The 54,870-nt window shown below is 61.5% G+C and carries 64 protein-coding genes, 1 tRNA gene and 2 pseudogenes (2 of these 67 running past the window's edge); 45 read left to right on the top strand and 22 right to left on the bottom strand.

Annotation, left to right across the window (positions count from 1 at the left end):
* Positions 1-288, top strand: the final stretch of a protein-coding gene (locus HV823_RS04440; RefSeq protein ID WP_176948516.1) for a GNAT family N-acetyltransferase. It extends 978 nt beyond the left edge of the window; the window shows 288 of its 1,266 coding nt (coding positions 979-1,266); its start codon lies off the left edge, out of view; the stop codon is at positions 286-288.
* 15 nt (positions 289-303) lie between these two features.
* On the opposite strand, the gene HV823_RS04435 is transcribed toward HV823_RS04440, so the two are convergent.
* Positions 304-2,526 carry a GumC family protein gene (locus HV823_RS04435; RefSeq protein WP_176948515.1) on the bottom strand — a complete coding sequence of 741 codons (2,223 nt, stop codon included), beginning with the start codon at positions 2,524-2,526 and terminating at the stop codon, positions 304-306.
* A gap of 245 nt (positions 2,527-2,771) precedes the next feature.
* Here HV823_RS04435 and HV823_RS04430 point away from each other — a divergent pair, with 245 nt between their 5' ends.
* From HV823_RS04430 to HV823_RS04410, 5 genes are read left to right on the top strand one after another with little or no spacing between them, the layout of a single operon-like run.
* Entirely contained in the window at positions 2,772-3,311 is a 540-nt protein-coding gene (locus HV823_RS04430; protein ID WP_425487638.1) for a polysaccharide biosynthesis/export family protein, read from the top strand.
* A gap of 4 nt (positions 3,312-3,315) precedes the next feature.
* Positions 3,316-4,500, top strand: coding sequence for a glycosyltransferase family 4 protein (locus HV823_RS04425; RefSeq protein ID WP_176948513.1), 1,185 nt, complete (start codon positions 3,316-3,318; stop codon positions 4,498-4,500).
* Positions 4,501-4,558: 58 nt separating this feature from the next.
* Positions 4,559-6,130, top strand: coding sequence for an undecaprenyl-phosphate glucose phosphotransferase (locus HV823_RS04420; RefSeq protein WP_176948512.1), 1,572 nt, complete (start codon positions 4,559-4,561; stop codon positions 6,128-6,130).
* Complete coding sequence (locus HV823_RS04415) at positions 6,127-7,374, top strand: O-antigen ligase family protein (protein WP_176948511.1); 1,248 nt, start codon at positions 6,127-6,129, stop codon at positions 7,372-7,374. The genes HV823_RS04420 and HV823_RS04415 overlap by 4 nt, the downstream gene beginning before the upstream one ends.
* Positions 7,371-8,525 (top strand): glycosyltransferase, encoded by a 1,155-nt coding sequence (locus tag HV823_RS04410; RefSeq protein ID WP_176948510.1) that lies wholly within the window; start codon positions 7,371-7,373, stop codon positions 8,523-8,525. The genes HV823_RS04415 and HV823_RS04410 overlap by 4 nt, the downstream gene beginning before the upstream one ends.
* Positions 8,526-8,794: 269 nt before the next feature.
* On the opposite strand, the gene HV823_RS26610 is transcribed toward HV823_RS04410, so the two are convergent.
* The 3 genes and pseudogenes from HV823_RS26610 to HV823_RS04400 form a co-directional block, all read right to left on the bottom strand.
* Entirely contained in the window at positions 8,795-9,940 is a 1,146-nt protein-coding gene (locus HV823_RS26610; RefSeq protein ID WP_246300891.1) for a site-specific integrase, read from the bottom strand.
* 68 nt (positions 9,941-10,008) lie between these two features.
* Positions 10,009-10,116 (bottom strand): annotated as a pseudogene (locus HV823_RS26605) (MerR family transcriptional regulator); the annotation flags it as partial.
* Between the two features lie 8 nt (positions 10,117-10,124).
* Positions 10,125-10,472 carry an HNH endonuclease signature motif containing protein gene (locus HV823_RS04400; RefSeq protein WP_176948508.1) on the bottom strand — a complete coding sequence of 116 codons (348 nt, stop codon included), beginning with the start codon at positions 10,470-10,472 and terminating at the stop codon, positions 10,125-10,127.
* A gap of 81 nt (positions 10,473-10,553) precedes the next feature.
* Between HV823_RS04400 and HV823_RS04395 the strand changes: the two genes are divergently transcribed.
* A tRNA-Phe gene (locus tag HV823_RS04395) sits at positions 10,554-10,644 on the top strand.
* 84 nt (positions 10,645-10,728) lie between these two features.
* Here the strand turns inward: HV823_RS04395 and dnaN are convergent.
* The 10 genes and pseudogenes from dnaN to HV823_RS04345 form a co-directional block, all read right to left on the bottom strand.
* Positions 10,729-11,871, bottom strand: a complete 1,143-nt coding sequence (dnaN, locus tag HV823_RS04390; RefSeq protein WP_176948507.1) for a DNA polymerase III subunit beta — start codon at positions 11,869-11,871, stop codon at positions 10,729-10,731.
* Positions 11,858-12,232 carry a hypothetical protein gene (locus tag HV823_RS04385; RefSeq protein WP_176948506.1) on the bottom strand — a complete coding sequence of 125 codons (375 nt, stop codon included), beginning with the start codon at positions 12,230-12,232 and terminating at the stop codon, positions 11,858-11,860. The genes dnaN and HV823_RS04385 overlap by 14 nt, the downstream gene beginning before the upstream one ends.
* Before the next feature lie 3 nt (positions 12,233-12,235).
* Positions 12,236-12,528, bottom strand: a pseudogene (locus HV823_RS26600) (DUF2312 domain-containing protein).
* 146 nt (positions 12,529-12,674) lie between these two features.
* Entirely contained in the window at positions 12,675-13,169 is a 495-nt protein-coding gene (locus HV823_RS04375) for a single-stranded DNA-binding protein (RefSeq protein WP_176948505.1), read from the bottom strand.
* A complete protein-coding gene (locus HV823_RS04370; RefSeq protein ID WP_176948504.1) occupies positions 13,169-13,510 on the bottom strand; it encodes a hypothetical protein in 342 nt (113 codons plus the stop codon). Before HV823_RS04370 ends, HV823_RS04375 begins: the two co-directional genes overlap by 1 nt.
* The gene (locus tag HV823_RS04365; RefSeq protein WP_246300889.1) at positions 13,507-14,172 is read right to left on the bottom strand and encodes a hypothetical protein; all 666 of its coding nucleotides are present in this window, start codon (positions 14,170-14,172) and stop codon (positions 13,507-13,509) included. Before HV823_RS04365 ends, HV823_RS04370 begins: the two co-directional genes overlap by 4 nt.
* Before the next feature lie 11 nt (positions 14,173-14,183).
* Positions 14,184-14,366, bottom strand: a complete 183-nt coding sequence (locus HV823_RS04360) for a hypothetical protein (RefSeq protein WP_176948502.1) — start codon at positions 14,364-14,366, stop codon at positions 14,184-14,186.
* Between the two features lies 1 nt (position 14,367).
* Positions 14,368-14,601 (bottom strand): hypothetical protein, encoded by a 234-nt coding sequence (locus tag HV823_RS04355; protein WP_176948501.1) that lies wholly within the window; start codon positions 14,599-14,601, stop codon positions 14,368-14,370.
* Positions 14,602-14,708: 107 nt separating this feature from the next.
* Positions 14,709-15,347 (bottom strand): XRE family transcriptional regulator, encoded by a 639-nt coding sequence (locus tag HV823_RS04350; protein ID WP_176948500.1) that lies wholly within the window; start codon positions 15,345-15,347, stop codon positions 14,709-14,711.
* A 471-nt stretch (positions 15,348-15,818) separates the two neighbouring features.
* The gene (locus HV823_RS04345; RefSeq protein WP_176948499.1) at positions 15,819-16,085 is read right to left on the bottom strand and encodes a hypothetical protein; all 267 of its coding nucleotides are present in this window, start codon (positions 16,083-16,085) and stop codon (positions 15,819-15,821) included.
* Between the two features lie 199 nt (positions 16,086-16,284).
* Here HV823_RS04345 and HV823_RS04340 point away from each other — a divergent pair, with 199 nt between their 5' ends.
* From HV823_RS04340 to HV823_RS04310, 7 genes are read left to right on the top strand one after another with little or no spacing between them, the layout of a single operon-like run.
* The gene (locus tag HV823_RS04340) at positions 16,285-16,758 is read left to right on the top strand and encodes a phage regulatory CII family protein (RefSeq protein ID WP_246300887.1); all 474 of its coding nucleotides are present in this window, start codon (positions 16,285-16,287) and stop codon (positions 16,756-16,758) included.
* Complete coding sequence (locus HV823_RS04335; protein WP_176948189.1) at positions 16,755-17,027, top strand: hypothetical protein; 273 nt, start codon at positions 16,755-16,757, stop codon at positions 17,025-17,027. Before HV823_RS04340 ends, HV823_RS04335 begins: the two co-directional genes overlap by 4 nt.
* Positions 17,024-17,470, top strand: coding sequence for a hypothetical protein (locus HV823_RS04330; RefSeq protein WP_176948498.1), 447 nt, complete (start codon positions 17,024-17,026; stop codon positions 17,468-17,470). Before HV823_RS04335 ends, HV823_RS04330 begins: the two co-directional genes overlap by 4 nt.
* The gene (locus tag HV823_RS04325; RefSeq protein ID WP_176948497.1) at positions 17,467-18,600 is read left to right on the top strand and encodes a DNA-methyltransferase; all 1,134 of its coding nucleotides are present in this window, start codon (positions 17,467-17,469) and stop codon (positions 18,598-18,600) included. Before HV823_RS04330 ends, HV823_RS04325 begins: the two co-directional genes overlap by 4 nt.
* A complete protein-coding gene (locus HV823_RS04320; RefSeq protein WP_176948496.1) occupies positions 18,593-19,000 on the top strand; it encodes a hypothetical protein in 408 nt (135 codons plus the stop codon). The genes HV823_RS04325 and HV823_RS04320 overlap by 8 nt, the downstream gene beginning before the upstream one ends.
* 4 nt (positions 19,001-19,004) lie before the next feature.
* Positions 19,005-19,493: a hypothetical protein gene (locus tag HV823_RS04315; protein ID WP_176948495.1), complete on the top strand. Its 489-nt coding sequence runs from the start codon at positions 19,005-19,007 to the stop codon at positions 19,491-19,493.
* A complete protein-coding gene (locus HV823_RS04310; protein ID WP_176948494.1) occupies positions 19,490-19,816 on the top strand; it encodes a hypothetical protein in 327 nt (108 codons plus the stop codon). The genes HV823_RS04315 and HV823_RS04310 overlap by 4 nt, the downstream gene beginning before the upstream one ends.
* Before the next feature lie 8 nt (positions 19,817-19,824).
* Here HV823_RS04310 and HV823_RS04305 read toward each other — a convergent pair whose 3' ends face one another.
* Complete coding sequence (locus HV823_RS04305) at positions 19,825-21,093, bottom strand: hypothetical protein (RefSeq protein ID WP_176948493.1); 1,269 nt, start codon at positions 21,091-21,093, stop codon at positions 19,825-19,827.
* A 101-nt stretch (positions 21,094-21,194) separates the two neighbouring features.
* Here HV823_RS04305 and HV823_RS04300 point away from each other — a divergent pair, with 101 nt between their 5' ends.
* The 3 genes from HV823_RS04300 to HV823_RS04290 all read left to right on the top strand — a co-directional run bounded on the left by HV823_RS04300 (position 21,195) and on the right by HV823_RS04290 (position 25,305).
* Positions 21,195-22,409 (top strand): DUF7146 domain-containing protein, encoded by a 1,215-nt coding sequence (locus HV823_RS04300; RefSeq protein WP_210270691.1) that lies wholly within the window; start codon positions 21,195-21,197, stop codon positions 22,407-22,409.
* Position 22,410: 1 nt separating this feature from the next.
* Positions 22,411-24,225, top strand: coding sequence for a phage/plasmid primase, P4 family (locus tag HV823_RS04295; protein WP_176948492.1), 1,815 nt, complete (start codon positions 22,411-22,413; stop codon positions 24,223-24,225).
* Positions 24,226-24,513: 288 nt separating this feature from the next.
* On the top strand, positions 24,514-25,305 hold the full coding sequence (locus HV823_RS04290) for a hypothetical protein (RefSeq protein WP_176948491.1): 792 nt from the start codon (positions 24,514-24,516) through the stop codon (positions 25,303-25,305).
* 221 nt (positions 25,306-25,526) lie between these two features.
* Here HV823_RS04290 and HV823_RS04285 read toward each other — a convergent pair whose 3' ends face one another.
* Entirely contained in the window at positions 25,527-26,726 is a 1,200-nt protein-coding gene (locus tag HV823_RS04285) for a calcium-binding protein (protein ID WP_176948490.1), read from the bottom strand.
* A gap of 302 nt (positions 26,727-27,028) precedes the next feature.
* Between HV823_RS04285 and HV823_RS04280 the strand changes: the two genes are divergently transcribed.
* The 27 genes from HV823_RS04280 (at position 27,029) to HV823_RS04150 (ending at position 49,114) form a co-directional block, all read left to right on the top strand.
* On the top strand, positions 27,029-27,775 hold the full coding sequence (locus HV823_RS04280; protein WP_176948489.1) for a hypothetical protein: 747 nt from the start codon (positions 27,029-27,031) through the stop codon (positions 27,773-27,775).
* A gap of 147 nt (positions 27,776-27,922) precedes the next feature.
* Positions 27,923-28,603, top strand: a complete 681-nt coding sequence (locus HV823_RS04275; protein ID WP_246300885.1) for a hypothetical protein — start codon at positions 27,923-27,925, stop codon at positions 28,601-28,603.
* A complete protein-coding gene (locus HV823_RS04270; RefSeq protein ID WP_176948488.1) occupies positions 28,600-30,642 on the top strand; it encodes a phage terminase large subunit family protein in 2,043 nt (680 codons plus the stop codon). The genes HV823_RS04275 and HV823_RS04270 overlap by 4 nt, the downstream gene beginning before the upstream one ends.
* Before the next feature lie 9 nt (positions 30,643-30,651).
* The gene (gene gpW, locus HV823_RS04265; protein WP_176948487.1) at positions 30,652-30,888 is read left to right on the top strand and encodes a gpW family head-tail joining protein; all 237 of its coding nucleotides are present in this window, start codon (positions 30,652-30,654) and stop codon (positions 30,886-30,888) included.
* Positions 30,885-32,603 (top strand): phage portal protein, encoded by a 1,719-nt coding sequence (locus tag HV823_RS04260; RefSeq protein ID WP_176948486.1) that lies wholly within the window; start codon positions 30,885-30,887, stop codon positions 32,601-32,603. The genes gpW and HV823_RS04260 overlap by 4 nt, the downstream gene beginning before the upstream one ends.
* Positions 32,600-33,505 (top strand): S49 family peptidase, encoded by a 906-nt coding sequence (locus tag HV823_RS04255; protein ID WP_176948485.1) that lies wholly within the window; start codon positions 32,600-32,602, stop codon positions 33,503-33,505. The genes HV823_RS04260 and HV823_RS04255 overlap by 4 nt, the downstream gene beginning before the upstream one ends.
* Before the next feature lie 23 nt (positions 33,506-33,528).
* Complete coding sequence (locus tag HV823_RS04250; protein WP_176948484.1) at positions 33,529-34,068, top strand: hypothetical protein; 540 nt, start codon at positions 33,529-33,531, stop codon at positions 34,066-34,068.
* Between the two features lie 3 nt (positions 34,069-34,071).
* Complete coding sequence (locus HV823_RS04245; RefSeq protein WP_176948483.1) at positions 34,072-34,428, top strand: head decoration protein; 357 nt, start codon at positions 34,072-34,074, stop codon at positions 34,426-34,428.
* A 27-nt stretch (positions 34,429-34,455) separates the two neighbouring features.
* Positions 34,456-35,487: a major capsid protein gene (locus HV823_RS04240; protein WP_176948482.1), complete on the top strand. Its 1,032-nt coding sequence runs from the start codon at positions 34,456-34,458 to the stop codon at positions 35,485-35,487.
* Between the two features lie 73 nt (positions 35,488-35,560).
* A complete protein-coding gene (locus tag HV823_RS04235) occupies positions 35,561-35,938 on the top strand; it encodes a hypothetical protein (RefSeq protein ID WP_176948481.1) in 378 nt (125 codons plus the stop codon).
* Complete coding sequence (locus tag HV823_RS04230; protein WP_210270690.1) at positions 35,935-36,297, top strand: head-tail joining protein; 363 nt, start codon at positions 35,935-35,937, stop codon at positions 36,295-36,297. The genes HV823_RS04235 and HV823_RS04230 overlap by 4 nt, the downstream gene beginning before the upstream one ends.
* A 1-nt stretch (position 36,298) precedes the next feature.
* Entirely contained in the window at positions 36,299-36,610 is a 312-nt protein-coding gene (locus tag HV823_RS04225) for a hypothetical protein (protein ID WP_176948480.1), read from the top strand.
* Positions 36,610-37,074 carry a hypothetical protein gene (locus HV823_RS04220; RefSeq protein WP_176948479.1) on the top strand — a complete coding sequence of 155 codons (465 nt, stop codon included), beginning with the start codon at positions 36,610-36,612 and terminating at the stop codon, positions 37,072-37,074. Before HV823_RS04225 ends, HV823_RS04220 begins: the two co-directional genes overlap by 1 nt.
* Before the next feature lie 30 nt (positions 37,075-37,104).
* Positions 37,105-37,515, top strand: coding sequence for a phage tail tube protein (locus tag HV823_RS04215; RefSeq protein WP_176948478.1), 411 nt, complete (start codon positions 37,105-37,107; stop codon positions 37,513-37,515).
* Positions 37,515-37,919 carry a hypothetical protein gene (locus HV823_RS04210; RefSeq protein ID WP_176948477.1) on the top strand — a complete coding sequence of 135 codons (405 nt, stop codon included), beginning with the start codon at positions 37,515-37,517 and terminating at the stop codon, positions 37,917-37,919. Before HV823_RS04215 ends, HV823_RS04210 begins: the two co-directional genes overlap by 1 nt.
* A gap of 17 nt (positions 37,920-37,936) precedes the next feature.
* On the top strand, positions 37,937-38,152 hold the full coding sequence (locus tag HV823_RS04205) for a phage tail assembly chaperone (RefSeq protein WP_176948476.1): 216 nt from the start codon (positions 37,937-37,939) through the stop codon (positions 38,150-38,152).
* A complete protein-coding gene (locus HV823_RS04200) occupies positions 38,139-40,094 on the top strand; it encodes a tail tape measure protein (protein ID WP_176948475.1) in 1,956 nt (651 codons plus the stop codon). The genes HV823_RS04205 and HV823_RS04200 overlap by 14 nt, the downstream gene beginning before the upstream one ends.
* A 2-nt stretch (positions 40,095-40,096) precedes the next feature.
* Complete coding sequence (locus HV823_RS04195) at positions 40,097-40,738, top strand: hypothetical protein (protein WP_176948474.1); 642 nt, start codon at positions 40,097-40,099, stop codon at positions 40,736-40,738.
* Between the two features lie 48 nt (positions 40,739-40,786).
* Positions 40,787-41,011: a hypothetical protein gene (locus HV823_RS04190; protein WP_176948473.1), complete on the top strand. Its 225-nt coding sequence runs from the start codon at positions 40,787-40,789 to the stop codon at positions 41,009-41,011.
* 28 nt (positions 41,012-41,039) lie between these two features.
* A complete protein-coding gene (locus HV823_RS04185; protein ID WP_176948472.1) occupies positions 41,040-41,237 on the top strand; it encodes a hypothetical protein in 198 nt (65 codons plus the stop codon).
* 69 nt (positions 41,238-41,306) lie between these two features.
* Positions 41,307-41,960 carry a hypothetical protein gene (locus HV823_RS04180; protein WP_176948471.1) on the top strand — a complete coding sequence of 218 codons (654 nt, stop codon included), beginning with the start codon at positions 41,307-41,309 and terminating at the stop codon, positions 41,958-41,960.
* Positions 41,957-42,388 carry a GNAT family N-acetyltransferase gene (locus HV823_RS04175; RefSeq protein WP_176948470.1) on the top strand — a complete coding sequence of 144 codons (432 nt, stop codon included), beginning with the start codon at positions 41,957-41,959 and terminating at the stop codon, positions 42,386-42,388. The genes HV823_RS04180 and HV823_RS04175 overlap by 4 nt, the downstream gene beginning before the upstream one ends.
* Before the next feature lie 9 nt (positions 42,389-42,397).
* Positions 42,398-47,053, top strand: a complete 4,656-nt coding sequence (locus tag HV823_RS04170; RefSeq protein WP_176948469.1) for a phage tail protein — start codon at positions 42,398-42,400, stop codon at positions 47,051-47,053.
* 6 nt (positions 47,054-47,059) lie between these two features.
* Complete coding sequence (locus HV823_RS04165; RefSeq protein ID WP_176948468.1) at positions 47,060-47,473, top strand: hypothetical protein; 414 nt, start codon at positions 47,060-47,062, stop codon at positions 47,471-47,473.
* Positions 47,463-47,852 (top strand): DUF4376 domain-containing protein, encoded by a 390-nt coding sequence (locus HV823_RS04160; protein ID WP_176948467.1) that lies wholly within the window; start codon positions 47,463-47,465, stop codon positions 47,850-47,852. The genes HV823_RS04165 and HV823_RS04160 overlap by 11 nt, the downstream gene beginning before the upstream one ends.
* Positions 47,853-48,143: 291 nt before the next feature.
* Positions 48,144-48,938 carry an N-acetylmuramidase domain-containing protein gene (locus HV823_RS04155; protein WP_176948466.1) on the top strand — a complete coding sequence of 265 codons (795 nt, stop codon included), beginning with the start codon at positions 48,144-48,146 and terminating at the stop codon, positions 48,936-48,938.
* 2 nt (positions 48,939-48,940) lie between these two features.
* A complete protein-coding gene (locus HV823_RS04150; RefSeq protein WP_176948465.1) occupies positions 48,941-49,114 on the top strand; it encodes a hypothetical protein in 174 nt (57 codons plus the stop codon).
* Here HV823_RS04150 and HV823_RS04145 read toward each other — a convergent pair.
* Positions 49,087-49,320, bottom strand: coding sequence for a hypothetical protein (locus HV823_RS04145; RefSeq protein WP_176948464.1), 234 nt, complete (start codon positions 49,318-49,320; stop codon positions 49,087-49,089). The two genes, HV823_RS04150 and HV823_RS04145, sit on opposite strands and share 28 nt — an antisense overlap.
* A gap of 134 nt (positions 49,321-49,454) precedes the next feature.
* On the opposite strand from HV823_RS04145, the gene HV823_RS04140 reads away from it, so the two are divergent.
* Entirely contained in the window at positions 49,455-49,766 is a 312-nt protein-coding gene (locus HV823_RS04140; protein ID WP_176948463.1) for a DUF1515 family protein, read from the top strand.
* 104 nt (positions 49,767-49,870) lie between these two features.
* Here the strand turns inward: HV823_RS04140 and HV823_RS04135 are convergent, their stop codons facing one another.
* From HV823_RS04135 to HV823_RS04120, 5 genes are all read right to left on the bottom strand, one after another.
* On the bottom strand, positions 49,871-51,256 hold the full coding sequence (locus HV823_RS04135; RefSeq protein WP_176948462.1) for a M10 family metallopeptidase C-terminal domain-containing protein: 1,386 nt from the start codon (positions 51,254-51,256) through the stop codon (positions 49,871-49,873).
* Between the two features lie 81 nt (positions 51,257-51,337).
* Positions 51,338-51,508, bottom strand: coding sequence for a hypothetical protein (locus HV823_RS27195; protein ID WP_343051739.1), 171 nt, complete (start codon positions 51,506-51,508; stop codon positions 51,338-51,340).
* Between the two features lie 519 nt (positions 51,509-52,027).
* Positions 52,028-54,076, bottom strand: a complete 2,049-nt coding sequence (locus HV823_RS04130; RefSeq protein WP_176948461.1) for a calcium-binding protein — start codon at positions 54,074-54,076, stop codon at positions 52,028-52,030.
* A 411-nt stretch (positions 54,077-54,487) separates the two neighbouring features.
* On the bottom strand, positions 54,488-54,775 hold the full coding sequence (locus HV823_RS04125; protein ID WP_176948460.1) for a hypothetical protein: 288 nt from the start codon (positions 54,773-54,775) through the stop codon (positions 54,488-54,490).
* On the bottom strand, positions 54,775-54,870 hold the 3' end of the coding sequence (locus HV823_RS04120) for a hypothetical protein (RefSeq protein ID WP_176948459.1). It continues 267 nt past the right edge of the window; 96 of the gene's 363 nt are visible here — the last part of the coding sequence; its start codon lies beyond the right edge, outside the window; its stop codon occupies positions 54,775-54,777. The genes HV823_RS04125 and HV823_RS04120 overlap by 1 nt, the downstream gene beginning before the upstream one ends.

Below are 54,870 nucleotides of genomic sequence, written 5' to 3'. Positions count from 1 at the left end.
CTGTTTCACCTCATGATCGAAAAGCTCTGCGGCGAAGGTGCCGCACTCTTCGACTTCGGCATCGGCGACCAGGCCTACAAGCGTTCCTGGTGCAACATCGAGACGCAGCAGCACGACCTGCTCTGGCCGACGACCGTTGCCGGTTCTGCTGTGGCAGCGGTTCACCGGGCAAAGGCGAACGCCAAGCGGACGATCAAGCAGAGCCCCAGGCTCTATGGCTTTGTCCAGCGCCTGCGTTCCGGCAAGACCGAGTTCGTCGATGTCGCCTCCGAAAATGATCGGAACTGAGTTCAAGCGGCGTTGCTATGCGGCGCGCCGACCCCGGTCGGGCGTCACCGCGCCGCCAGTCAGAAGAACAATTTCGCTGTAGCCGGCCTCTCCGAAGGCGCCGATCAGTTCGACCACGCGATCTTCGTCAGCGCCTGGGATCGACAGGATGATTTCCGCGTCTCCCGAGGGCGTCAGGCGGTGGACGCCGGCAACGTCCGCTGGCCCGCATTCCACCAGCACCGTGTCATAGGCATCGGAGAGCGCGTCGACGATCATCGAAAGGCGGTCGATGCCGCGCATGGCGCGCTTGATGTCGGCGTTGCCGCGCGCCACCACATGCGCCTGCGAACGCTCGTCGCCATGGATGATTTCCCCCAGGGCCGCATCTCCGACAAGAAGGTCGGTGATGCCGGCGAGATGGCTTGTGCCGGCCATATGCCGGGTGGGATAGGCCGAGCCGGTCAGATCCAGCAGGATGGTCTTGCGCCCGCGATCCGCAATCGCGCGTGCCAGCGCCACGGTCGCGGCCGATCCCGCATCGCCGGACGGCGAGACGGCGACGGCGACGCGCACAGCGTTTTCCAAGACGTGGCGCGCCACGGCGCCGACAGTGAAGTCTTCTTCCTCGCCGTCAGTTTCCTGCAGCGGCACAACGTCCGGCGTCGCGGGCTCGACGAGTTCGTCGTCCGTGTAGCCAGCGAGCATGGAACTCTGCGCGGGCTGCTCCACCTGTGCCGCAACGGCAGCCGTGGCCACGGCGCGCCGGGCCGGAAGCGCTTCGGGTACCGGTGCCAGTCTGGTGACGGGCCTGTCCTCTACCGTCGCGTCGTCGTCCGGCCCGCGATGGGGCGGCGAGACGGGACGCAGGCCCCGTCCGCTGAACAGTTCCGAAAGCAGGATGAAGACCGACGACAGCAGGAAGCCCGCAAGGCCGCCCACAATCGTGATCGGGACGACCTTCGGGAACTGCCTTTCGGTCGGCGGAACGGCGGCGGAAATGACGCGCGCGTCGGCCGGCGTCGAATTGGCATCGGTGCGCGAGGTCGCCTCGCGGTAGCGCGCCAGATAGGTCTCCAGCAGCTGGCGCTGGGCCGTCGCCTCCCGCTCCAGTGCCTTCAAGCCCACTTCCTCTTCGCCGGCGCGGGCGGAATCAGCCTTCACGGTATTGAGCTGCTGGATGAGCTGCTGCTCGCGCAGCCGCGCAACGTTGGCCTCGTTTTCCAGGCTCGCCAATATCTTACCCGTCTCGGCCTGGATCTGGCTGCGGATCCCGACAAGCTGCGAGCGCAGCCCCTTCAGGCGCGGATGCTGGTCGAGAAGGCTGGTCGAGAGATCGGAAATCTGTCCCTGGATCTGCGCCTCGCTCTCCTTCAGTCGCTGGATCATCTGGGAGCCTACGACATCGCTGAGCGTGTCCGGCGCCCCGCCCTTCTTGAGGACAGCACGGACGCTTTCCGCCCGCGCCTCGGCGGTCGCCTTTTCGGTGCGCACGCGCGCAAGCTCGCTGGAAATGTCGTTCAGCTGCTTCACGGCAAAGGTGGCGTTCTCACCTGTCGGCAGCAGATCGGACTGGGAGCGGTATTGCGCGACCTTCTGTTCGGCCTCGCGTACCTTCTCGCGGAGGTTGGCGATCTCCGGCTCCAGCCAGCGGCTTGCCTCGGAGTTGGTATCGAGCTTCGCCCCGCTTTGCAGCGAAAGGTAGACCTTGGCCATCTCGTTGGGGATGGCCGCGGCGAGCTGCGGATCCTTCGAGGTGAATTCGATTGCGACGACACGTGACTTTTCGACCGGGTATACGGCGAGCTTTTCCAGAAACTCCTTCAGCACGCGCTCTTCCGGCGGCAGTTCGAGCGGGTTCTTCTTCAGCCCGAAGGCGACGAGGATATCCGACAAGGCCGACGGGTTGGCCGCCGGATCGAACTCAGGCAACTCGTAGAGCTTCATGTTGCGGGCGACCTGCTTGATCAGGTCCACCGACCGCAGCAGTTGTACCTGGCTGACGACGTCGAGTTCATCGATTGCCGGCTCGCGCGCAGCGCTTCGATCTCCACCTGTGGTGTAGGCTGGCTCGCGCGCTTCGATGAGAAGCCGCGTCTCGCTCTTGTAGCTCGGCGCAATCATGCTGGCACCGGCAAAAGCAAGGCCAGCCGATGCCACGGTCGCCAGCAGCACCTGCCGGCGCCGTCTCCAGATCGCGCGGACCAGTGCGCCGAGGTCGATATCGACGTCGTCCTGTGCTCCGTATCCGCCCGACATATGCCTACTCCGTGAACGCGTGTTTCCGCGCACGGTAAACAAACATGGTAACCCAAGCGTTAATGGGACGCCCTCTCACAACCTTGCGCCTCCCCTCCTCGCCCGCAGGAATAAACGCGACGCGGCTGCCCGGCATTTACCGGCCATTAACCCTAACAGGATGATAACAGGCGGACAGACGAACCAATACCGGCAGGCTCAAGCGAATGGCATTCGCACAGATAACCAGAGGCGTCGCGATCGCGATGGGGACCCTTGCGACGGTCGTCATGGCGGGCTGCAGCGGCTATCATCCAGCGCCGAAGGCGTTTCAGGAGGCGACGATCCAGCCCTACCGGCTGGACAGCGGCGACCGCTTGCGCGTCACCGTGTTCGAGCAACCGAACCTCAGCAACACCTATCTGGTCGATCAGGCCGGCTACATCGCCTTCCCCCTAGTCGGGGGGGTCCCTGCCCGCGGCAAGACGATCCAGGAGATGGAAAGCATCATCGCCGGGAAGCTGCGCCAAGGCTATCTGCGCGACCCCGACGTGTCCATCGAGGTCGCAAACTACCGCTCGATCTACATCATGGGCGAAGTGGGCCAGGCGGGGCAGTACAGCTACGTCGCGGGCATGACCATACAGAACGCGATCGCCGTCGCCGGCGGTTTCTCGCCGCGCGCCAACCAGACGAATGTCGACGTGACGCGCAAGATCAACGGACGCATCATCACCGGTCGCGTATCTATTTCCGATCCGGTCCTTGCGGGAGACACGATCTACGTTCGCGAGCGGCTGTTCTGACCCAATGTCGAACAACCACCGCCCGCTGCGCATCATTCACTGCTTCAGGTCACCGATCGGCGGAATCTTCCGGCACGTGCGCGATCTGGCGGAGTATCATGCGCGACAGGGCCACGAAGTGGGCATCGTCTGCGACAGCAGCACGGGAGGCGCCTATGAGGACACGCTGTTCGACGAAATCCGTCCGTTCCTCACGCTCGGTATCTTCCGGTTGCCGATCCGCCGCTCGGTCAGCCCCGGCGATCTGCAGGCCCTTTGGGCCAGCTATCGTGAAATAAGAAGTTTGCAGCCGGATGTTCTTCACGGGCATGGCGCCAAAGGTGGCGCGATCGCCCGGATCATCGGCTCAGTGTTGCGGGTCAACAGGTATCGCGTAGCCCGCCTTTATTCCCCGCATGGAGGCAGCCTCCATTTCACTCGCTCGACGATCGCGGGGAAAGTCGTGCTGCGGGCCGAACGCCTGCTGGAAAGGGCAACCGACGCGCTCGTCTTCGTCTGCGATTTCGAGCGCGACAGCTACATCGCCAAGGTCGGAAAACCCCGCTGCCGCTTCGAACGGATCTATAACGGCATCAGCGACCGGGACTTCGATACCGTCTATCCCAAGGAGGACGCCGCCGATTTTCTCTATATCGGCATGCTTCGCGACCTGAAGGGGCCGGACGTCTTCATCGACGCGTTTGCCCGCACCGAGCGCCGCGTCGGGCGACCGCTGTCGGCACTGATGGTCGGCGACGGACCGGACGAAGAGAAGTACGAGCAGACGATGCTGCGGCTCGGGCTCGGGCGGCGGATCGCGATGATGCCGGCGATGAAGGCGCGCGACGCCTTCGCCATGGCGCATTCCGTCGTCGTCCCCTCGCGCGCGGAAGCGATGCCCTACATCGTGCTGGAGGCGCTTGCCGCCAACGTGCCCGTCATCGCAAGCCGCGTCGGCGGCATTCCGGAGGTGCTCGGCCGGGACAGCATCGCACTCGCCGAGCCGGCCGACCCTGATTCGCTTGCAGATACGATGGCGCTCTCGGTCACGGATGCGAAATGGCGGGCGCACTCGATGCCTGACGCAGACAGCTTCAAGGGCACCTTCTCCGCCTCCGTCATGGCCGCCACGATGATGGATCTCTATCGCGAACTCCTGGACAAAGGCGCTCCGAAAGCGGGTTGTACCGTTTCACCTCACCTCGCGTAAGCGTTTTCTTAGGAGCTTTCTGCTATCCGGTCAGAACTTAACGGTGCCGGACGCAGCCATGAACCACATCGACAAGCCAGACGCCTTCGACCCGGAAAATATCCGGCGCAAGGTATCCGAAGTGCGCACCATCGCGCACGGCGCTGCCCCCGACGAACAGGACGGCGGCAAGACGGTCGAGCTCAACCCCCTGGCCCAGCAGATCGCGCTTCAGTTTCGCGCCGAAAGCTATTCTCCGGCCATGATCACGGGCCTGCTGCGGCTTCTGGAGTTTACCGCCCTCTTTGCGATCGGCTACGGCGTCACGAGCTTCTACGTCATCCCGTCCGATGACGTCATGCTGTTCTACATCGGCGTGGTCGCGGGCGGATCGGCGATCGGCGTGCTGCTGCTGCATCTGGCCGATGCCTACCAGATTCCAGCACTGCGCGCCGGCTGGCGGATGATACCGCGCCTGCTGGGCGCCTGGGCGATCGCGTTTTCGGCGATGGCGCTCGCCTTCTTTCTCTTCAAGACCGCCGGCGTCGCCTCGCGCGTGTGGTTCGTCCTCTGGTTCGTCCTTGGTGCCGCCTATCTGGTGGTCGAGCGCCTGCTGATCGCCTATTCGATCCGCCGCTGGGCACGCAACGGCACCATGGAGCGGCGCGCCGTCATCGCCGGCGGCGGAGAACCGGCAAAGGAACTGATCCGCGCACTCGAGCGCCAGCCGGAAAACGATATCCGTATCTGTGGCATCTTCGACGACCGCGACGAGCGCCGCTCGCCCTCCGTCGTCGCAGGCTACCCCAAGCTCGGAACGATCGCGGAACTGGTGGAGTTCGCGCGGCTGGCGCGCATCGACATGCTCATCATCTCGCTGCCGCTTTCCGCCGAAGCCCGCATTCTGTCGCTGCTGCGAAAACTGTGGGTGCTGCCCGTCGACATACGCCTTGCGGCGCATTCGAACGGCCTGCGTTTCCGGCCGCGCAGCTATTCGCAGGTCGGCAACGTCCACATGCTCGACATCTTCGACAGGCCCATCGCCGACTGGGATAAGGTCGCCAAGCGCGCCTTCGACATCGTCTTCAGCGTTTTCGCGTTGCTGCTGTTGTGGCCGGTCATGATCGGCGCCGCGCTTGCGGTGAAGCTGACCTCGCCCGGCCCGATCATCTTCAAGCAGAAGCGGCACGGCTTCAACAACGAGATCATCGAGGTCTACAAGTTCCGCTCGATGTATACCAACATGTCGGACCCGACGGCGAAGGCCGCCGTCACCAAGGGCGACCCGCGCGTCACCCCGGTCGGCCGCTTCATCCGCAAGACCTCGATCGACGAACTGCCGCAGATCTTCAACGTGCTCAAGGGCGAGCTGTCGCTGGTCGGCCCGCGCCCCCACGCCATTCAGGCGCAATCGCACGATCGCAAGTATGTCGATGTGGTGGAGGGGTACTTCGCCCGGCACCGCGTCAAGCCGGGCGTTACCGGCTGGGCGCAGATCAACGGCTGGCGTGGCGAGATCGACCACGACGACAAGATCCGTTTCCGCACGGAGTTCGACCTCTACTACATCGAGAACTGGTCGCTGCTGTTCGACCTGAAGATCCTGTTTCTGACGCCGATCCGCCTGTTGAACACGGAAAACGCGTATTGAGCACCGTCTCGATCCCGACAGGCCTGGCCCTGCGGCCGCAGCTTGCGACCGTGGGGCTCATCGCGTCCTTCCTGGTCACGTTCGGCGTGTTCCTCTCGGGCTTCGTCATCTCCGAGCCGGCCCCCTACGAGCTCTTCATGGTCGCCCTGATCGGGGTATGGGCGATCCTGGGGCTTCGAATTTCGCGCAGCGTCGCGCCGCTGCTCGCCCTCTACGTCACCTTCAATGTCGGCGGCATGCTGTCGCTCACCGTGATGGAGGACATGGCGGGCGGTCCGATGTATGTGGCCGTCTCGCTGTTCCTCGCGCTGTCGGCGGTGTTCTTCGCCGCCATCATCGAGGAAAAGCCACAGCGTCTCGGGCTGATCTTCCGGGCATGGGTCGCAAGCGCGTTGATCACCGCCACGCTGGGCATCCTCGGCTATTTCAACGCTTTTCCGGGCAGCGAAGTCTTCACCCTCTACGACCGCGCCAAGGGCGCCTTCCAGGATCCGAACGTGTTCGGTCCCTTCCTCGTCGCCCCTGCCCTCTATCTGATGCACGGCCTTTTGACGAAGTCGTTGGCGCAGGCGCCGCTGAACCTCGCTGGACTGCTGGTCATCGCGCTCGGCCTGTTTCTTTCCTTTTCGCGCGCGGCCTGGGCACTGTTTCTGTTCTCCGCCGTCGCCATGGTCTTCGTGATGCTGCTGAAGGAACGCACCGGCGCCTTCCGCCTGAAGATCCTCGCACTCAGCATCGCGGCTGTCGGCCTGATGGTGATGGCACTGGTCATAGCGCTGCAGATCCCGCAGGTGGCCGAACTCTTTTCCAGCCGGACGCAGCTCGTGCAGGACTATGACGGCGGCCATCTCGGCCGCTTCGACCGCCACAGGCTCGGCTTCCTGATGTCGATGGAGACGCCGCTCGGGATCGGGCCGATGGTGTTCAGCACGATCTTTCCGGAGGACGAGCACAATATCTGGCTGAAGTCGCTGACGAGCTACGGCTGGCTCGGCTTTCTCTGCTACCTGACGCTGGTCGTGTGGACGCTATGGGTCGGCTTCCGGAACCTCCTGCTAAACCGTCCCTGGCAGCCCTTCCTGATGATCGCCTACATCGCCTTCGTCGGCCACACCGCCATCGGCTTCGTCATCGACACCGATCACTGGCGTCACTTCTATCTCATCGTCGGCATCCTCTGGGGCTGCTTCGCGCTCGAGCATCGCCATCAAAGGCGCCTTGCACCCCCGGTGCGCACGCGATGAAGCCGGCAAAGGACAACGCGACGCGGCCGCTGCGCCTGCTGCAGGTGCTGGAGCCGAGCGGCGGCGGATCAGGCCGGCATTTCCTCGACCTCTGCCGGGGCCTGAAGCAGCGCGGCCATGTCGTGCATGCTGTCTATTCACCACGCCGCGCGGAGGAACGTTTCGTCTGCGAGCTGCTTTCCATCGGGCTGGACGGCGTGCACGCGCTCGACATGGCGCGCTCTCCCGGCCCTTCCGACTTCGCCTCCTACATCGGCCTGCACAGGCTGATGCGCAAGCACGGACCGTTCGACGCCATTCACGGGCACAGCTCGAAGGCGGGCGCACTGTCTCGGCTGCGACTTCCCGGTCCGCACGTGCCGCGCATCTATACGCCGCACGCCTTCCGCACCATGGATCCGCACCTCGGCGCCACCGGCGGTTTCGTCTATGGTTTCATCGAGCGCTTTCTGGCGCGATTTTTCACCGACCAACTGATCTGCGTATCGGCGGACGAATACGCCCATGCGCGCGCGCTCGGCATACCGCGCAAGCGCCTTTCGATCATCGTCAATGGGGTAGACGAGCCCGCGCACGGACTGCGGGACTCCATCCGTGAAGAGCTGGCGATCCCCGCGCATGCGCTCGTGTTCGGCTTCGTCGGACGGCTTTCTGCACAGAAGGCACCCGAGCGCCTCATCGAGGCCTTCACGATCGCAGCGCAGACGCTTCCCGACGCCTATCTCCTGATGGTCGGCACCGGCGAACTGGAGCAAATGGTCGGCTACAAGATCCACTCGAGCACCGCGCGCGACCGCATCCGGCTGACGACGCGCTACACCGGCCGGCAGGTGATGGATGCGATCGACATCCTCACGATGCCGAGCCGCTACGAGGCAATGTCCTATGTGATGCTGGAGGCTGCGGCGGCCGCACGCCCGCTCGTTCTCACCGAGGTGGGCGGTGCGTCGACCGTGCTGGCAGACAGCCGCAACGGCGTACTGGTGGAGAACGTCGACGATCCGAGGCCGTTTGCCAAGGCGATGATCAAGGCGGCGAGCCCAGCCCGCTTCGAACGCTTTCGCGCCGAAGCGCTGCGCCGCAGCGGCGACTACGGCCTGCCCCGCATGATCGCAGATACCGAAGCGATCTACCGCAGGCTGGCGAGATGAAGCATGCTGCGCAAAAGTGAAAAGCGATTTTGCGACACTCTTTAGGTCGACGGCCTGTTGAAGCACGCGACGAAGCTGCTGGCGAAGCATTTGCAGGACTTCTCACGGGACTTTCTGCCTCTCCCAACCCGCTTTTTTTTGCCGTTTGTTCTTTTTTCGTTTGAGCAAGCATTTTTGCCCTTGCATCCAAATGCCCGAGATTATAGGGCTTTCCTCGGTTCGGAGCGTAGCGCAGCCCGGTAGCGCACTTGACTGGGGGAAACTGCCTCTCAGTCCGAATTATTCCCTGATTTCAATTCCTTATCTACGGTCTCGTCACTGTCCGTGGGACTTTTCGTGGTACTTGGCGTCGAGATCGCGTTGAGCGCTGCGCGCAGATCATCGTCAACGGCATGGGCGTATTTCGTCGTGGTCTTGATGTCGGTATGGCCCAGCAAATTCTGCACGACTCGCAAGTTCGACGCGCGGAGCGCGCGTGTCGCCGCCGTGTGCCTCGTGTCGTGGAAACGGAAATTGACGACGCCGGCCTTCGGTACGGCGCGTCGCATTGCAGACTTCAGCCCAGCTTCCGTGAGTGGATAGCGCTCACCTCGGATGATTTTGATGTCCTTGCGGGTCTTTTCCGCCTCATAGGTAAAGACCTTCGTCGGGTGATGGTTTTTCTGATCCCATAGCAGATCATAGATCGCATCGGACATCGGGAGTGTACGGATCTTGTTGCCCTTGCCAGTCACGGTGAAACGACGAGAGAAGAAGTCAACGTGCGGCCATTCCAGGCCCAGGATCTCCATCCGACGGCATCCGGTGAGAAACGCGAAGCGAACAGCGTCGTCGTAGCCTCGCGAAAGGATACCCATGATGGCATCCTCCTCGTCGACGCTGGCCTCGCGCACGCGCTCTCGCGGCTCTTTCAGCATATGACGACCAAAATCGATTTCGGCGACCGCAACTTTCCAGACCTTGGCAGCCCGCACGATGATCTCGCGCAGGGGCTGCGTGCAAGTCCTGTTCACGGTGGCTGGCGAGACGAACGGCGCATCCGCCCTACCCTTGAGGCGTTCCCCGCGGCGTTTGGCGACCAGGCTCGCAACGATGCTGTCAGTGACGTCGGTCAGCGGCGTCTTTGTACCGATCGCAGCTTTCAGCCACTCGAGGTTTCGGAGGGTCGTTTCGGTATTGGCGTTGTGCTGCCCCACCTCGAGCCACCAGCGCGAGGCTGCGATCTCGAATGTCATCTCGGAGGCGAAGAAAGCAGCCTCCTCAGCGAGCTTTAGCTTGGCTTCTTCTTTCCGCTGGGCTTCGAACCGCTCCGCCTCGCGGCGGTTTTTTGCGCGAGTATCGCCCGAAAATCGACGACCGCGTAGCTGGAAGTCGTAGGAATAAGTCTCTTGTCCTGCTCTCTTGTAGACCGACATTTTGCAGCCCGCTCCTCTATGAAGGCTTCGAGGTCGGCTTCCGTGTAGCGCCGCGTGGGGCGCTTGCGGCCGAGTCCGATGTTAATCCACCGCAGTTGACCCTCGTCGGTCAAGTCGCGGAGCTGGCGTGTGGATATGCCAAGGCGCTCAGCAGCCACCTGCGGCGTGAGGAGCATTGGCGTCGTCATCCCCTCACCTCCTCGCAGGCCAGGGCGCGCTTTGCCTCTTCGCGGCGGAGCGCGTTTCGTTTGCGCGTGACCATCTGGATATGCTTGTCGTTGTCTGGCCGGATGCAGCGCCGGTTGCGGCAGACGTGATCCAGCTCTTTCTTACCCGGAATGTAGCCGTGCTCGTTCGTCCACATGGCGATGTGGACGGCGACCGTCTGGCCGTCGAGGCTCATGCGCGGGTAGCCAGCGCCGCGACCGTTCTCGCCCGAAGTCGGGCCGGTCCAAAGCCAGCAGCCGGTCTCCTCGTCGATCTCGACCCGCGCCATGATCTTTGCGCGTATGCGGTCGCGGCGGCTGCTCATGAGACGCCTCCGCAATCAAAGGCATCGATAATATTGACATGAGCGTTTCCCTGCACCACGTTATGGGTTCCTCCACGTATGTGGACCGGTGGCAGAGCGGTTGATTGCGCTTCACTGAAAATGAAGTAGGCCTCGAAAGGGGTCTCGTGGGTTCGAATCCCATCCGGATTGAGAGCCGCTCCCAGAAATGGTTGAGCGGCTCTCCTCATTTTTAGACCCCCAAAGCTCATTCTTCCGCACACGCGACTGACACAGGTCATGACGCGCGTGCTCCCTTTGGCTTCATCGGCATAAGGATGGTGTAGTTGTGCTCGTCGCCGGCGGCGCGGAGCAGCGAGGGGCTGGCGCCGACACTGGTCAGCAGCTCGACGGCGTCGCCTTCGGTGTGGTCGAGCGCCTCGCGCATATGGGCGCCGTTGTAGCCGGTCTCGACCTCGCCATCGGCGGCGCAGTCGATCTCGTCTTCCCCTTCGCCGACGGCGTTGTCGCGCGCCTGCAGGGCCAGCGCGCCGCCGGAGAAGCGGAAGGCGACGCCGAGGCCAGCATCGGGCGTTGCCACCAACACGCGGGCAATGGCGCCCGAAAGGCTGGCGGCGCTGAAGCTGGCGCAGATCGCGCCGGCCGCAGGCTTGATGGCCCAGTAGTCGGGGAAGGTGGCCTCGACGAGCTTTGCCGTCATCACGCGGGATCCGCAGGTGACGCGGAGTTTAAGTGCCGAATAGTCGAGTGTGACATCCTCGTCCTCGGCGATGAACTTGAGGATCGTGTCGACGGCCTTGGTGGGCACGATGATCGGCGGAAGGCTTGCCAGATCCTCGCCCTGGTCGAGGTCGATCGCCTTGATCAGGCGAACGGCCAGCCGCAGACCGTCCGTTGCCACCAGGCGAAGGCCGTCTTCCTTCGGATGAAGGTAGACGCCAGCGAGATAGTAGCGCGTCTGGTCCTTGGTGACTGCGTGCACCGTCGCCTTCATGGCCTTGGCCAGCAGCGAAGAGGCCATGCTCAGTTGGTGCGGAAGGGTGCCCGCGTCGAGCTTGGGAAAATCAGACGCGGGCATGACCGGCAGCTTTAGCCGCGACCGGCCGGACTTGATGTAAATGCCGGTCATCTTGCCGGCATGGTCGATGCGCTCGATGCGGATTTCCTGCCCGTCGGGCATGCTCTTCACGGCGTCGGCCATCAGGTGCGCAGGTGCTGTGAAGTCCTCGAAGTCATCGGCAAAGCCGGCGTTGAACCGGGCCGCCATCTCGATATCCATGCTCGTGCCGCGCACGATGATCGTGTCGCCGTCGCGCTCGAACAGCGCGTGCTGCTGGATCGGGATCTTGGCGGTGCGGTTCACGACGCCGATGATGCTGGACAGAGCCGCCACGAAGGCGGGCTTTTCAGTTTTGAACATGGGGGTCGGTCCCTCTGCTGCTGAGCAGATCCGCAATGCGTCGCTCGTGTGATGGGAAGGAAAGGCCGAACTCGCGCGACAGCTCGTCCATGGCGGCGTCGATTTCGTGTTCGGCCATGAGGCGGTAAACGCGTTCGATCGTCACCAGTTGTGGATGCTCGATTTCGCGCTCCTCCATCTCGTCGAGGATCTCGTCGTTGGTGAAATCCGAGAGCGCCTTCTCCGGCGGAAGCTTGCTTTTCCAGTGATCGTGCGCCCACTGCTTGACGCCGGAGCGACGGTTGAATTCGGCCTTGATGACGTCGTCGTCGAGTGCCGCGACGTCGAAGGAAACTTCCGTGGTGACGGTGACGACCGGCATCGCTCAATCCTCCGGCGGCAGGTCGATCATGCCGAGCGCCTGCAGGTAGGTATCGAGGATGGCTTCCTGTTCCATCCGCTCGTCCTTGTCCTGCTTGCGGATCGCAATGACCTTGCGGAGCGTCGGGACCGAAAAGCCCACGCCCTTGGCCTCGCCATAGACGTCCTTAATGTCGTCGCTGATCGTGGCCTTCTCTTCTTGAGGCGCTCGATGCGCTCAACGAAGGCGCGGAGCTGATCACGGGCAACGCCATGAGCGTCCGCGGATCCGGTCTGCTTCTCGGTGAAGGCCTCGATCTGGGCCTCGGGCTCTTCCTTGGCTTTGCCCCGCTTTGCCTGCCTCGAAATGCACTTGGCCGCGGCCTTTACCGCTTCCTGCGGGACCGGCGATCGGGACGCCGTGGGATCGAAAGTCTGCGTTTCCATTGGATTGCCCTTTCCCGTCAGAACGGAATGTCATCGTTCATGTCGCGCGAGAGGCTCTGCGAGGACGATGCGGAGGATCTGGAAGTGCTGCCAGCGGCGCGGTCGGTGTCGTAGCCGTAGTCGCTGGCGCCGTTGCCGCCGGCCTGGTAGCCGGAGCCGTTGGCGCGATCGAGCATGACGAGCTGGCCGTTGAAGCCCTGCAGGACGATCTCGGTCGAGTAGCGGTCCTGGCCCTGCTGGTCCTGCCACTTGCGGGTGGCGAGCTGGCCCTCGATGAAGACCTTGGCGCCTTTTTTCAGATACTGCTCGGCGACCTTGCACAGCGCCTCGTTGAAGATGACGATGCTGTGCCATTCGGTCTTTTCGCGGCGCTCGCCGGAGTTCTTGTCGCGCCATGTCTCGGAGGTCGCGAGGCGCATGCTGGCGATCGGGCGACCGTCCTGGGTGCGGCGGATTTCGGGATCGGCGCCGAGGTGGCCGATCAATGTGGCGCGGTTGAGGGATCCCGACATCAGACAGCTCCCTTCGCGGCAGCTGCCAGCACGCGCGGCCACATATGGGCGAGCGCGAGCACGGCGGTGGCGAGGATCAGGTTTGCCTGCGGCTCCGTCGTCGCGCGCGGATCGCCTTCGGCTACGCGACGGGCCAAGACCTGTGCAGCCTCGATCTGGATCGGGCCGACGATCAGCTGGCCGTCGTTGTCGGCGAGGATGAAGGCGCCGGCGGTGAAGTCCGCCAGCAAAGCGCCGCCGTCCTTGGCGGTTCCGACCTTTGTCGATCCGTCCATGCTAGTGATCATCAGCTGGCGCGTGTCACCGATCGCGGCGACCGGTGTGCATGCTATCGTTTTCATAGGGCTCTCCGGAGGGCTGCGAGCGATGCGCGATCGAGGATCCGCTCCTCGCCGATGAGGCGATTTGCCATCGCCATGAACTGCTCTTCCGCCTTGCCGGCCGCCCAGGGCTTGATCGCCCCCGTCAGCTTCGGCGTTGCGGAGTTGGGGAACTTGCGCGCGGCGGCGGCGCCGAAAAGGGAGATCGCCTCGGCGCGCTGCATGCGCGCATCCATGTCCTTCACCAGTTTGGCCTGGCGTTTTGTCCATGCCTCCGGTCCCGGAAGGCCGGCGGCGAAGTAGATCGCCTCGTCCCAAGCGGACTTGCAGGCGGCGATGGCGTCGAGCAGGCGCGTTTCGCCGTAAAGCTCAGAACAGGCGGCGGCGAACAGTTCGGCACTCGGGCGGATGAGGTCCCCGAGCACCCACTCATGCGCGTCATGCAGAAGGAAGAGCGACGCCTCCATCCGGGTCGCGCCCTCGTTGATCAACGCCTGCGCACCCATGACGCAGTGCTGGGCGACGGAGAGCGCTACGCCGCGGTTGCGGCCGTTGAAGCGCGCGATCTTGGAAAGCGTGTTGCCGATCTCGGCGAAGCAGACGATTTCGGGATCCGGGCTTCCGAGGTCGATATCACGGCCATCGTTCCAGACAGTTGTCACGCGCTCGTCGACCAGACGCATCGCCGCCCCCATCAAAACACCCACTTGCCGATGGCGATCATGCACGGCGACAGGATGGCGCCGATGAAGATGCCAACGATCAGGGTTTCGAGATTGCCGCTGATGCGCGGCGGCTCGGCGAATTCCGGCGCCTGGCCCGTGATCCAGTCATCGCCGGGAAGGATCATGCGCGGGGGATTTGGGCGCTCCGCCATGTCAGGCCACCTGCCGAACGGACTTGCGGCGGGCGATGGCAACGGCCTTTTCGTGAAGGCGCAGGACCGTGGGTCGGGTCCAGCCGCGCGCGACGAGCGCTTCGACGCTGACGTTGTCGCCGGCAAAGGCGAGTTCGCGCATCTCATCGGCCATCCGCTCTTCGAGCGAGCGGACGCAGCGCGGCCGCGCGGCGACCGCGGCGGCGGTATCGGGACGGGTGATATAGCGGATCATGGGAACATTCCCCTCGTTAGAACGAGCGGAATATTACCCAATATGTGTATCTTGTAAACCCCATTTTGTGCAACACTGACGCTGCACGCTTTGGGGTGAGATGACTGCTAGTTCGTCGCAAGCCTCAGTCGGCCCTGAATGCCTCCCGTCTTTTTGAGGTCACCCAGCCCCGATCCGGGGAGCACGGCAAAGATCTCGCCAATCCACTCCAGGTGAGCATTTTCAATCGGAGCGGCGTTCCAGGACATAAGGTTGACGCCGGAAATTCCCTTCATGATGGTCTTGATGAAACGTCGCCCATCGGATGTGCGAACCGCTGCATCCTCACCGTAAAAAGCCTCCAGTGGACGCTTCTGCTCACGATAAACGATGACCGTAGCGCCACTCTTGTACACCGGCAGCATTGAATCACCGCGCACCCGGAAAGCCACCATGTCATCAGGCAAGGCGAACGGCACGTGAATCTGCTCGATACCCTCCGGCGGAACCTGCTCAAAGTCAGGCATGATCTCAGCCCCAGCGCCGATGTATCCCATTAGCGGAACAGTATCTGGCATCGCGCCCTCCAGAATGTCGGCTGGGCGGACACCAAAGACTTTAGCAAGACGCCCAATGTAGTCAGCCGTCATTCGGCGCTCACCGCGCTCGAGCTTCACATACTGGCTCTTGGAAACGCCGAGCTGATCGGCCGCATCCTCTTGCGTCATGCTGGCTTGCGTGCGGAGCTTTTTCAAATTGTTTCCCATGACGTGTAACTTCTCAAATCGCCGTGGCGACGTCGCGCCACATTTTGGGGTTGTCAATGTTGCACAAAATGGGTAATACCGGTGCATGGAACTCTCGGAATACATGCGCCGGAACAGGATCAGTCCCGATGAGATGGCGAATCTCGTCGAGGATGTATCCGCGTCTGCAGTTCGGAAATGGATGTATCGTGAACGCGTCCCCAGGCCGGAACAGATGCGCCGCATCGCCGAGGTAACCAAGCATGCAGTTCAGCCGAACGACTTCGTGTTCGGAACGACCGCTTCGGAGGCCGCCGAATGACAGACCTTGGCACTTTTATTGACAACATGGCGCGGACTACGCCGGTACGCGGCACCCACGGATGGTTCAACTCCGCACAGCGCGAGGCGATTGCTGCCTACGCAAGGGAGGGCAACCTGTCCGCTGCGGTTCTTTGCCGGCGTATCGGGCGCGGTCGCACGGAGCTCCTCCTAATCTCCGATGTCGTCGCTGCCCGCAGCGTTCCCGAGCTCGAAAAGCGTAGTTTGGGCGCCGTCGATCATCTCCGCGATATAGGGCACTCTGTTGTCGGTCTTGGTGGATGCCTTTGCCACGGCGTCGCGAAGACTGTCGAGCGAGCCCTCCACCTTTTCAAGCAGGTCTTCGCCGTCGGGCCGTCTGGCGATCAGCCGTCCGACGGCCTCGGTCAGCACGGCAACGGCGCCGGCGAGCTTGGGGATGCTGTCGATTTCACTCACGGGTCGCCTCCTGCGGATCTCTACGCGGCATACGTTAGCGATACGCGCGCTGCGCGCAATGGCGACGGAGCTGCGGAATGAAGTGGTTGTTGTCATGTGGTCCCCCTTGATCTGATGGACCAACCTTAAGTCGCGCCTGCGCGGCTTTCACGGAAAGATTGAACAGAACGATTTCCTTGCTTTTCAGGGAGGATGACGCTTGCGGACCATTTCGGACAAACAGGGCCTCACGCTCAAGGCCGCAACCCGTCGAGGCATCGACCAGGCAGGCGGCGGTGATGCGTTCCAGCACGTGACGCGCGTGAAGGCCGGGGCGCTTTCGAAGTATGCGACCGCAGGCGAAGAGACGTCCGACAAGTTTATGCCGATCGACATCGCCGTCGAATGCGATCTGGAGGCGAATGCTCCGATCATCGTTTCGGCCATGGCGGCGATGCTCGGCTACAAGCTCGTGCCCGCCGATGGCGCCGCAACGGTCAATGCCGTCGCGCCGGTGAGCCTCATCGACGCGCTCAAGATCGCCAATGAGGCGGCCGATGTCGTCCGCGCGATCACCGAAGCGCTGGAAGACGGCGCCGTCGACGGGCTGGAGAAGCGCGTGATTACGCGCGAGATCGACCAGGTGATGAAGGCGTTGCACTGCGTCCAGCGCCGGATCGGCGGTGACGCATGACGAAGGTTCGCGTGACGCGCATCGTCTGCATGGTCTGCAAGGGCGATCGGGTGAAGTTCGGTTCCAGCTGCTACATCTGCGACGACGCCGGCAAGGTGCCGGTCGCTCGGGCGCTGGATGCTGCGCAGCGCCGATACCGCCTCGCCAAGGGCGGACTGACCTCGGGCGACTATGCCGCCAACACCGCGCGAAGACTGATGGACGAGGCCGAACAGATCTTCGCCATCGCCGGTGTGACTCCGCCCTGGAAGCAGGGATCGACGGCATGACAGATATGCTCGCGCTTCGCCTTCAGGGTGCAGGCTTGATTTCGATGATCCGCAAGGAAGCCGAGGCCCGCGGCCGCGATCCGCGGCAGCTCTGCATCGCGTTGATCTTCAAGACGTTCGAGGCGGGGATCGTCGATGCCGTGCTGGATGGCGACGATCCGCAGGAGATCGCGCCACGTTACGGCCTCAAAGCGCCGCGCGGCGAACTTGGACCGCGGCAGAAGACAGTGCTCGCCTGGGCGATGAGTCGGGCTGGCGAGGCCGGGGGCTTCACCTGCTCTTTCCGCGAAGCTGCGCGCGAGCTGCAACTGCACATCGCTGACGTCAGCGGCGTGACGCGTTCGCTCATGCGGCGCGGCGACCTGATCGTGCGGCGCCACGGCAAGAACTCGCCTTCGATCTGGACCATTCCGCCGCATCTGACCGGAGGCGCAAGCGCATGACCAAGATTCGCTTCCTGTCGGACCGCGTCACCCTGCATGTCGGCGACTGCCTGACCGTGCTCACCGGCATTCCAGATGAAAGCGTCGATTGCATCGTCACCTCTCCACCCTACTGGGGACTGCGTGACTATGGGGTTGAAGGGCAGATCGGACTGGAGCCGACATTGGCGGAGCACCTCGACGTTATGGTCCGTGTGTTCGAGGAGGTCCGCCGTATTCTCAAGAAGACGGGAACTTGCTGGATAAACTACGGCGACTGCTATGCCACCACTCCCAACGGACGCTCCGCCGCAGCAACGAAAGCCGCCAGTGCGGACGATCGCACCTTCCGCGACAAACCCTTCTCGACAATTCAAGGCGTTCTGAAACCAAAAGACCTGTGCATGGTGCCGAACCGTCTGGCGATCGCGCTACAGGAGGTAGGCTGGTGGGTGCGGTCCGAGATCATTTGGGCGAAGAAGAGCCCAATGCCGGACAGCGCCAAGGATCGTCCCGGCGTGGCTCACGAGAAGATTTTTCTTCTGACGAAATCGGGGCGCTACTGGTACGACGCAGATGCGGTCCGTTTCGACCTGCGGCCGAAGACCTATTCCACATACGGAACGGTGCGACGCATCCTGGGTGATGACGGGAGCGGCAAGGTAAAGGAGGCCAACCTCTCAAAATCGCTCCCCGTTCGAAAACCGAAGGTGCGGGCCGCCGACGTAGCCTCACCTCGCCACGCAGGGCACATCAATCACACCGGCATCGAAAGCACGCCTCGCGGCGAAGGCCGCAATCTCAGAAACTACGAACCTGCTCCGCTCGAGGTCTGGCCTATTGCGACCAAGCCTTTCGCGGAAGCGCATTTTGCAACGTTTCCTCCTGAGCTTGCGGAGCGTTGCATCCTCGCCGGTTGTCCTCGTGATGGCGTAGTGCTCGATCCCTTCGGCGGAGCCGGGACGACCGCCCTCGCCGCTCTCCGCCACTCTCGCCTCGCCGCCTTGATCGAACTCAATCCGACATATGCGGAGATTGCCCAGCGGCGCATCGAAACCGAGTGGGGCGAATATCGCGCGCCTCGCGTGGATGAGGCTTCCGCGCTCGCCGACTTTCCCATGTTCCGACACGTGAGAGGAGCCAATGCGTAAGCCGGTGCTCTTCACGGTCGTCACCGACGACATCGATTTCGCGCTCTCCCAGGTCTTTGCCTGCGCCCGCAGCAACGCGCCGAGTTTCGCGCGCGTGATCGACGATCCCGTCGAGATCCTCGCGCTTCCGCACGGCGCGAAGGTGCACATTGCCATCTGGACCACGCGGCGGGACACCTCCGGCGCAGAGATCGCATGGCGTGAGCGCCGGATGCGCGGGGGGCTGGTGTTCCTCACCGACGAGGAGATGGAGAAGGTCTCGCGCTGGCGCGCCAGACACGTGGCCGGTGAGCGCGCCGCGCCCGCTACGCCCACCGCTCCCGTCGAGACCGCCGCTCTGCCTTCGATGGCCGGAATTGCGCCTTCGACCCCGCCTCAACTTGCCCAGGAATGGAGATAGCCCGGTGTTCGGACAATACTCGTTCTCCGACCATATGACCCCGGATCGATTTGCGAAGCTGGAACCGCATTTGCAGACGGAAGCGCTGTTGCTGGCGACGGAAACCGGCTTGCCGCTGCCCGCCGTGGCGGCGTCGATCGCGATCTCGAACGAGACAGCGCGCCGGCTGATGACGCAGCGGCACGCCTATGCAAGCGCGAACGCGCCGGCGATGTGGACCGAACCCGACAGCCTCGCCGATGTCGGTTCCAACAAGATGAAGGTGCTGTTCGCTCTTATCGAGGCCGGCGGAGAGGTGAAGGCTTCGCTGTCCCTCGACGACATCGCCCACTTTGCCGAGATCTCGGCCCGCAGCGCCCCGCGAGCGATGCGCGACCTGGCGACAGCCGGCTTCGTGGTTTGCCTGAAGCGCGGCGCACCGAACGCCCCCGCCGTCTATCGGGTGACGGCCGACGGCATCGAGGCATCTCGGAATGCGCGAGGTGCGCGATGAGCCGCAGGCATCCGCGCACACTCTACGTCATCGCGCCCACCATGATCGAGTGCGTCGAGACGGCGCGCGCCTTCGGCATGGTGCCTGCGGAGATGGAGCATCATCGTAACATCACATGCGCCTACTCGCTGCGTGGCACGCTGCCCGGGACACCCTTCATCGCAAAGCCCGCCGCCGACTGGCGGCCGGGGCCGAATACGGATGAGCTCGCGCTCGCGGTCAAGGCGCTGCAGATGCAGGGGAAGCTGCGGATCATGCGCGCGCAGGAAGCGCCGCTCTACCAGGCGTTCAGCGACATGCCGCGGCGGGAGGCAATACGATGACGTCGCCGCTATCTACGGACGGCATCGAGCAGTGCAACTATGTTTGGCAGGTCAACATCGCTTGTCTGTCCAGGCCCCGAACGGAAGAGCGCCGCGAGAATCAAGCTCCGATCCTCTTTAGTCGCCGCCTCCCTCTCAATGAGGCTGAAGTAGGTGTCCATCATTGTGCCGCGTTGATGGGCATCATCCATCACTGCCAAGCTGTGAAGATTGTATCTAACAATAATTCTGATAAGCCAAAAATAAAGAAGAGACGGAAATACAACGATTGCTATGCGATTCAAAGTGGCAACTATGACATTTTTGTCATCAATGCTCCGCCCGGCGGAATTAAGTACATCCGCATCGAATTGTTTAAAGAACGCTATCAGTCCATCCCAATACATAGCGATGTATATGACCGGTCCGATCATGAGCATCAAAAGCAAAAACAGCGAAGCGCAAAAGCCAGCAGCGCTCAATCTGGTCCTCTGACGCCAAAGCTCACGGGTGGCTGCCTGCCCAATGCTCTCGCGGACCGCCGATTTAAACGCCTCGACTTGCTGATTTGTAACGCCAACCACATTGGAAAGAGTATCCACCGATGGAGTGAGTGTCTTGAGATCGGCCGCAATCTTTGCGTTGTCCACTTTTGCCTTTTCAATACCTTCAATAATTTCTTTTTGCGCATCCAAACCCTGCGCGAGGCTGTTCTGCACAATGCTGTACGTTTCAATGAGCTTCTCGGCTCGGCGATCGAAGTCCTTGATGGACGCACGAGCTTCGCTTTGAATTTCGCGAACCTCGGTAGCTCCAGCGATGACCTCGATCATCGCCGAAGATGCTGCCTGTCTGCCTGCAATGTAGTGCGTCACCTGCAAATCGAACAAAAATTTCGTCCGTTCCGATGTGCGCGGAATATCACCCTTGAACCCGCTGCCCCATTCGACCAAAACAGCCGCAAGCAATCTAAGGGCGACCTCATCTCGCTCAATACCACCCCCTGTGTCCACGAATTCGGCCAACGCGGCACCAAGCTCGTCGACATTTTCGGAGCGGAGCAACCGCTTATCCGAATACCCTCGGTGCGAAATCTCGCCCAGCGGTGGATATATCTCTGCGAAAACGGTGTCGACCATTCGGCGAACTTCTACGTCGTTGCTCAGACTAGATGCAAGAGATCCGATTCTTCTCAACAAGGCAGCTTGTTCTTTTATTGTGACTGTTCCACCTTCAACGACATCATTGTGATGTGGGTGAAAGATATTAAGTATCGCCGAAATTATCTCCGCCTTCATTCGAACACTCGCCCCCCACGGTCCACCTTTGCTTTAAAGGTTGGCTTCCCACTTGACGCTATTTCAAATTGGTACCTCCCACTTTACTGGATGTCTACATTATGAGCGCCCTCAACGCGTTCATAGATGAAGCCCGGACTGTATCGGTTGCCGATGCAGCCACAATCCTTGGCTACGTGTTAAAGGGACCCGAATTCGCCGGCCCCTGCCCGCTCTGCGGCGGTCGGGATCGCTTCTCGATCTCATCCTCTAAGCAGGCATGGAACTGCCGCCAGTGCGGGCGCGGTGGCCGGGACGGGATCGGGCTCATTGCGCATGCTCGCGGTCATGACCTGTCGAGCCGCACCGGCTTCCTGACGGCATGCAGCGAGGCGCTGCAGCGGGATATTCCGGCCGAAGGCGAGCGGGAGACCGAAGAGCAGCGCGCGGAGCGGCTCGCCGCGATCGAGGATCGCCGGCGGCGCAATGCCGAGGCTGCCGCGCGTGCCAGCAACGACTTCCGCGAAAAGGCAATCGCCAAGGGGCGCGGCATCTTCTTCAACGCCCGGAAGGTCGCGGCCGGCGAGCGGAACGCGGCCGGCGAATACCTCCGCCTGCGCACCGGTTTCGACATGCCGGACGCGGTCTGGGCGAACATCCGGTCTGATCCGCAGCACTCCTATTGGAGCAACCGCAAGGACGACCGCGGTCATCATCCCTGCCTGCATGTCGGGCCGGCGATGATCGCGCCCTTCGTCGACACCAGCTTCCGCGTGACCGGATGCCATGAGACGTGGATCGACCTGTCGCGCGGCCCGAAGTTTCGTCCGCTCATCACCGATGGCGACGATACCTTGCCGACGAAAAAGATGCAGGGCGTCAAAAAGGGATCCTTGATCCCGCTCTTCGGCCTGATGTCGTCGACGCGATGGGTCGGCGGCGAAGGCATCGAGAACGGCCTCGCCATTGCCGGCGCCGAGGGCTTTCGCGCCGATACCTTCTATTTCGCGGCCGGCGACCTCGGCAATCTTGCCGGACCGGCGGATCCGGCAAGTGCCTTTGCGCATCCCACGCTGACGACCACCGACAAGCGTGGCCGGACGCGGGCTGCGCGCGTGCAGGGGCCGGAGCCGAAGCAGGACATCCAACCCGGCGAGGTGCTCGCTTTCCCCGATCACGTCGCGCAGCTCGTGCTGCTCGCCGATGGGGACAGCGAGCCCGTATTTACCGCCGCCGCCATGGCGCGCGCCGAGAAGCTGCACGCGCGCGACGGGCGCGAGATCGAAACGTGGTGGCCGCCCGCAGGCTCCGATTTTTCCAAACTGATGGCAGGGTGACGTGGCAGAGCGAAAGAAAAAACCTGAACTTCCCGAGGCCGTCCGCGAGAAGCTTCGCGAGGCCGAAGAGCAGCGCCGCGGCGAAAACCCCGGAACCCCTGCAGGTCCTGCGGACGAGGCACCGGCGCACATCCTGGCGGATCTCGATGCGGACAAGGCGGCGCTGGAATTCTGCGCCGAGCTTGATCACTCCGACACTGACAATGGCAAACGGATGATCCTGCATTTTGGCTCCGATCTGGTCGTCATTTCACAGGAAAAGGCCAAGACGCCTGCTTTTGCGGTCTGGACGGGAACGCACTGGGATGCCTCGAACGGCGGCCCAAAGTCGAAGGCGCTGGCGCAGCGGCTGGGCGACCGGATCGCGCAGGAGATCGACTTCATCAAGCCCAACGCCTTCGAGCAGATGCTGATTGACAGGGGCGAGGAAGCCCTGAAGAAATCGGAGGAAGAGCGCGGCCCGATCGAGAAACGACTCGCGACGGAAGCCCTCAAGGCGAAGGAATCTCATGGCAAACGCGTCAAGCGGCGCCTTGATCATGCTGTCACCTCGAAGAACGTGGCGAAGATGAACGCAGCGCTGGAATGCGCCGCGCCGCACATCATGCGCGATCCGAATGACTTCAATACCGATCGGATGATGGTGGCCGTGGAGAATGCGACCCTGCGCTTTGGCCGCAAGACCGAGCGCAGGCGCAACCCGCGCCACAAGAGCACGGCGGAGACGCCAGATGCGCCCGAGTTCATCGAAGCGTGTATCGATTCGACGCTGGAGGTGATCCCCGGTCATCGCCGGCAGGACATGATCACCCACATCATTCCGGTGCGCTACAAGCCCGGCGCGAAGTGCCCGAAGTGGATGGCCTTCATAGACAGCAAGTTGCCCGATCCGGCCGTGCGCCGCCTGGTGCAAGTCAGTTCGGGCCTGGGGCTGCTGGGGATCACGGTGCAGTATCTGTTCTTCCACTATGGTGACGGTGCCAATGGCAAGTCCGTCTACATGGAAACGCTCTGCCGCTTGCTTGGCGAGGCGGCGGTGACGTTGCCTGCTACCAGCCTGATCGGCGAAGGCGGATCCTCGGGCAGCGCGAGCCCCGACCTTGCCCGATTGCTCGGAAAGCGCCTGCTGCGCGTCAAGGAGCTGCCGGAGGGCGAGGATCTGCGCGAGAACCTCGTGAAAGAACTGACGGGTGGCGAGATGATCACCGCGCGCGACCTCTTCTCAGGCTATACCGACTTCCTGCCCATCTTCATCGCCATCATGAGCGGCAATGGTTATCCGCGGATCACTGGCACGGACGACGGCATCTGGCGGCGAATGGCCGTGATCCATTGGCCGAACAAGATCGCCAAGGAGGACAGGCGAGAGTTCGAGGAGATCGTCTCGTCGTTCGAGCCCGAATATCCGGGTATCCTCAACTGGCTGATCGAGGGGGTTCACATCTTCCTTCGGGAGGGCCTGATCATCCCCGAGGCCGTCGAGCGAGCCACGCAGGAGTATCGCGACGACATGGACCGAACAGCGGGTTTCGTTGGTCGTTGCGTCATCAGGGATGCGAACGCGCCGCCCTTGCAGGGCAAGGTGCTCTACCAGGCCTATTGCGACGACACGATCGACCAGGGCGGGAAACCCATGAACGTGACCAGCTTCGGGCGCATCATGGGCAAGAAGTTCTCGAAGGAGCGAACGGATACCGGCGTCGTCTATATCGGCATCAGGCTTTCGAACGTGCCTGCGCGCGCCTCGCCTTCCGATCCGCCTGAGGGCCGCTTTGATCCCGATGCGCCGTTTCCCGACGAATTTCCGGACCGGTGATCTCCCCGGAACCCCACCTTACGGGGCTGTATCTGACCAGTTCTGACGTGTTGCTGACGAGTGCCTGACCACTTCAAGGTGATGGAAAAGACAATGAAATCAATAGGGCTGACGAGTTCTGACGAGTTTGCGCGTGTCTATACATATGAGGATGGGGAGGTGTGGAGGGAATGGACATAGGTAGAGACGCTTGAACTGGTCAAACTGGTCCAAGCATATGAAACATAGAGATAAAACTATTCATTCGACTGGTCAGAAACTGGTCATAACTGGTCAGAAGAGGGAAAGATGAAGAAAATCACGATCGAAAAGCTTCTGACCTGGGCTTTCGTGCACGAGCTGCCGAAGATCGGCGCTGGTGGGGGCGGCTCTGTCGTCGCGGGATCGAGCTGGAATGCGATCGTCGAGATCGCCGCACTCGGCACCATGATCGACCGTAGCCCGAACGCCTACGGCACGATCCCTAGCTACATCTATGAGGGCGAGCCGGCATCCGATGCGGTGCTCGTCGGTGACGCGGTGCGCGCGCTGGCGAGCCGCGAAGGCTTCGAGATCGCGCACGGCTGGAACCCCTTCCCCGAATGGCAGGATCCGTATGGGCTGATCCGCGCTGAGGTGGATCGGATTGCCGAGGAACAGCGCAGCCGAAGCGACAGGCTGAACGGCAGGCACGTGGTTAACCTAGTCATCAGCGCCGCCATGCTGGGCCGTGGGCCGTCCTGGGACGCGTCTGAGCCAGTGGCCCGGCCGATGCTCGATGTGAATGGGCGCGCGATGTGGTTCATTGACAGGAAGGCAAAGGACAGGCTCGGGCGCGTTTACACCTATACCGACAACGGCTTCGACCAGCGCCGCCATCGTCCCGTCAAGGGCGCCTATCGGAAGTGGAAGCTGGACCGTTCGCTGCGCGGTGACATTCTCTCCCGGCTCGACTGGCAGCTTTGGCAGGATGCGCTGGTAGCCCTGCACATGGAATTAAAGAACAACTTGGAAAGCCATTCACTTTCCACCTTCTTTCCCGCTCGCAGGCCGTGGATTGGCTGCAACCAGTCAAGGTTCCCACCGTCACCAAACCCTTAGCAGCCCGATCGCTGATGGTGGGCGAAACTAGTTAATCGAATTGACGAGGCACATTTCGCTTTAGACTGGGCCGCAGACGAGCCTTCAGCTAACGCAGGGCATAACTAGAGGTCCACTATCGCGCGCAAGCGATGGAGGTCGCCGAGTCGCGCTCATCTTTGAACGCGTCTACCTTTCTTTACCGTATTAGGACGTTGATGCCTTTGACTGCACTCCTTTAGTCAAAGGAAGAAGTCTTCGACGACTGGTTTGTAGCCCCTTAGAGCCACCGCAATATCTGCAATCTTATCGCCGTTCGTGTCGCCTTCGAACAATATTCCGGGGCCATGATAACCTTGGAAGCGAAGCTCTCCAGCCGCACCACTGAACTCCGATTCGCCTATCCAAGTGAATTTGTTATTCTTGGGCGTATGAATATTCGCGTCGATTGCTCTCAGGTCTATCTTGTCACCTTTAGAGAAGTCTTCAATCCAATCAAAGCCCTGGAGCTGGTCACCGTTTTTGTCAATGAGCAGAAATTTATGGGCGAGCTTTTTACTGTAAAAGGAATCTTTCACAGAGGTGAAGATAAATGTATCTCTTCCCTCGCCCCCAACAAGAGAGTCCGCACCGGTACCACCGACCAATTTATCGTTGCCTCGATCCCCTCTCAGCGTATCGCTTCCGCTGCCACCATAAAGGGTATCGTTCCCGTTGTGCCCCTCCAGAAGATCATTCCCACGATCGCCATAAAGTCTGTCATTACCATGTTGACCGTTTAATCCGTCGGCGCCACTGCCTCCATACCCCACATCATTCCCAGGCCCCAACAACAAGGTGTCGTCACCCTTGCCACCGTATGCAAAATCTTTCCCTGCCCCACCATCAAGTTGATCGTTCCCATCGCCGCCATATAGTATATCTCTACCCGAAGAAGCAGATAAAATATCATCTCCCCCATACCCGTAAGCAACATCGTCCCCATCTTGCAGGTTAACTTCATCTGCAAGATTGCCACCTCTGAACAAATCCCTCCCTTTAAAAACATTCTTCTCAAAGATAACGTAGTACTTGTCATACTTACCGTATTGGTATACATTCTCATTATCGATAAATTTGACTAACTCCTTTGATTTTAAAGATAGTCCTTTTATAGAAAATAATTTCTCTGACGGTGAAACAGAAAGTGAACTATTTACTTTACCATTTGGATCAAAAACGACAATATCTGTAATAGTTCCGGATTTGAATTTATTTCCACTTTCGGTGTATCTAAATCCAGTCCCCTTTATATCGAAAGTCTTGTATTCACCCCAATAGTCATGCGAACGAAAGCTGTTTTTCCCGAGAGCATGATCAACGTAAGGACTAAATAATCCGCCAAACATTTGAAATCTATGCAGACCGAATGGAAAGCCTTTGTTCACGTATATGTTTACCATCAATCATTCCCCTGATGCCTAGTTCCACACCCCAGACAATTCATGGTTCAACCTATCAGCGAGTATTTTTGAAAGCAAGCTCCACAAGCCAGATGCAAATGCATCTAAGGCACTGAGACATATAGCTAATTCGACAACTTCAAAAAGGTGTTGCCCGCGTTTGGAAGTTGACAGATAGTCAGCACGTTAGATCAGGTTCAGAAACCCGCTGGCGGAAACGCTCGGCGGGTTTTGCTTTGCCAGCCGATGGGGGCGATCATGAATCCCGTCGCTGTAACGGCGGCATTGCTTTGAGGACGGCCATGCTCGACACCGAGGTTAGGTTCGATCTTCGAAAGTTCGAACGTTCCATGTCCGATGTCGCCCGCAAGCAAATGCCGTACGCGGCAATGCTCGCCTTGAACGAGACGGCCAAGGGCGGACGCCTCGCGGTGCAGAAGGAAATGGATCGGGTGTTCGACCGCCCTACCCCATATGCCAAGCGCGGTGTTGTCTACGACCGTGCCACCCGGCAGAACATGCGGGCGGCTGTCGTTGTCACCGGTGATCGAACCAAGGGGGCATTGCCCGCAACGGCCTTCCTCGGCCCGCAGATCCAAGGCGGTCGACGGACGCATAAAGCCTTCGAGCGGCAGCTGATCGAGCGGGGCCTGATGATGCGTGGTGAGGTAGCCGTCCCTGCGGAGCGCACTCCGCTCGATCGGTATGGCAACACCACCCAGGGCTTCCTGAACCGCGTGATGGCCGACCTGAAGATTGACTATCGTGGCGCTGGGGCTACCCGTGTTCGCAGCGACGCCAGCCTGAAGCGGAACAAGAACTATCGCAGCGCGCGGTACTTCGTCCCGAAGCGTGGGGGACACATGTTTCCGGGTGTCTGGCAGCGCAGCCCGAAGGACGACAGCGTCTTCCCGGTGATGCTCTTCATCAGGTCTGAGGGCTATCGGGTCAGGCTTCAGCTCGAAGCCGTCGTCGAGCGGCATGTCGCCGCGACCATCGACGATAACTTCACGGTCGCCTTCGCCCGTGCCATGCGGACGGCCCGGTGACCGTTCAACCCAATTCGCGGGTCCTCCCCGGCCAGACCGGCGCTGCGGGTATTTGGCACCGCTGGTATTGTCCAGACCGTGTGAATTTCTGAAGCCTAAAGTCGGGCGCTAAAGACGAAACGGCTAAAGACGAGCGAGCGCCTAAAGATGGACGGCACTGCGGTGGCGATGAGCAAGGGCGAGTTCGCGGCCCATATCGGCGTTTCGCCAGGGCGCGTCTCTCAGTACATCGCCGAGGGCCAGATCAGCGGCGACGCGATCGAGGGCGCCGGGCGCTATGCGAAGATCCGGGCCGAGGTTGCCAAGCAGCAGCTTCGCCGGTTCCTCGACCCCAGCCAGCGTTTCGGTGCGAACGGTGCGGCTGCCCTGAGTGCTGATGCGATGCCGGCCGATCGCACGGCGGAACCGCAGGCCCCACCGACAGAACGGCGCGAGCCCGATCGGAAGCAGGTGTCGGCGCCAACGCTGCCCCCGGCGCCGACCGATCCGACGCAGGACGAGCTGGCCCAGCTCCGCCTTCGTCGCGAGCGGATCGCGACCGAAAAGGCCGAGCGCGAGGAGATGCTCGAAATCGGCCGCTACATGCTTGCCGAGGTCGCGCGCCGGGAGATGGGACGGGTCGCGGCCGAGGCGTTCAAGGTCATGGAAATGGGGATTGGCGAGATGGCGAAGGTCATGGCCGCGCAGTTCGGCATTCCCCAGCACGACGTGCAGCATGCGTTGCTCAAAACTTTCCGCAGTGTTCGCGCGAAGGCGGCGGAGGATTTCCGCAAGCGCCAGGCGGACCTTCCCGAGCACGTTGAAGACGACGAGGACGGCGCCGAATGACGATGCTCTATAACCCGGCGAGGCTCGTCTATGACGTGTTGGCCGAGGTCACCGAGCCACCGCCGCCGGTCGACTATCTGCGATGGGCAAAGGACAACATCGTCTTTTCCGAGCGCATCACCGACCACGCCGGCCCGTATAATGAGCGGCTGGTGCCGTTCTTCTCGGAGATATTGAGGGCGCTGTCGCCGGAAGATCCCTGCAACGTCGTCAGCCTGGCGAAGTCGGCGCAGATTGGCGGCACGATCTGCGCCAACATCTTCACGCTCGGCTCGCTCGACATGACGCCCGGCGACTTCCTCTACGTCCATCCGACGGAAGAGAACGCCGCGCGCTGGTCGAAAACGAAGCTGATGCCGCTCGTGCGGGAGACGCCGCGGATTGCCGCGCTGTTCTCGACGAACAGCCGCGAGGCCAGCAACAAGGTGCTCTACAAGGAGCGGATCGACGGGCGCGGCGCGATCCAGGCGGCAGGCGCCAATTCGCCCGCCGGCCTGTCGATGATCTCGCCGCGCAAGCAGGTCCAGGACGACCTGGCGAAGTGGCAGAAGAATGAGGCCGGCGATCCGGAGGTCCAGGCCGACAGCCGAACGAAGGCGTTCTTCACCGGCAAGATCTTCAAGATCTCGACGCCGATGGTGTCGCCCGGCTGCAAGATCACGCAGAACTTCGACGAGGGCACGCAGGAGACTTATCACGTTCCCTGTCCCCACTGCGGACACCTGCAGGATCTGCGCTGGGAGAACATGCGGGACCATATCGACCCCGCGCACCCGGAGAAGGCGCACTTCGTATGCGTCGAATGCGGCTGCGAGATCCAGGAGCATCATCGCGAGTGGATGGTGCAGCCGGAGAACGGCGCCAGGTGGGTCGCCAAATATCCGGAGCGGGCGCGGCGGCATCGGTCGTTCCGGATCTGGATGGCCTATTCGCCGTTCGAGCGCTGGGAGAACCTCGCCGCCGAATATCTGGGATTGCAGGCAGGCGGTCCGGAGAAGCGCGAGGACGGATCGGGCGCAGAGCAGACGTTCTTCAACGACTGGCTCGGCCTTGCCTATGAAGCCGACAACAAGGCCGTCGACTGGGAAGTGCTCCGTGACCGCGCCGAGGATACCGGCTTTGCCCGCGGCGTCATTCCCGCCGAGGCGCTCGTACTGGTCATCGGTGTGGACGTCCAGGGCGACCGCGTCGAATGGACCCTCGTCGGTTATGGTCGTAACCGTTACCGCGCAGTGATCGATTGCGGCGTCATCGACAATCGTGCCGGTCGCCATCTTGCGGAGTTCAAGGAACATTCCGGGCATATCTCGGAAACGCAGGTCCGCGACGAACTTGACCGGCTTCTGATACGGCAGTTCCCCGATGTCGCCGGACGTAAGCGCACTTGCGACTTTCTGGCGATCGACGGCAACGCCTATACCGATGATGTCTATGGCTGGGTCCGCCGCCATCCAAAGTCGAAGGTGATCATGGTGCGTGGCGGCAGCTCGGATGCCGCACCCGCCATCGCCCAGGCGCATGAGCACGACAAGAAGGGCCGGCGCAAGAAGCAGAAATGGACGTCGCGCTTCTACACGTTCAACGCCTCGGCCTTCAAACTGCGCCTCTATCGCGACTTCAAGAAGGACGATCCGGCGCAGGCCGGTTACATCCAGTTTGCCCGCGGTCTCGGCGACGAATTCTTCAGACAGGCGACGGCGGAGTCCCGCGTGCCGGAAAAGTCAAAGCGTACCGGACACACCCGCTACGTCTGGCGCCTTTCTGAGGGCCGCCGCAACGAGGCGATGGACATGCTGAACCAGAGCCTCGCCGGTGCCTACCGGCTCGGCCTTCCGTATTGGGGCGATGACGAGTGGGATGCCGTGGCTGATCGTATCGAAAAGACGCCTGTTCCTGAACAGCACGACATAGAGGAGCTGCTCATGCCGGGCGCTGACAGCTTCAAGACTCTGGCTGACAAGCCGACCGAGAATGACCAGTCCGCGCGCGTCGCCGCGGCACTGGCTCGTGCCGCCCGCAACGCAGCCCGCAACCGATAGGACGTTTCCATGTCTTTGACCGAAGAGCAGCGCGCGCTTATCCAGGCGCGGCTCGACGAAGCGCGCACCTCCCTCCACAAGCTGGAGATCGGCGAGGCGACAGTCAGCCTCGCCTACAACGGCGAAACCGTCACCTATTCGGTGGCCGATGCCGGTAGGCTCCGCCAGTACATCCGCAGCCTCGAGGCGCAGCTCGGCCTTCGATCCTCGGCTCGTGCCCGGTCTCGCGGCGTGGTGTTCGGATGACGGCGCCGCAGATCCTCGGTCCCGACGCCCGTCCGCTTGCCCCGCAGGTGCGCGCCGCCGCGCGTGTCCAGATGGCGAAGAACCGGGCGATGTCGTCGGCCGCCTATCAGGGTGCAGCCTACGATCATCCGAACTTTGCCAAGTGGGACGTGGGCAACTATTCCGGCCAGACCGCGCTCAGCTGGTCGCGCCGCACCCTTGTCGATCGCCTGAACGACGTCGCCCGCAATGATGGCTGGGGTGCTGCCGGCACCTCGCGTCTCGTCGACAACATCGTCGGCGCCGGCTGGCGTCTCGCGGCACGGCCGAACCACGTCTCGCTCAACATGACGTTCGATCAGGCCGAGGAGATCAGCGACCGAATCGAGGCGCTGTGGCGGGACTACACCAACGATGTCGACAACTGGTGCGATGCCGAGCGGACGAAGACGATGGCCGGTATCCTCGGCCTTGCCGCACGCCAGCGCTTCGGCCCTGAGGGCGAGGCCTTCGGCATCATCATCTGGCAGGAGGATGCGCCGCAGTTCTCGACCGCGGTACATGTGATCGATCCGGCGCGTTGCTGCAATCCAAACGGCCGGATGGACGAGGAATTCCTGCGTGATGGCGTCGCGATCGACGGCTACGGCGCGCCGCAGGGCTATCATTTCCGCAAGTCGCATCCCGGCGACGTCTATGCCGGCAATACCGGTATCTGGTCATGGGAATATGTCGAGCGGGCCACCGAATGGGGTCGGCCCGTCGTGGTGCACAGCTTCGAGCAGAAGCGGGCAGGCATGACGCGCGGCGTCTCCGACTGGGCGCCGGTCATGCGTTCGATCAAACAATCGACCGACTATGAGGACTTCGAAAGCCAGGCGGCGCTGCTGAACGCTGTCATGGCCGCCTTCATCGAGACCCCCTTCGATCCGGAAGAGTTCCTCGATGCGATGGGTGCCGAGGTCAACACGGGCACGCTCGGCAAGCTCTACGGCGAGATGGCTGAGGCGCAGAAAGCCTACTACGGCGCAGCTCCGATCGAGATTCCCGGCGTAAGGATAAACATGCTGCAGCCCGGTGAGCAGGCGAAGTTGATGAAGCCGGAACATCCGAATGCGAACTTCGAGGCCTTCGTGAATGCGGCGCTGCGCAAGATCGCCTCTGCTGTCGGCCTCACCTATGAGCAGCTGACGATGGACTGGAGCCAGGTCAATTACTCCTCCGCGCGCGCCGCCCTTCTGGAGATCTGGCGCGGCTTCACCGCGAAGAAGGGCAACTTCGCAGCCCAGTTTATGGCGCCTATCTACCGGGCCTGGCTGGAAGAGGTATTCGATCGCAGGCTCGTCGAGATCCCGGCGGGGGCCGTTCCCTTTGACGAGAACCCCGCCGCCTGGTGCCATGCCGACTGGATCGGTCCCGGCCGCGGCTGGATCGACCCGCTACGTGAGGCGCAGGCTGCCGGCGAACGTCTCGAACGCGGTCTCACGACGCTGCAGCACGAGGCGGCCGAACAAGGCCGCGACTGGAAGACGGATGCCGACGAGCTGGCGCGCGAGGTTCGCTACTATGCCGAGCGCGGTCTGAAGCACCCGGCCATGGGTGACGGCATGGTCGGCCACAACGGCGGCGCGCCGCTCGATGATCAGGATCAGGACACGGAGATCGAGGAACAGGTGAACGGCCGCCGGTCGACCCGCCATGCCCTTGGCATTCCCTCGATCCGGAGGCGCACATGACGAACTATCCCGAAATCGCCAGCCGCATGTTCAACACACCGTTGATGCTGCATCCGGCCAAAGGCGACGTCATAGCCCGCGCCTTCGGTCCTAGGGTTCTGGGGCATCCGGAGGCCGCCGTCGCCATCTCTGGCGACGAGAGCATGGGCCTCGTCGGCCAGAAGCTGCGCAACGCGGTCGACTGGGAGGGTGACAAGATCTACCGCGGTCCCGATCGCGCGGCGGAAGGAATAGCTCTCATCGAGATCGAAGGTTCCCTCGTCAACAAGGGCAGGTGGCTCGGTAAGTCCAGCGGCATGACAAGCTATGAAGGCATCGGCGTCCAGGTCGCCGATTGCATTCAGGATGCCTCTATCAAGGGCGTCATTCTGGAGGTCGACAGCTTTGGCGGCGAAGTGACCGGCGCCTTCGATTGCGCCGAGCTGATCTTCGAGCTGTCGAAGGCCAAACCGACGATTGCGGTTCTGACAGATCATGCCTGTTCGGCCGGCTATCTCCTGGCCGCCGCAGCGCGTCAGATCGTCATCCCAGCGACCGGCATTTGCGGTTCGATCGGTGTCATTTCCATGCATGTCGACATGAGCGCCTGGCTCGCCAAGGAAGGGCTCAACGTCACGATCCTGAAGGCCGGCGCGCACAAGGCCGACCTCAACCCCTATGAGCCCCTGCCGAAGGAAGTGGTGGAGCGCGAACTTGCCGAGCTCGAAGAGCTTCGCGTCGAGTTCGCCGCAACCGTCTCCCGTTTCCGCGCCGGCCGGCTCTCACTGGAATCCGCGCTGGCGACAGAGGCGGGTGTCTACCGTGGCCAGAAGGCGGTCGAGGCTGGTCTCGCCGATGCTGTGGCGCGGCCCACTCAGGTCCTTGCGGCCTTCGAAGCAGAACTGAGCCGGACCGCCGGCTGATCCCAAAATCACAGGAGACAGGAATGTCGAAGCTGACCCGTGCCACGCTGGCTCGCAGCGTGCTCGCCGCTGTGCGCGGCAAGATGGAAGACGAGCGCCCGGAAGACATCGAGGACGACGAGCAGGTCTCCGATGACGAGCGCAACGAGGATGCGTCCGACGAGGAACGTGATCCGGACGCCGAAGAGGAAAAGCCGGACGAAGACGCCGAGGACGAAGCGCCCAGCGAAGAGGACGAGCAGTCCGAGGGCCGTTCCGCCTCGGCCATCCGGCGCGCCGAACAGGGTCGCATTCACGCGATCCTGACGCACCCGAAGGCCGACACCAATCCGGGGCTCGCCGCCGAACTCGCCTTCGGCAAGCGCCACTACTCCGCAAAGGAAGCCGGCGCGCTGCTGTCGTCCTCGGCGGCAAACGGTCGGCTGGCCGGGAAGATGAAAGGCCGCGTGCCGGCACTCGGGGCCGGTGACGCCGGTGGCGGCTCGTCGCCGCGCCAGCATCTGACCGCCTCGGTCGGAAACTTCATCAATGGCCTGCACGGCCGTAACCGCAAGGGAGCCTGAGCCATGGCGACTGCGACTTTTTCCCCGAACGACCTGCTCGTCAGCGACGTGCCGGTGATCACCCGCAACGTCACGCTGATCAGCGGGCAGAACCTCAAGCGTGGTGCCGTGCTCGGCAACATCACCGCAAGCGACAAGTATACCCTGTCGCTGACCGCCTCCGCCGATGGTTCCCAGACGCCGGGCCTTGTGCTTGCGGCCGATGCCGACGCCAGCGGCGGCGACCTGGTCGTGCCGGCCTATGCCTCCGGCGCCTTCGATTCCACCAAACTCGTTTTCGGCACGGGTCACACCGCCGCGACCGTCGAGGCTGCGTTCCGCAAGGAAGGCGCGCCCCTCTACGTCCGCACGCTGAAGTAACGCCATCTCCCAGAAAGGGCACCATCCATGGCTGATATTCTCCTGAATACGGCAGAACTCACCGCGGTTCTGCCGCCGCGCGACCGGCCGGAAGCGTTCCTTCGCGATCGCTATTTCGGTACGACCGTGCTGTCGGATGCCGAAGAGATCGTCTTCGACAAGATCCTGCCGGATCGCGAGCTTGCTCCCTTCGTCCATCCCGACGTTCCGGGCAAGGACAGCGCCAATCGCGGCTTCAAGGCCACGAGCTTCACGCCGGCCTACGTGAAGCCGCAGAACACGCTGCGCCCGCGCGGCAACATGATCCGCATTCCCGGCGAGCGCATCGGCGGCGAGATGTCGCCGGCCGACCGCTACGCCTACAACCTCGCCATGATCATCGACGATCAGGATATGCGTGTCACCCGCCGCGAGGAGTTCATGTGCTCGCAGGCGATCCGCACCGGACAGGTGACGGTTGTCGGCGAGGACTATCCGACGCAGACGATCAACTACGGTCGCGATGCCGCACTGACCATCGCGCTCACCTCGACGGCGCGCTGGGGTGAGACCGACGTCGATCCCTATGACGATATCGAGGAATGGTGCCAACTGCTCGTCGACACCGACGGCTTTACCGCTCGCGAGGTTCTGCTCGGCGGTGGAGCTGCGGGCTTCCTGAAACGGTCTGCGCGCTTCATGGAAATGCTCGACAATCGTCGTCAGGCAACGGGCAGCATGGAACTCGGCGTTGTTTCGACCGGGGCCGAGAACAAGTACTCGACCGTGCTCGGCACGATCGGCGAGCTGACCTTCGTCCAGTACTCGCAGCCCTATACCGTCGGCGGGGTGAAGAACAACTTCTGGTCCACCTACGGCGTCGGCATCTTCGATCCCTTCCAGTTCCAGGGCATGTTCGGTTACGGCGCTATCCTCGACAACCAGTCTCTCCGGTCGGTCGAGCGCTTCCCCGACATGTGGGCCGAACGAAACCCGTCCCGCACCGTCGTGCAGACGCAGTCGGCGCCGCTTCCCATCGTTCCGGAACCGAACGCCAGCCTGTTTGCGCTGGTGCGCTGACGCCCGGCACGACGCGTGATCGTCCGGCATTGCCGGGCGATCTCCTGTTGCAAGAACCCGATCGGAGAGATCCATGAGCACGAAAACCGAGAAGTTCAACGTTACCGTGAAATGCGGCAACAAGACCTATGCGCCGGGCAAGCCCGTTCCCCTCGGCGGAAAGACTGGCCTGAGCGACGAGGAGGTTATCAGCCTTCGCGCCAATTTTGGCGACTGGACGGGCGGCCCCGAAAGCGGCGCGCAGACCCAGTCCAGCGAGATCGCCAACCTGCAGGCGACTCTCGACACGATCCGTGACGAGCGCGACATGCTCCTCGATCGCGCATCGGAGGCGGAGCAGGATCTCCACAAGGTGACAAAGGAACGTGACCAGTTGCTCGACGATAACAAGGTGCTGGCCGATCGGGTCGCATCCCTTGAGGCCGCAGCCAAGAGCGGCGCCGGCAAATGATCGACGCGCGGCCGGCGCTGTTCCGGCGGATGGGGGCGGCTTTCGAAAAAACCTTCGGCAATGTCGATGCCGTCTTCACCATTGCCGGCATCGGCCGGCCGCCCGTCCGCGGGATCCTGCGCAAATGGCGCGAGATCGATCTGGCAGAAGAACTCGGCCAGGCGGTCGAAGGCACCACGCACCTGCTGTCGGTCTCAGCCGAAAGCGTCGCGGGGCTCATGAGCCAGCGCGACAGCGTCATCATCCATGAACTCGATCGCAACGGGGTGCGAACCGGCGTCAATGCCGCGTTCGAGATCCGCGATAATAGTGACGACGGGCGCGCCATGGTGCGCATCCATCTCTCGGGAGACATATGACATGACGAAACGGACTTCCATTCCGGAAACGGCAATAGGGCCGCCGGTGGCTGCCAGCGATCCGCTCGGCACGCTCTGCCAGGTTCTGTTTTCTTCCGAGGAAACCGAAGCCAAGGTTGATGCCCGCCGCACTGTCAGCGGCATGGCGCAGCGCCCGTGGCAGCAGCTTCCCGCCAAGCTCCGCGGCGCTGTCCGCGCCGACGTGCGCCGACTTCGCGACGGTAAACTGTCGCGAGAGGACATCATCGGCAGGGGCTACAGCTTCGCCGTCGCCGAACAGGCACTGCGCGACATCGGCCAAGGGGGCGCCTGATGGCGCACCTTCGCACCCGGATCTTCGACTTCTACCGTGACCGCCTGGCAGCCATCCCCGGTCTTGAGGCGGCGGGCAAGGTCAAGCGTGGCCGATCCGGGCCAATTCCGCAGGAGATGCTCCCGGCCCTGACGCTGAGCTGGGCCGACGGCGAAGAGCGGGCGACGATCCGCGCCTTTGCCGGGCTGAATGGCGAGGACGGATATGACCGCGACCTGCCGCTCTCCATCATCGTGCACCTGCGCGACGACGATCCGGAAGAAGAGTTCGACGAGCTGTGCGTCGTCATCGAGGCGGCGATGGGTGCCGCGGTGAAGGCGCCAGGTCTCACCGTCGAGACCGTGCTGATGTCCAGCCGGCACTACGTCAATCACCAGACCGGGCTGTCCCTCTGCGTCGGCAGCCTGACCTATTCGGTGAGCTACAAGACGCTCGCCTCTGATCCCACAACGGCCGCGAACTGACGGCTTAACCCTGAGAAGAGGACCATTATCATGGCACTTGGACGCGAACTCGTGATCAAGCGCTCGGATGGCGCCGACGGCTTCGATCCCGTCTGCATCACCGAGCAGCGATCAATCCAGATCAATAACGAAGAGATCGACATCACCAAGCCGGACTGCCTTGCTCCCGGCTCGAAGCTCAAGAAGGCCAGCATGTACGGCATTCAATCGATCGTCGTCAGTGGGCAGGGTGCCTTCGTGTCGAGCGTCACCATGAAGACGGTTGTCGCCGACGCCATTAACCAGGTGGTCGAGACCTATCAGGTCGTTGTGCCCGGCCTCGGCACCTTCGAGGGCGACGCCATCTTCACGAACAGCAACCTCAACGGCGACAAGAGCAGTGAGTTGCAGATCGATATCACGTTCTCGATGAACAACGCCGTCTTCGAGGCAGCCGCCTGATGGACGCTCCGTCCAACCCCTTGCGTGGAGAGGCTGAGGTAAGGATCGGCGACATCGAGTTTCGGATCGCCGTCACCTGGTCTGGTCTCGTCCGCTTGTCCAAGGCCATGAACGCCGACGGCATCGAAACCATCTATCGACGGCTGTTCTCGTTCGAGCCGTTCGCCGTCGCGTGCGCGGTGCGCGCGCTAATCGTCGCCGACGATGAGGACAAGGCCTCCGGCCTTTGCGCGCGCATCCTGCGTGACGACAATATCTCTATCGCGGATTCTGACAGCTGGCAGGTCGCTGTCGAGACCGCATTTACCGCCCATGCGCGCGGCGGCTCGACCAGGCGGGATCAACGATCCGCGCACGAGATTGCCGAGGATGCCGTCCTGGGAAATCCGCTCAGCCCCTTCTGATCAGCGAACACGTCAAAATGGCGTTCCGGATAGCGACATCGCCTAGTCACCTGGGATGGCGGCCGGCGGAGTTCTGGAACGCCACGCTTGTCGAGTTCAATCTGGCCTTGGAGGGGCTGACCGGGGGCTTTCAGGCGCCGACCGCCTTCTCGCGAGAAGCTGTCCGCCGCATTGCGGCGGCGAGCGGCAAATCCAAATCGATCAGGAAATTGCCGACAAATGAGCCGTCCTGAAATTCCCGTCTTCATTACTGCCGTCACCCGTAACGCCGAGGCCGCCCTGGGTCGGTTCACGGCGCTTGCGCGCACGTCCGCCGGCCAAGTGACGGCAGCCTTCGCCCGCATCAAGACGACAGCCCTCGGCCTTGGCGCGTTGGCGATCCCTTTGAGCGTGGCCGGCCTCGTATCATCGGCCCGACAAGCCGCCAGCGAGGTTGCTGCGATCGGTGACGAAGCCCGGCGGGCGGGCGTCAGTGTCAAGGCTTTCCAGGAGATGAAGTTCGTCGCGGAGCAAAACCGCGTTGGCGTCGACGCCATGGTCGACGGACTGAAAGAACTCAGCCTGCGCGCGGATGAGTTCATCGTTACCGGCGGCGGCGCCGCCGCCGAGGCGTTTCAGCGGCTAGGCCTCGATGCGCAAACGTTGAAGACCAAGCTCGAAGATCCCTCCGCTCTCTTTACGGAGATCATCGGCAAGCTTGGCCATCTCGACCGGGCAGCGCAGATCCGCATCGCCGACGAGGTGTTTGGCGGCTCCGGAGGCGAGAAATTCGTGCAGTTGATCGAGCAGGGCGAGGCCGGCATCCGCGCTCAAATAAAGGCTGCAAACGATCTCGGCATCCTCATGGATGAGCAGTTGATCGAACGGGCGGCCGAGGTTGATCGCAAGTTCAACATCGTTGCAAGCACTGTCGGAACCGCCCTGAAAAGCGCGATCGTGTCCGCTGCCGACAGCCTCGCCGAGTTCATCGATGGCTTCCGCGACTTCCAGAACCAGGCGAACAGCACGCTTAAGAACCGTCAAATAGAGATCGACAAGCGCCGGCTGGAAATAGAAACCGAAATCCTGGAGAAGCAGCAAGCGCAGCGTGAGGAAACTGAGAAACTCTCATCGGTCGCTCGGGACCTGGGGTTCGAGGACAGCAAGAACACCGCACTTGCGGGCGTGTCCGGAAAGGTCGCGGCGCTTAAGGACGAGTTGCGGCAACTCTCCGAGGAGGGTGCCCGCATTACTGGCGTTCTCAATGGCCGTGTAACCAGCATGGATCGTTCCGCTGAACGCACATGGACCCCGCCCAAATCGCCGCCCGGCGGATTTGGCAGTTCGTCCAAGGGGAAGAGTGCCGGCAAGACTGCGGTGGACGAATATCAGCAGATCATCGACAAGGCGCGGGAATTCATCGCGACGCAGGCAGTCGAGCAGCAAGCGCTCGGGTTGACGAGCGAGTCGGCTGGAAAGCTGCGCTATGAGCACGAACTTCTGGCGCAAGCGCTCCGTGCCGGGATCGACCTGACGCCAGCGCAGAAGGATGCGCTCGCCGCGCTCGCGGTAGAGATGAGTTCCGCCGAGCAGGAAACAATCCGTCTCACGCGTAGCCAGGAAGAATTGCAGGATCGCCTCGCCGAATTCAATGACGTGGCAGCTGATACAACCCAAGGCTTCGTCCAGGATCTGCTCGATGGCAAGAAGGCGACGGAGGCGCTGCAAGGTGCGCTGGCGCGCCTTTCCGATGAGTTGCTCAACAGTGCGTTCTCTTCCCTCTTCGGCACTGCTGGATCTGGCGGTGAGAGTGGCGGACTTCTCGGAAAGTTCTTCGGGCGCATCTTTGGTCTGCCCGGCAACGCAAAGGGCTCCGATCGTTGGCGGGGAGGACTTACGTGGGTGGGTGAAGAGGGACCGGAATTGCTCAATGTCCGACCAGGCGCGCAAATCATCCCGAACCATACGCTGTCGGCTCTTTCGAAGATGGACGCCCGCGATCGGAGCCTGCCTTCATCTGCACGTGGGCAGGCCGGGGGTGACGGTTTTAACTTCTCGAATGTCAACAACATTGATGCACGGGGTGCTGATGAAGCTGCCGTCGTGCGGCTGGAGAAGGGACTCGCGAAGGCGAATGCGGAACTGGAAGCACGTGTCGTCAAGATCGTTCGAGCTCGTCCGCAGAAGGGTTGGTAATCATGCCGATAAGCCTTCCCTTCGATCTGCTGGCGGACTTCCCTGGCTGGGCCACCGAGTTCCAGCTTTTGCGCCGTGAGGAACAGTCTCGCGCCGCCGGTGGCGTGACTGTTGTCAAAGATCTTGGCGCCCCCCTTTGGCAGGCTGCCTATGCGACGACGACGCTCTCGCCGAACGATCTTGATTACTGGCGCGCCCGGCTCGACGTTCTCGACGGTGGGCAGCAGCAGTTTCTGGCCTATCCGTTGTCCCGCTGCTTCCCGATCGCCTATCCGAATGGCTCCTGGCCAACCGGCTCGGCGTTCAGCGGGCACACGGCCACACTCAGCGCGCGCTGGGCCAGCAACAAGGAATTGACGGTTTCGGATCTCCCGGCGGGCTATGTCGTCTCGCGCGGCGACTTTCTGCGCATCGGCTCGCGCAATCTTCATCGCGTCGTCAATCGCGTCGTGGCGAGTGGTGCTGGCGTTGCTGGCGGTGTCGAGGTTCGTCCGCACTTCTGGCCGGAAACGGCCGTTGGTGACGCAGTGTCGGTTCACAAACCCTTTTGCCTCATGACGATCGTTCCGGGCTCGATCTCGACGCCGGCCGATCTCGTCACCGGCCGTGGCGCAATCAGCTTCAGAGCGATCGAAGCTCGATAAGCCCGCCTCGTTCCTTCCTAAAGTCAATCCAACCATGGAGCGCATCCCATGTCGCAGACGTACATAAATAGCCTGAAATCCCAGAACGCCTCTCTGCAAGCGGAAGTCGAGCGGTACGCGACCGGCATTGACAAGCTGTCTCAGCAGCTCGCCGCCGCGCTGAACCGGCTCAAGGCGCATGATCCCGAATTCGTCGCGTCCATCGTTGGCGAAGATCCCGGCGAGAACGTGCCTGTCGTCGTCATCGATGGCGAGTCCGCCGGGGCCGAATGATCAATCAGACATCGAAGGGACGAAAGAAATGGCAAACAAGACTTACGAGGTCCGCAAGGGCGGCACGCTTCTCTTCACCGTGCAGGGATCGCGTTGCGAGGTCGATGGCATGGGCGTGCGCGTCTATGATGATGAAGGCGATGTCGTCTTCAACGGCGGGCACGATCATTCGGTGGTGAAGGAACCGGTGCGACCGTCCGAGCCGGCCCCCGCGCCGACTGAATAGCCGTCGATCGAACATGCCGCCGGCGCCGATGCGTCGGCGCCTGCCTTCCACGAACAGGCTGATTGATCCATGCCCAGAAACCTGTCCTATGAAAATTCGGCCGCGCTGGCCGGACGCCGCCTTGTGCCGCGTGACTTCCTCTGGATCATCGCGCGGGATCGCGTCACGGGCGGCCCGCAGGCGTCCGGCTTCTGGTCGGGTGTCGGCAACGTTGTCGCGCCCATCACTCATCCCGATACCGGCCTTCCCGTCGAGCGCACCTGGTACGGAACCGGCACGCTGATATCGATCGGCGCCATTCCGATGGTGTCGAACGTGACGGTGCAGTCGGTCCCCATCGTCATGAGCCAGATTAACGACCTCGTCCAGCAGGCGGTCCGGCTCTACGATATGAAACAGGCGCGCGTCGAGGTCTATCGGGGCCTCCTCAGTCCTGATACGCGGCTGCTCGTTGCTCCCGCATTTTGCCGCTTTACCGGCTTTGTCGATGAAATCGAGATCAAGACGCCGGAAGAAAACGAGGCTGGGAGCGTCACCTTGACCTGCGTCAGCCATACGCAGGAGCTGATGCGCAGCAATCCGGATACCCGGTCGGACACAAGCCAGCGCCTGCGATCGGCGACGGACAATTTCTTTCAGGACGCTCCGACCGTGGGCGAATGGGAGTTTTTCTGGGGTCGGAAGAACGGCAAGGTCGCGAGCAAAAAGGCCAAAGCCAAATGATCCGCCATGCCGCCGCGTCCGATCGCGAACGCTGCGCGTTGTTGCTGAAGCAGAGCCATATAGCGGCCGGATTTCCGTGGCCGTTCAGCGGCGCGCATGCCCACGCGCTCTTCCTCCACCATCTGGACAGTCCTGACGCCTGCTGCTTCGTCCTCGACGTCGGCGGCGTTGCGCAAGGCATTCTGATGGCTGTCGCCTTTGACCATCCCTTCGGCTCCGGCCGGTGGGCAAAGGAAACCGTCTGGTTTGTCGCCGAGGCCCATCGCGGGCGTGGAGCTGTGAGAATGCTCGACGCCTACGAGGCGTGGGCCAGGGATCAGGGGTGCGTCGTCATCGGCATGGCCTCGCTCGCCAGCAACGACGTCTCCGCCCTCTATGAGCGGCGCGGCTACGCGCCAGCCGAGACGCATTTTCTCAAGTTCTTGTGACGAGACATCATGGCGATTTTCTCCAGCATCGCGGCCGGCATCAGCGGGCTGCTCGCCGGCACGTTCCTCGCCGGCGGTGTCGGTGCATTCATCCTCAAGGCTGCAGTTGGCATCGGCCTGAACCTGCTCGCTTCGTCGCTGGCGGGCCAGCCAGAACAGACGCCGTTCGCGATCCAGGGCCAGTTGCAGTCCGGTGGCGATGTGGCGCGATCTTTCCCGATCGGCTACACGGCGACGGCCGGCTCGTTTGTTTATGCCAACACGTGGGCCGATGGCGGCAAGACGCCGAATGCCTACTTCACGCAGGTGATCGCGCTTGCCGATCTGCCGGGCTGCTCGCTCGCCGGCCTCTGGGTCAATGGCGAAAAGTGCACGATCGACTATGACAACCACGCATATCCCGACTGGGGTTTCCCGGTTAAGGAATATGAGGATGATGGCGACAATGCGCTGTGGATCAAGTTCTACGACGGCACCCAGACCGTCGCCGATCCCTTCCTCGTCAACACGGTGTCGTCGCCGAACCGGCCGTATCAGGATACTCGCGTCGGCGTGGGCGTGGCCTATGTCGTCATCACCGCGCAGATCAAGGAAGAGCTGTTCACCGGCTTTCCGCAGTTCAAGTTCGAACTGAACGGCATCAAGCTCTACGATCCTTCGAAAGACAGCTCCGTTGGCGGCGTTGGCCCGCAGCGTTGGTCCGACCCTTCGACCTGGGGCGGCGACGGCGACCACCTGCCCGCCGTCCAGCTCTATAACGTCCTGCGCGGCGTTACCTTCCAGGGAACGTGGTTCTACGGCCTCCAGGGCATGTCGGCCGCGCGCCTACCGGTGTCGGCGTGGATTGCGGCAATCGGGAAGTGCCGCGCCACCATCAAGGGCACCGGCGGCGCGCTGGAACCGATGTTCCGGTGCGGTGGCGAAATTCAGGTTGGCGCGCAGATCGCCGATGCGGTCAAGGCGATCCTGACGAGCGCACAGGCGCGTCTTTCGGAGGCCGGCGGCGAATACACCATGCACATTGGTGCATCGGATGTGTCCACCTACGGCATCACTGACGCCGATATCCTGTCCACCGAAGAGCAGTCCTTCTCGCCGTTCTTCGGCCTGGCTGACACGATCAACGGTATCGTCGCGACCTATCCGTCGCCCGCAGAAGGCTGGAACGCCAAGCCGGCGCCGCCGCGCTACAGCCCGACGTTCGAGGCCGAGGACGGCAATCGCCGCCTGCTTTCCGACGTCACGCTGGATTTCGTGCCCTACAAGGCGCAGGTCCAGCGGCTGATGAAGTCTGCGCTCGAGGAAGCCCGACGCGCGCGGCGCCACACCTTCGTCCTGCCACCGAAATACTGGCCTCTGATGCCGGGCGACTTCGTCACCTGGACCTCTGTTCGCAATGGCTACGTCTCGAAGAAATTCCGCGTAGACGGCGTGATCGACCGCGAAAACCTCGACATCGTTGTGGATATGACCGAGGTCGATCCGACCGATTACGATTGGGAACAGGATGTTGATTTCCGCGCCGAGCCGGACGGCGAGCTGGATCGCAGCAAGCCATTGCCGCAGCCCATCGTTGACTGGTACGCCGCCCCGGCTGAAGTCAAGGATGGTTTGGGGGTTCCTCGCCGCCCTGCGATCCTGCTGTCGTGGGACAACGACGCCGGCCGGCTGATCGACGTTTCAGCGATAAAGTTTGCCGTCAGGCTGAAAGCCACGGCTGAGGTGGTCCTGCGCGGCCGTACAGACGAGCCATCGGCCGGCGCGATACTGATCTCGCAAAATCTCCTGCCTAAGGTCACCTATCAGGCGCGGGGTATCCTCGTCCCGGTATCGGATCGCAAAACGACCTGGTCGGACTGGCTTGACGTCACCACGCCGGAAATCCTGCTCGCGGCAGATGATATCCTGGACGGCGCGATCGTCGCGGCGAAGCTCGCCGATGCGGCAGTCGAAGCCAACAAGATTATGACCGGGGCCGTGACAGAGCTGAAGCTCGCCGACCGCGCCGTTTCCGATCTCAAGATCAAGCTTGCCGCTGTCAAAACGGAACTGATCGACAATCAGGCTGTCGTCGCCGCAGCACTGGCCGACGTTGCCGTTGTGACGGCGAAGCTCGCCGACAATGCGGTTCAGGTGGCGAAGGTCGCAGATAACGCGATCCTGATGGCGAAGCTCGCCGACAATGCCGTGACGGTCAACAAGATCGCTTCCGGGGCTGTCATTGCGTCCAAAATTGCTGACGCGGCGATCACGACGGCGAAGTTCGCCGCCGGCCTCACGCCGGTCGAGATCGTCACCTCTCTGCCGACAACGGGGAATTTCGAGGGGCGGCAGGCGTTCTACAACGGCAAGCTCTATCGCTACGCGTCGGGTGCCTGGACGGCCAGTGTGTCTGCGGCGGACATTGCCGGCACCATCGTCGCGACGGAAATCACGGACAATAGCGTTACCACGCCGAAGCTGGCCGCAAACGCCGTCATTGCGTCCAAGATAGCCACGGACGCCATCACCGCCGACAAGATCGCCGCGAATGCCATTATAGCGGGCAAGATCGCGGCCGGCGCAGTCACGGCAACCGAGATCGCCGCCGGCGCCATCACGGTCCAGAAACTGTTGGTTGCCAGTTTGGAGAACCCGCTTGCGGGCGCAGAGATTGAGACCAATTCCCCGTTTGTCAGCACGTCGCCGCGTGGCACCTGGGCTACGATTTCGACATCCCCGACCGGCAAACCAACCGCGTTGCGGATCAACGGTGCCGTGGCGGGCGCCACTACAGCTTTCAATTTTCCGCCCAAGCTGGCGGTAACCGCTGGCGAGCAGTATTACATTGAGTTTTATGTGCGCAGGGACAGCGCTTGGGACGGCTCGGGTGGTAACAGCAAACTTCGCATTGGAAGCCAAGACAACTCGTTGTTGGCCGGGTACCCTTACGGCGCCGGGGATCTGGCCGCTAACACTTGGGTGAAGCGAACCGCAGTCTTCACAGCACCCAGCGGAGTGACCGAGCTCAACATCACGCTGGTAGGCGATGGTACTACCGGCAACGTTTGGCTGACGGATTTTGTCTTCCGAAAGATGGCAAGCGCCGAACTGATCGTTGACGGTGCAATTATTGCCGACAAGATTGCGGTCAATGCGGTTACCACGGCGAAGATCAATGCGGGTGCCGTGACTGCGACAGAGATCGCTACAAACGCAGTCACGGCGGTGAAGGTCCTCGCCAATGCCATCACGACCGAAAAGATCAACGCCGGGGCGGTGACGGCAACTGAGGTCGCGTCCAGCGCCATCATCGCGGTGAAGATCGCCGCCAATGCCGTCACCACCGACAAGATCAACACTAATGCGGTCACGGCTAACGAGATCGCAGCGGGCACGATCACAGCAACCGAACTCGGCGCCAGCTCCGTGACGGCGCTAAAGATCGCGGCAGAAGCTGTGACAGCTGCAAAGATCGCAGCCAACAGCGTCGGTGCGAATCACATTGCCGCGAACTCGATCACGGCAAAGCAGCTCGTCATCATGGACTGGGAGAACATTGCCCCGAACGGGCAGTGGCTGACCGGGGACAATGCCGGCTGGAGTTCGTATCCGACCGGCTGGAACGTCGTCGGCGGCGGCGCACGCCCGCCGCAGCGTGGCGACTACATCCTCTCCACGCCCGGCGTCGCTGACGATCGCACCATGACGACCGCCGGCCTCGATGTCCCCTTGCAAGGCGGCGAGCAGTTTAACGTTCAGTTCGACTGCGCGGGCTCGGGCTCTGGGGCTTCGTGGGGCTTTCGAGTCCGTTGCGTCTGGTACGGTGCAGGCGCCTACATCTCGGGAAGCACGGTAGCCCTTGATGGCACTTCGGTCGGCTGGCAGCGCGCGATCGGGACGATGAGCGCCCCGGCTGCTGCCGACCGGCTGAACCGCATCGAAATTACGCGCGTCGGCGGTGGCTCGAACAACGCCTTCATCACCAATGTCATCATTCGCCGTAAGAAGGGTGGCGAACTGATCGTCGATGGGGCGATCACGGCCGATCATCTGGCCGTTAACTCCATCACTGTCGGCAAGATTGCAGACGGGTCCATCACAAACGATAAGCTGGGCAGCAGCGCAGTTACCGCCGTCAAGATCGCAAACGGTGCAATTACGGCCGCCAAGATCGAAGCCGGTACGATCACCGCCGACCGCCTCGTTCTGGGTGGCGTCACTACAGATCGGATCCGCGCCAATGCCGTGACGCTGGTATCCAGCGCATATTCCAACGGGAACACTGGTGACTTTGGGCCGAGCGGAGCGACGACGGTCACGATCCAGTCGGCGTCGATCAGCCTGGCTGATGCCGACGCCATCGACATCGTCGTTTCCTTCGGCATCAACCAGAGTGCGCAGTATTGGACATCGTCCCCCGGCACGACTGTGACGACGGTCGAGCTCCTGCGAGGCACCACGGTCATCAACACAATCACCGTCAATGATTCCTCGTTTGGCCTGGACCCGTCCTCGGCCAATGCGCGCTACGCGATCCGGCCAACGGTTTCGTTCTCATTCTCCGATACCTCCTTCACGGGGACTGGAACGGTCACCTATTCCGTCAGGTGCTCGTCGGTCTATGGCGCCGGCACGGTGACCGCGCGCAACAGGTACATGCGTCTGATGGCAACCAAGAGGTGATCGGACATGAACGTCCGTTATGCGAAGTACAGGACCGACACGGGCGAAATCCTCTCGACGGGCGCCTGTGCCAACGAAGAGCTTTGCTATCTGCAAATGGAGGATGCCGAGAATGAGCATATCCTGCTCCACGTCTCGGCCGACGATGCCACGCAATGGGTCGATGGTGATGGCAACATTGCCGATCGGCCGTTGCTTGACGTGCCCGAAGCGGCATCTATCACAGCGGACGGCATTACCGAGGTGGCCGGCGCACTCCCGGCCGGGACCGTGGTGCAGTTCAACGGCGTGACGGCGGTAACAGACGGCGCCGCCTTCGCTTTCACCACCGATATGCCGGGCACCTATGTGTTCGACTTCCAGCCGCCGTTTCCCTTCATCCCTCGCACCCTGACGATCGAGGCTACCGATGCGGTTTGACATTCGAGAAGATCAGGCTGCCCGCGCTGATCGGGTCAACGCCGAGCGCGACCGGCGCATTGTCGCCGGCCTTGTCTTCGGCGGCGTCCTCTACCAGACGCGCGACCAGGACCGGGAGAACATTGCCGGCGCTGGCGCCCTCGCCATCGCCGCCATCGTGAACGGTGCACAGCCCGGCGACTATCGCTGGTATGGGGGTGATACCGATTTCACATGGATTGCCGCCGACAACAGCCTGCATGTGATGGACGCTCCGACCCTGATTGCTTTCGGCAATGCCGTCGTCAATCGCAAGGCAGCGCTCATTCATGCGGCGCGTGTCATCAAGGATATGAGCCCGATCCCGGCAGATTTCGCCAACGATCGCTACTGGCCGTAGTCTTCCCTGGTCAGGGAGCGCGCGAAGCTTGGATTTTTCCGGCCGTGATGGGGCCTGTTTCAATCGGCCCAAGCGCACGCACATAACGATCCGCAAATTCGCGCTGATCCTTCGCGGCCAGCGAGTTCGCAGCCGTTAGCCGCGCGACCAGTCCCGGAACGAGGCGATGGTACCACCGAATTGGTGTGAGTTCTGTGGCCACGATTTTACTCCAAGTGCCGGCCTGATCGTTCAGGCGTCCGCACCTTACCTCGCTTGACGCCACCCGGCAAACGTCAAAGGAAAATCAATATGGACTCGACCGTCCAGGACCTCCAGCGGCGCTTGATCGCGCTCGGCTATAATCCCGGGCCGGCCGACGGGATCGACGGCGCGAAAACCAAAGCTGCCGTGCGGCTGTTTCAGATAGCGGAAGGCCTCGTTGCCGATGGTATTGCCGGGGCGAAAACGTGGGAGCGGTTGAGGGCGAAGGACGGTCCGGCAGAGGCAAAGCCCTTCTACATAGGGACGGGCGCCAAGCTGTCGTCTGCTGACTTCGCGAGGCTCGCCGCGGCCCACGGCATAGAGGAGGCGAAGATCCGCGCCGTCAACGAGGTAGAGGCGGCAGGATCCGGCTTCTACGCGTCGGGAGCGGTGAAGTGCCTCTATGAGCCGCATATAGCCTGGAAGATGACGAGCGGGAAAGTGAGGGACGCTCTTGCCGCCGAAGGTCTCGCCTATGCCAATTGGAAGGCCGGCGCCTATCCCTCTACCTCGTTCGCCCGGATCGATCGATGCACCCAGATTGCCGGGGCCGAGATTGCGGCCCTTTCCACGTCATGGGGGCTCGGTCAGGTCATGGGCTTCAACCACAAGGCCTGCGGTTTCGATAGTGCCGTCGCGATGGTCAACGACTTCGCCAAGGGCGAGGCGAACCAGCTTGAGGGCATGATTCGCTTCATCAAGGCCAACCCCGGGATGTTTGCCGCCCTCCAGCGTGGCGACTGGGCCGGCTTTGCCTCCCGCTACAACGGCCCCGGATACGCAGCCAACAAGTACGACATGAAGCTGGCCGCTGCCTATGCACGGCACAAGAAAGGAGCATGACCATGCAGAAGATTTCGAAAGCCATCGCAGCCGCAGCCGGGGGCGCCGCTACCGGTACGATCGGCCTGCCGTTCATGCCCGAGGGCACGCCCTGGTACGGCTATCTCGCACTCTACGCCATCACTACGCTTCTGCCGGCGGTGCTGACTTACTGGGCGCCGCCGAACAAGGCTTGAACCGCATCGCCGGCCATGGCGAGCAGCTTTTCGCGGTCATGGATGCCGGCCCGGTAGTGGCGGAGTAAGAGGCCAGCGAGGGCGGTTGCCTCCGGGCCGTCGGCCTCTATTCCGCGTTGGCGACAGATCTCGTCGAACGTGCTCCCGAGCATTGATAGGCCAGCAGGATCGACGAAACTTTCCTTGGGAAGGTAGCGCTGGATCATGACGGTTCTCCTATCCTGCGGCGCCCATCCATGGCGCCGCGGTAGACAGCAAGAAGATGTTAGTTGATGGCGCAAGCGTCAAGAAGTTATGCCCCTCAGGAGCCGAAATGTCGCCACCGGAAATAGATGCCGCCGTGCACCAGCAGCTCGGCTCCCTCGACGCCAAAGTTGATCGCATTCTGGCCGATCAGGATCAGGCGCGGGCGGATCGCAAGCAGCAGTACCAGAAGTCGGAAGCGATGGATCGCCGCATCGACGATGTGGATCGGAAGCTGTCCGACCTCGATTCGCGACTGAAGACAATGGAGCCGATTACTGCCGATATCGGGCGCTGGAAAGAGCGCTTCATCGGCATGCGTTTGCTCATTGTGATGGTGGCGGCGGCATTCGGCGCAACACTGGCAACCTTCGGCAAGTGGATTGCCGTAAAGCTCGGACTTGTTTGATCACCACACCCCAAATGCCTGTCCAACTCTCCCAACGATACTCGCCGCCGCGCCCAGCGCGACGGCGATCAAAATCGCGTAGACCCACCACGGATTACGCCTCATCAGAGAATGAAGTCTCCAGCCTTGAGGTTGACAAGACTGTCGATGTGAATGGCGAAGTCGGCCTTGCCGTCGCCGTTGACGTCGCCGTAGACGTAGGTGTCGGCCTTCTCCTTGGCATAGCGCAGCTCGCCTGCGGTCTTGGAGAACTTCTCCGTGCCGACGAAGGCGAACGCCTGGTTGCCCGACTTCGTGGTAATCGCATCGATCCCGGTAAGGTCGATCAGGTCCTTCTGCTTCTGGGAGAAGTCGAAGATCGTGTCGGTCTTTGCCTTCGAGGTGGCGAGATCAGAGAGTGACTTGAACACGAAGGTGTCCGCACCCTTGCCGCCATAGAGGTCGTCCGCACCCTTAGCGCCGATCAGTACGTCTTTGCCGGCGCCGCCTGACAACACGTTGGCCTTGCTGTCACCGGTCAGCTTGTCGGCAAAGCGAGAGCCGGTCAGGTTCTCGATCGAGACATAGACGTCGCCCTTGGCCTCGCCGGTGTTGACCGAAGACTTGGCAAGGCTGGCAGTGACGCCCTTCGTCGAATCCTGATAAGAAGCCGTGTCCTTGCCCGCGCCGCCGTCCAGCCGATCGGCGCCCTTGCCGCCGATCAGGATGTCGGCGCCCGAACCGCCCTTCAGCTGGTCGTTGCCGGCATGGCCGTAGAGCTTGTCGTTACCGCCATTGCCCTTGATCAGGTCGGCGCCGAGGCCGCCCTTCAACGTCTCCGCCTTCGATTTGCCAGTAATCGTCTCGATCACGTCGGCAACGGTGATGGTGAATGTCTTCTTCGCGCTGGCGCCGTGCTCGTCGGTAACTTTTACTGTTACGGTATCCTTCTGCACCTTTTCGTAGTCGATGGCTTTGGCCGTGACGAGCTTTGCGCCTGCGACCTGGAACAGGCCACCGGCGTTGTCGGTCAACGAATAGCTCAGGCTATCCAAATCCCAATCCATGGCAGAAAGCACACCCACGACAGTGCCAACCTTGCTGTTTTCCGCGACCAGTGCTTTCGATAGTTGAAGGTCTTCCGGCGCCTCATTCGGCCAGTCGGGGATTTCCGGCAGTTCTGGGTTCTCTGGCAACTCTGGGATGCCAGGCAGGAACGGTGTCTTATCAATCTCGACAGTCACGTCGGCAAACTTAAGTACAAGAATATCCGATGTAATGTTGTGCCCGTCCGGCTTGCCGATTCGCTGATCCACCACGACGGCGCCTCCTCCGATCATGCTGTCGTATGAATAGGTCACCGAGTAATCTGATTTCTTGCCGCTGAATACGATGGTATCGCGACCGCCACTCCCCATCACCTTGTTAACGCCACCGTAGACGATGAAGGTGTCGTCTCCTGCGGTGCCAAAAATCGTGTCGTCGCCGTCGGTCCCGTAAATTGTCGCCATTGCAGCCCCCTTGCTCGCGCGATGGGCGCAAACTGACAGGACACACGCGAGAGTCAAGCAGCGATGATCGATATTGGATCGCTACTGATATCGCTCGTTTTCCACCGGCCGGTGCTCCGCGCACCACCAATCGATCGCGCCCTTGCCGCGGTCATAGCCGAAACTTCCCCACCTCTTACATCCCGGGTGCTGGCACCAGTGTTCCTCGTGAATGCTGGCTGCCTTTTGCCCGTTCGACTTCTCGTCATTCATCGCGGTATTTTCCTCACCAGGAAGCGGCTCTTGCCGCGCATCTTGCATTTGGCGCATTTGAGCTTTGCCGCAACGTCCACAAGCCGATTGCCCTTCACCTTCTGCATTGCCTCTGCATATCGATCAACCATGGCGCTGTGGCCGCATGCGTCGCATTGAGCGTACAGTTCGTACCATTCGGGAAGGTCGAACAGGCAGATACCGTTGGCGGGCATAGGGCAGTCGCCGACGGGAGGCGTGTCAGGGACTTCGGCGCGTCCTGTGACATGGTCGCCGTTGTACTGGATCAGAAATCTTCCAGGAAAGGCACCGATAACTCCCTTCTACGCGAACTGGAGGATCTGCCAGTTTGTTGAACGGCAGCAGGTCTCGATCCGTTCGCCGCCCTCACGGTCCCAGACTTCTATGCGGTACTCATGATTGCTCATGTTCTGCTAATGTTCACGGTGCAGCGAACAAGTCAACGGTCCTGCGAGAGCGTCTTAGTGCGAGTTTCCCAAGCTGAATGGTCCACCAAGCCTACAGGATAAAATCGTTTGCCCTGAATGAGACTAAACCATCCAGATGGATGCACAGGTCAGCTTTGCCGTCTGCGTCGACGTCCGCATAGACATAAGTGTCTCCACCTTTCTTCTCGTATCGCAGCTCTCCGGCCTTTTCCGAAAATTTGTCGCGCCCGATGAAGGTGAAAGCCTCGTTTCGAATTGTGGTATACTTCGCATCGATTGCTGAAAGATTGATCCTGTCGCCCTGCTTCTGTGAGAAGTCTGAAACTGTATCGCGACCGGATTTTTCACTGGTGGAATCCAGCAGTGATTTGAACAGAAAAATGTCCTTGCCCTTTCCACCGAACAAATCGTCGGAACCGCGCCCGCCAACGAGCTTGTCGTTGCCGGCCGCTCCCTTCAAAACATCATTCCCCTTCGCGCCTTCAAGAGTGTTGTTTCCGCTGTTGCCGGTAATGAAATTCCGAGAAGCACTACCTGTGCCGCTCAGATTGCTTTTTCCCGTTAACGTCAGGTATTCAACATGCTCGGGAAGAGTGAAGCTTACTGAGGCCCGGACGAAATCGCTGCCTTCCTTTGCAAACTCCGAAATTTGGTCGCCCTTATTGTCGACGAAATAGCTATCATTACCTTTGCCTCCATCGAGGACATCCTTACCGTGGCCTCCATTCAATATGTCGTTGCTGCTACCGCCACGGAGCGTATCGTTCCCAGAGCCACCTCTTAATACGTCCTTCCCACGATCTCCCTGGAGCCAATCTCGTCCCGCATTCCCGGAGAGATAATCATCGCCGGCGCCTCCTTCGACCTTGTCGTCGCCAGATGCGCCAAGATAGTAGTCAGATCCATCGCCAAGTGAAACTCGACCAAGAACTTCCATGCCTCTGAGGTCGAACTCGTTGGCGTCATTTGTTCCCCTGAGGATCTTAACATCGATACCTTCAATACCGGGGAAAGTCTCTGAAGCAACTATCGACGCCAGTGTCAAAGTACCTGATAGCTTTATCTTGTCGTAGCCTGCACCGCCGTCGACGGTATCATTTCCTGATATCAGAAAAACATCGTTACCATCGCCACCTTTCAGAACGTTACTCCCTTGGCCCCCGACGAGAAAGTCGTTGCCAAAACCGCCTTCTATTAAGTCGTTGCCAGAGCCGCCCGTTACATAATCGGCTCCATCACCGCCTTTGAGCACATCGTCGCCATCTCCACCGTCTATCTCGTCGTCGTCGGCACCGCCGTCGATGGTATCCATGCCGTCCCCGCCCCGAAGGACATCGTTTCCGGCACCACCGTAGAGTACATCGTCGCCGGCCTCGCCATGGAGCCCATCGCTTCCATCTCGTCCGTCGAGCCAGTCAATCCCGTCTCCGCCCCTGACCCGGTCTCCGGTGGCTGATCCGTCGAAAATGTCATTGCCGCTATCGAGTATAATATCGTGTGGATCGTCGTTGTCGTCGAAATACCTAACAGTAGAAACACCACTTAGATCGAATATATCGCTCGCCTCTGTGCCCCTTAAATGACCAAACTCAAGCGTTAAGGTCTCGATGCTGGCGGCTATAGATAGCCTGAGTTCGTTGATCGACACGAGTCCACTAATGATAAGCTTATCCGAGCCGTCGCCGCCGTCGAAGGTGTCAGTCCCAGAACTATCGGAAACAATGAACCAGTCGTCGCCCGCTCCACCCGCGAGTGTGTCGTTGCCAGAGCCCCCGTTGATCAAATCGCGGCCGACGTGGCCAATGAATATATCGTTTCCCCCACCAAGGCGAAAATAGCCATTATCGCCAACACCGTAATCGCTGTCGAGGAATTCCCCGACGATGCTTGAGACACCGCTGACATCGAACAAATCATCCTGATCAGTTCCGGTAAGATAAGAGCTTCTCAGGTCGATCTGCTCAACGCCCGACGGCTCGTCGAGGATAAAACGGGAAGCGCTCGCATCAGCCGTGAGCCGAACGATATCAAAGCCCGATCCCGCTTCGGCTGAAATCTCATCGTAACTGCCCGACAGCTCGAACGTGTCGTCGGCGACGCTTCCTATAAGTTTAACCATGGACATTTTCTCCCCGCTTTACCTACGGTAGCACTAACGTAACGCGGGCGTACTCTCAATATAGCAGTGAGGGATTTGAGCTTTTGATCTGAGCCGCGTCGAATTTGGCATGGATGGGTACCCGTCAAAGTTTCTTCAGGCTTTGCCCTTCGAGTGCACCAAGCCGCTAGGCGAGTTGATTCATCAACCCGCATTCGACCTTGACCAGAAAATATAAAGAGAACCGGGCGCACTATCAGTTGTGCGGCCCGGCAACTAACTGCCATTCTGCTTAGGGGGGGCTGCTTGCGGACGATCGGAGTTTTACAGGACGTTGCTAACCCATTGACAGCGTTTGGGTCAGCTTGAACCAGTTTTACCTCTAAGCCTTTGAGGGAGAAGGAACGTCGCAAGCTTCCCAAGCTGAAAGGCTTAACTGCTGGTGTGGCGGCCAAACAAATACCCAATCGTCGTCGTGACGATAGTCCCGAGCGCCGTCTGAGCGTTGCCAAGTTCCCACACCGGATACGCTGCTCCGACAAAGAAAGTAGCAATCAGCGCAATCAGGCTCAGAAGCAAAACGATGGCCGCTATGTTCGTGGGGGCGTGTTCTTTTGTCCCGACCAACTGCCCAATGAAACCGCGCTCCTTAGACTGTTCGGTAATCAACTGAGATGCTAGTTCGGTATTTTCGGGAAGCTGAATTCTGTTCCCGGCCATTATGCAATCCTTCGGAAGAAGGAGTAGCTAACAGTCTTTAATTTTGAACTCCTGCCGCCCGAGCCAACATTTCCCACAACAAGAGATAGCCTAAG

The sequence above is a fragment of the Mycoplana rhizolycopersici genome, from assembly GCF_013378445.1.
GTDB lineage: Bacteria > Pseudomonadota > Alphaproteobacteria > Rhizobiales > Rhizobiaceae > Mycoplana > Mycoplana rhizolycopersici.
This window is presented reverse-complemented; position numbering and strand designations above follow the sequence as displayed.

Coding starts and splice junctions, on each gene's coding strand:
- HV823_RS04250 (WP_176948484.1), top strand. CDS start 33,529: ATGTCGAAGCTGACCCGTGCCACGCTGGCTCGCAGCGTGCTCGCCGCT.
- HV823_RS04355 (WP_176948501.1), bottom strand. CDS start 14,601: ATGATCCGCTATATCACCCGTCCCGATACCGCCGCCGCGGTCGCCGCG.
- HV823_RS04420 (WP_176948512.1), top strand. CDS start 4,559: ATGAACCACATCGACAAGCCAGACGCCTTCGACCCGGAAAATATCCGG.
- HV823_RS04130 (WP_176948461.1), bottom strand. CDS start 54,076: ATGGTTAAACTTATAGGAAGCGTCGCCGACGACACGTTCGAGCTGTCG.
- HV823_RS04365 (WP_246300889.1), bottom strand. CDS start 14,172: ATGCGTCTGGTCGACGAGCGCGTGACAACTGTCTGGAACGATGGCCGT.
- HV823_RS04385 (WP_176948506.1), bottom strand. CDS start 12,232: ATGCCGGTCGTCACCGTCACCACGGAAGTTTCCTTCGACGTCGCGGCA.
- HV823_RS04260 (WP_176948486.1), top strand. CDS start 30,885: ATGACGGCGCCGCAGATCCTCGGTCCCGACGCCCGTCCGCTTGCCCCG.
- HV823_RS04240 (WP_176948482.1), top strand. CDS start 34,456: ATGGCTGATATTCTCCTGAATACGGCAGAACTCACCGCGGTTCTGCCG.
- HV823_RS04220 (WP_176948479.1), top strand. CDS start 36,610: ATGGCGCACCTTCGCACCCGGATCTTCGACTTCTACCGTGACCGCCTG.
- HV823_RS04195 (WP_176948474.1), top strand. CDS start 40,097: ATGCCGATAAGCCTTCCCTTCGATCTGCTGGCGGACTTCCCTGGCTGG.
- HV823_RS04410 (WP_176948510.1), top strand. CDS start 7,371: ATGAAGCCGGCAAAGGACAACGCGACGCGGCCGCTGCGCCTGCTGCAG.
- HV823_RS04305 (WP_176948493.1), bottom strand. CDS start 21,093: ATGAAGGCGGAGATAATTTCGGCGATACTTAATATCTTTCACCCACAT.
- HV823_RS04225 (WP_176948480.1), top strand. CDS start 36,299: ATGACGAAACGGACTTCCATTCCGGAAACGGCAATAGGGCCGCCGGTG.
- HV823_RS04170 (WP_176948469.1), top strand. CDS start 42,398: ATGGCGATTTTCTCCAGCATCGCGGCCGGCATCAGCGGGCTGCTCGCC.
- HV823_RS04370 (WP_176948504.1), bottom strand. CDS start 13,510: ATGAAAACGATAGCATGCACACCGGTCGCCGCGATCGGTGACACGCGC.
- HV823_RS04155 (WP_176948466.1), top strand. CDS start 48,144: ATGGACTCGACCGTCCAGGACCTCCAGCGGCGCTTGATCGCGCTCGGC.
- gpW (WP_176948487.1), top strand. CDS start 30,652: ATGTCTTTGACCGAAGAGCAGCGCGCGCTTATCCAGGCGCGGCTCGAC.
- dnaN (WP_176948507.1), bottom strand. CDS start 11,871: ATGTTCAAAACTGAAAAGCCCGCCTTCGTGGCGGCTCTGTCCAGCATC.
- HV823_RS04275 (WP_246300885.1), top strand. CDS start 27,923: ATGGACGGCACTGCGGTGGCGATGAGCAAGGGCGAGTTCGCGGCCCAT.
- HV823_RS04300 (WP_210270691.1), top strand. CDS start 21,195: ATGAGCGCCCTCAACGCGTTCATAGATGAAGCCCGGACTGTATCGGTT.
- HV823_RS04285 (WP_176948490.1), bottom strand. CDS start 26,726: ATGGTAAACATATACGTGAACAAAGGCTTTCCATTCGGTCTGCATAGA.
- HV823_RS04160 (WP_176948467.1), top strand. CDS start 47,463: ATGCGGTTTGACATTCGAGAAGATCAGGCTGCCCGCGCTGATCGGGTC.
- HV823_RS04330 (WP_176948498.1), top strand. CDS start 17,024: ATGACAGATATGCTCGCGCTTCGCCTTCAGGGTGCAGGCTTGATTTCG.
- HV823_RS04290 (WP_176948491.1), top strand. CDS start 24,514: ATGAAGAAAATCACGATCGAAAAGCTTCTGACCTGGGCTTTCGTGCAC.
- HV823_RS04165 (WP_176948468.1), top strand. CDS start 47,060: ATGAACGTCCGTTATGCGAAGTACAGGACCGACACGGGCGAAATCCTC.
- HV823_RS04360 (WP_176948502.1), bottom strand. CDS start 14,366: ATGGCGGAGCGCCCAAATCCCCCGCGCATGATCCTTCCCGGCGATGAC.
- HV823_RS04435 (WP_176948515.1), bottom strand. CDS start 2,526: ATGTCGGGCGGATACGGAGCACAGGACGACGTCGATATCGACCTCGGC.
- HV823_RS04135 (WP_176948462.1), bottom strand. CDS start 51,256: ATGGCGACAATTTACGGGACCGACGGCGACGACACGATTTTTGGCACC.
- HV823_RS04255 (WP_176948485.1), top strand. CDS start 32,600: ATGACGAACTATCCCGAAATCGCCAGCCGCATGTTCAACACACCGTTG.
- HV823_RS04325 (WP_176948497.1), top strand. CDS start 17,467: ATGACCAAGATTCGCTTCCTGTCGGACCGCGTCACCCTGCATGTCGGC.
- HV823_RS04245 (WP_176948483.1), top strand. CDS start 34,072: ATGGCGACTGCGACTTTTTCCCCGAACGACCTGCTCGTCAGCGACGTG.
- HV823_RS04185 (WP_176948472.1), top strand. CDS start 41,040: ATGGCAAACAAGACTTACGAGGTCCGCAAGGGCGGCACGCTTCTCTTC.
- HV823_RS04145 (WP_176948464.1), bottom strand. CDS start 49,320: ATGATCCAGCGCTACCTTCCCAAGGAAAGTTTCGTCGATCCTGCTGGC.
- HV823_RS04430 (WP_425487638.1), top strand. CDS start 2,772: ATGGGGACCCTTGCGACGGTCGTCATGGCGGGCTGCAGCGGCTATCAT.
- HV823_RS04320 (WP_176948496.1), top strand. CDS start 18,593: ATGCGTAAGCCGGTGCTCTTCACGGTCGTCACCGACGACATCGATTTC.
- HV823_RS04375 (WP_176948505.1), bottom strand. CDS start 13,169: ATGTCGGGATCCCTCAACCGCGCCACATTGATCGGCCACCTCGGCGCC.
- HV823_RS04335 (WP_176948189.1), top strand. CDS start 16,755: ATGACGAAGGTTCGCGTGACGCGCATCGTCTGCATGGTCTGCAAGGGC.
- HV823_RS04230 (WP_210270690.1), top strand. CDS start 35,935: ATGATCGACGCGCGGCCGGCGCTGTTCCGGCGGATGGGGGCGGCTTTC.
- HV823_RS04190 (WP_176948473.1), top strand. CDS start 40,787: ATGTCGCAGACGTACATAAATAGCCTGAAATCCCAGAACGCCTCTCTG.
- HV823_RS26610 (WP_246300891.1), bottom strand. CDS start 9,940: ATGTCGGTCTACAAGAGAGCAGGACAAGAGACTTATTCCTACGACTTC.
- HV823_RS04150 (WP_176948465.1), top strand. CDS start 48,941: ATGCAGAAGATTTCGAAAGCCATCGCAGCCGCAGCCGGGGGCGCCGCT.
- HV823_RS04200 (WP_176948475.1), top strand. CDS start 38,139: ATGAGCCGTCCTGAAATTCCCGTCTTCATTACTGCCGTCACCCGTAAC.
- HV823_RS04235 (WP_176948481.1), top strand. CDS start 35,561: ATGAGCACGAAAACCGAGAAGTTCAACGTTACCGTGAAATGCGGCAAC.
- HV823_RS04205 (WP_176948476.1), top strand. CDS start 37,937: ATGGCGTTCCGGATAGCGACATCGCCTAGTCACCTGGGATGGCGGCCG.
- HV823_RS04215 (WP_176948478.1), top strand. CDS start 37,105: ATGGCACTTGGACGCGAACTCGTGATCAAGCGCTCGGATGGCGCCGAC.
- HV823_RS04270 (WP_176948488.1), top strand. CDS start 28,600: ATGACGATGCTCTATAACCCGGCGAGGCTCGTCTATGACGTGTTGGCC.
- HV823_RS04125 (WP_176948460.1), bottom strand. CDS start 54,775: ATGGCCGGGAACAGAATTCAGCTTCCCGAAAATACCGAACTAGCATCT.
- HV823_RS04350 (WP_176948500.1), bottom strand. CDS start 15,347: ATGGGAAACAATTTGAAAAAGCTCCGCACGCAAGCCAGCATGACGCAA.
- HV823_RS04400 (WP_176948508.1), bottom strand. CDS start 10,472: ATGAGCAGCCGCCGCGACCGCATACGCGCAAAGATCATGGCGCGGGTC.
- HV823_RS27195 (WP_343051739.1), bottom strand. CDS start 51,508: ATGAATGACGAGAAGTCGAACGGGCAAAAGGCAGCCAGCATTCACGAG.
- HV823_RS04210 (WP_176948477.1), top strand. CDS start 37,515: ATGGACGCTCCGTCCAACCCCTTGCGTGGAGAGGCTGAGGTAAGGATC.
- HV823_RS04425 (WP_176948513.1), top strand. CDS start 3,316: ATGTCGAACAACCACCGCCCGCTGCGCATCATTCACTGCTTCAGGTCA.
- HV823_RS04280 (WP_176948489.1), top strand. CDS start 27,029: ATGCTCGACACCGAGGTTAGGTTCGATCTTCGAAAGTTCGAACGTTCC.
- HV823_RS04310 (WP_176948494.1), top strand. CDS start 19,490: ATGAGCCGCAGGCATCCGCGCACACTCTACGTCATCGCGCCCACCATG.
- HV823_RS04180 (WP_176948471.1), top strand. CDS start 41,307: ATGCCCAGAAACCTGTCCTATGAAAATTCGGCCGCGCTGGCCGGACGC.
- HV823_RS04175 (WP_176948470.1), top strand. CDS start 41,957: ATGATCCGCCATGCCGCCGCGTCCGATCGCGAACGCTGCGCGTTGTTG.